This is a genomic window from Nostoc sp., assembly GCF_036917195.1.
In the GTDB taxonomy this organism is placed as follows: Bacteria; Cyanobacteriota; Cyanobacteriia; order Cyanobacteriales; family Nostocaceae; genus Nostoc.
The window spans coordinates 57,672-115,342 of sequence record NZ_JBALDG010000093.1; the positions used below are offsets into that span (position 1 = coordinate 57,672).

Annotated in this window: 46 protein-coding genes and 1 pseudogene (1 of these 47 only partly in view); 15 read left to right on the forward strand and 32 right to left on the reverse strand. The window is 42.3% G+C overall.

Annotated elements, in window-relative coordinates; genetic code table 11:
- Together V7K40_RS31485 and ilvN are read right to left on the reverse strand one after the other, a co-directional pair.
- Positions 1-552 carry the 5' portion of an FMN-binding negative transcriptional regulator gene (locus V7K40_RS31485; RefSeq protein ID WP_334966806.1) on the reverse strand. It extends 87 nt beyond the left edge of the window, so the window shows 552 of its 639 coding nt (coding positions 1-552); it begins with the start codon at positions 550-552; the stop codon falls past the left edge of the window.
- A gap of 481 nt (positions 553-1,033) precedes the next feature.
- The gene (gene ilvN, locus V7K40_RS31490; protein WP_334966807.1) at positions 1,034-1,552 is read right to left on the reverse strand and encodes an acetolactate synthase small subunit; all 519 of its coding nucleotides are present in this window, start codon (positions 1,550-1,552) and stop codon (positions 1,034-1,036) included.
- Between the two features lie 344 nt (positions 1,553-1,896).
- Here ilvN and V7K40_RS31495 point away from each other — a divergent pair, with 344 nt between their 5' ends.
- Positions 1,897-2,265: a BON domain-containing protein gene (locus V7K40_RS31495; RefSeq protein WP_334966808.1), complete on the forward strand. Its 369-nt coding sequence runs from the start codon at positions 1,897-1,899 to the stop codon at positions 2,263-2,265.
- Between the two features lie 70 nt (positions 2,266-2,335).
- Here the strand turns inward: V7K40_RS31495 and V7K40_RS31500 are convergent, their stop codons facing one another.
- From V7K40_RS31500 to V7K40_RS31510, 3 genes and pseudogenes are all read right to left on the reverse strand, one after another.
- Positions 2,336-3,268, reverse strand: a complete 933-nt coding sequence (locus V7K40_RS31500; RefSeq protein WP_334966809.1) for an alpha/beta fold hydrolase — start codon at positions 3,266-3,268, stop codon at positions 2,336-2,338.
- A 103-nt stretch (positions 3,269-3,371) separates the two neighbouring features.
- Positions 3,372-3,500, reverse strand: a pseudogene (locus V7K40_RS31505) (ISAs1 family transposase); the annotation flags it as partial.
- 75 nt (positions 3,501-3,575) lie between these two features.
- Complete coding sequence (locus V7K40_RS31510; protein WP_334966810.1) at positions 3,576-4,577, reverse strand: hypothetical protein; 1,002 nt, start codon at positions 4,575-4,577, stop codon at positions 3,576-3,578.
- A 147-nt stretch (positions 4,578-4,724) separates the two neighbouring features.
- Here V7K40_RS31510 and V7K40_RS31515 point away from each other — a divergent pair, with 147 nt between their 5' ends.
- Positions 4,725-4,826, forward strand: coding sequence for a hypothetical protein (locus V7K40_RS31515; protein ID WP_334966868.1), 102 nt, complete (start codon positions 4,725-4,727; stop codon positions 4,824-4,826).
- 157 nt (positions 4,827-4,983) lie between these two features.
- Here the strand turns inward: V7K40_RS31515 and V7K40_RS31520 are convergent, their stop codons facing one another.
- Both V7K40_RS31520 and V7K40_RS31525 read right to left on the reverse strand, forming a co-directional pair.
- Positions 4,984-7,191, reverse strand: coding sequence for a CHASE2 domain-containing serine/threonine-protein kinase (locus V7K40_RS31520; RefSeq protein WP_334966811.1), 2,208 nt, complete (start codon positions 7,189-7,191; stop codon positions 4,984-4,986).
- Between the two features lie 408 nt (positions 7,192-7,599).
- Entirely contained in the window at positions 7,600-7,875 is a 276-nt protein-coding gene (locus V7K40_RS31525) for a hypothetical protein (RefSeq protein WP_334966812.1), read from the reverse strand.
- 463 nt (positions 7,876-8,338) lie between these two features.
- Here V7K40_RS31525 and V7K40_RS31530 point away from each other — a divergent pair, with 463 nt between their 5' ends.
- Positions 8,339-13,138 carry a PAS domain S-box protein gene (locus V7K40_RS31530; protein ID WP_334966813.1) on the forward strand — a complete coding sequence of 1,600 codons (4,800 nt, stop codon included), beginning with the start codon at positions 8,339-8,341 and terminating at the stop codon, positions 13,136-13,138.
- A gap of 243 nt (positions 13,139-13,381) precedes the next feature.
- Here the strand turns inward: V7K40_RS31530 and V7K40_RS31535 are convergent, their stop codons facing one another.
- The 4 genes from V7K40_RS31535 to V7K40_RS31550 all read right to left on the reverse strand — a co-directional run bounded on the left by V7K40_RS31535 (position 13,382) and on the right by V7K40_RS31550 (position 16,505).
- Complete coding sequence (locus V7K40_RS31535) at positions 13,382-14,563, reverse strand: FAD binding domain-containing protein (protein WP_334966814.1); 1,182 nt, start codon at positions 14,561-14,563, stop codon at positions 13,382-13,384.
- 40 nt (positions 14,564-14,603) lie between these two features.
- The gene (locus tag V7K40_RS31540) at positions 14,604-15,248 is read right to left on the reverse strand and encodes a DsbA family oxidoreductase (RefSeq protein ID WP_334966815.1); all 645 of its coding nucleotides are present in this window, start codon (positions 15,246-15,248) and stop codon (positions 14,604-14,606) included.
- A gap of 203 nt (positions 15,249-15,451) precedes the next feature.
- Positions 15,452-16,090, reverse strand: a complete 639-nt coding sequence (locus V7K40_RS31545; RefSeq protein WP_334966816.1) for a histidine phosphatase family protein — start codon at positions 16,088-16,090, stop codon at positions 15,452-15,454.
- A gap of 160 nt (positions 16,091-16,250) precedes the next feature.
- Entirely contained in the window at positions 16,251-16,505 is a 255-nt protein-coding gene (locus V7K40_RS31550; RefSeq protein WP_334966817.1) for a hypothetical protein, read from the reverse strand.
- Positions 16,506-17,196: 691 nt separating this feature from the next.
- On the opposite strand from V7K40_RS31550, the gene V7K40_RS31555 reads away from it, so the two are divergent.
- The 4 genes from V7K40_RS31555 to V7K40_RS31570 all read left to right on the forward strand — a co-directional run bounded on the left by V7K40_RS31555 (position 17,197) and on the right by V7K40_RS31570 (position 21,501).
- A complete protein-coding gene (locus V7K40_RS31555; RefSeq protein WP_334966818.1) occupies positions 17,197-19,089 on the forward strand; it encodes a lipoxygenase family protein in 1,893 nt (630 codons plus the stop codon).
- Positions 19,090-19,198: 109 nt separating this feature from the next.
- Positions 19,199-20,548 carry a cytochrome P450 gene (locus V7K40_RS31560; RefSeq protein WP_334966819.1) on the forward strand — a complete coding sequence of 450 codons (1,350 nt, stop codon included), beginning with the start codon at positions 19,199-19,201 and terminating at the stop codon, positions 20,546-20,548.
- Positions 20,549-20,744: 196 nt separating this feature from the next.
- A complete protein-coding gene (locus V7K40_RS31565; protein WP_334966820.1) occupies positions 20,745-21,329 on the forward strand; it encodes a hypothetical protein in 585 nt (194 codons plus the stop codon).
- Between the two features lie 22 nt (positions 21,330-21,351).
- Positions 21,352-21,501, forward strand: a complete 150-nt coding sequence (locus V7K40_RS31570) for a hypothetical protein (RefSeq protein WP_334966821.1) — start codon at positions 21,352-21,354, stop codon at positions 21,499-21,501.
- On the opposite strand, the gene V7K40_RS31575 is transcribed toward V7K40_RS31570, so the two are convergent.
- The 12 genes from V7K40_RS31575 to V7K40_RS31630 form a co-directional block, all read right to left on the reverse strand.
- Entirely contained in the window at positions 21,487-21,729 is a 243-nt protein-coding gene (locus V7K40_RS31575; protein WP_334966822.1) for a hypothetical protein, read from the reverse strand. The genes V7K40_RS31570 and V7K40_RS31575 overlap by 15 nt on opposite strands.
- A 141-nt stretch (positions 21,730-21,870) precedes the next feature.
- Positions 21,871-22,959: a sulfonate ABC transporter substrate-binding protein gene (locus V7K40_RS31580; RefSeq protein WP_334966823.1), complete on the reverse strand. Its 1,089-nt coding sequence runs from the start codon at positions 22,957-22,959 to the stop codon at positions 21,871-21,873.
- A 404-nt stretch (positions 22,960-23,363) separates the two neighbouring features.
- Positions 23,364-24,227 carry a TauD/TfdA family dioxygenase gene (locus V7K40_RS31585; protein WP_334966824.1) on the reverse strand — a complete coding sequence of 288 codons (864 nt, stop codon included), beginning with the start codon at positions 24,225-24,227 and terminating at the stop codon, positions 23,364-23,366.
- 37 nt (positions 24,228-24,264) lie between these two features.
- Positions 24,265-25,371 (reverse strand): aliphatic sulfonate ABC transporter substrate-binding protein, encoded by a 1,107-nt coding sequence (locus V7K40_RS31590; RefSeq protein ID WP_334966825.1) that lies wholly within the window; start codon positions 25,369-25,371, stop codon positions 24,265-24,267.
- A 310-nt stretch (positions 25,372-25,681) separates the two neighbouring features.
- Positions 25,682-26,503, reverse strand: a complete 822-nt coding sequence (locus tag V7K40_RS31595) for a class I SAM-dependent methyltransferase (protein ID WP_334966826.1) — start codon at positions 26,501-26,503, stop codon at positions 25,682-25,684.
- Positions 26,504-26,582: 79 nt separating this feature from the next.
- Complete coding sequence (locus V7K40_RS31600; protein ID WP_334966827.1) at positions 26,583-27,764, reverse strand: acyl-CoA dehydrogenase family protein; 1,182 nt, start codon at positions 27,762-27,764, stop codon at positions 26,583-26,585.
- Between the two features lie 297 nt (positions 27,765-28,061).
- The gene (locus V7K40_RS31605) at positions 28,062-29,543 is read right to left on the reverse strand and encodes an amidohydrolase family protein (protein ID WP_334966828.1); all 1,482 of its coding nucleotides are present in this window, start codon (positions 29,541-29,543) and stop codon (positions 28,062-28,064) included.
- A gap of 100 nt (positions 29,544-29,643) precedes the next feature.
- Complete coding sequence (locus tag V7K40_RS31610) at positions 29,644-31,125, reverse strand: amidohydrolase family protein (protein ID WP_334966829.1); 1,482 nt, start codon at positions 31,123-31,125, stop codon at positions 29,644-29,646.
- A 109-nt stretch (positions 31,126-31,234) separates the two neighbouring features.
- Positions 31,235-31,567, reverse strand: coding sequence for a hypothetical protein (locus V7K40_RS31615; RefSeq protein ID WP_334966830.1), 333 nt, complete (start codon positions 31,565-31,567; stop codon positions 31,235-31,237).
- Positions 31,540-32,784: an ABC transporter substrate-binding protein gene (locus V7K40_RS31620; protein WP_334966831.1), complete on the reverse strand. Its 1,245-nt coding sequence runs from the start codon at positions 32,782-32,784 to the stop codon at positions 31,540-31,542. Before V7K40_RS31620 ends, V7K40_RS31615 begins: the two co-directional genes overlap by 28 nt.
- Before the next feature lie 19 nt (positions 32,785-32,803).
- Positions 32,804-33,133 carry a ferredoxin family protein gene (locus V7K40_RS31625; protein ID WP_273764792.1) on the reverse strand — a complete coding sequence of 110 codons (330 nt, stop codon included), beginning with the start codon at positions 33,131-33,133 and terminating at the stop codon, positions 32,804-32,806.
- Positions 33,130-34,758 (reverse strand): FAD-binding protein, encoded by a 1,629-nt coding sequence (locus tag V7K40_RS31630; protein ID WP_334966832.1) that lies wholly within the window; start codon positions 34,756-34,758, stop codon positions 33,130-33,132. Before V7K40_RS31630 ends, V7K40_RS31625 begins: the two co-directional genes overlap by 4 nt.
- Before the next feature lie 768 nt (positions 34,759-35,526).
- On the opposite strand from V7K40_RS31630, the gene V7K40_RS31635 reads away from it, so the two are divergent.
- Positions 35,527-37,263 (forward strand): iron uptake porin, encoded by a 1,737-nt coding sequence (locus V7K40_RS31635; RefSeq protein WP_334966833.1) that lies wholly within the window; start codon positions 35,527-35,529, stop codon positions 37,261-37,263.
- A gap of 106 nt (positions 37,264-37,369) precedes the next feature.
- Here V7K40_RS31635 and V7K40_RS31640 read toward each other — a convergent pair whose 3' ends face one another.
- From V7K40_RS31640 to V7K40_RS31650, 3 genes are all read right to left on the reverse strand, one after another.
- Positions 37,370-38,386 carry a glycosyltransferase family 2 protein gene (locus tag V7K40_RS31640; protein WP_334966834.1) on the reverse strand — a complete coding sequence of 339 codons (1,017 nt, stop codon included), beginning with the start codon at positions 38,384-38,386 and terminating at the stop codon, positions 37,370-37,372.
- 100 nt (positions 38,387-38,486) lie between these two features.
- A complete protein-coding gene (locus V7K40_RS31645; RefSeq protein ID WP_334966835.1) occupies positions 38,487-39,200 on the reverse strand; it encodes a TVP38/TMEM64 family protein in 714 nt (237 codons plus the stop codon).
- A 208-nt stretch (positions 39,201-39,408) separates the two neighbouring features.
- On the reverse strand, positions 39,409-40,977 hold the full coding sequence (locus V7K40_RS31650) for a hypothetical protein (RefSeq protein ID WP_334966836.1): 1,569 nt from the start codon (positions 40,975-40,977) through the stop codon (positions 39,409-39,411).
- A 1,069-nt stretch (positions 40,978-42,046) separates the two neighbouring features.
- Between V7K40_RS31650 and ssuD the strand changes: the two genes are divergently transcribed.
- The 6 genes from ssuD to V7K40_RS31680 all read left to right on the forward strand — a co-directional run bounded on the left by ssuD (position 42,047) and on the right by V7K40_RS31680 (position 48,955).
- Entirely contained in the window at positions 42,047-43,195 is a 1,149-nt protein-coding gene (ssuD, locus tag V7K40_RS31655; RefSeq protein ID WP_334966837.1) for an FMNH2-dependent alkanesulfonate monooxygenase, read from the forward strand.
- 133 nt (positions 43,196-43,328) lie between these two features.
- Positions 43,329-44,156, forward strand: coding sequence for an ABC transporter permease subunit (locus V7K40_RS31660; RefSeq protein WP_334966838.1), 828 nt, complete (start codon positions 43,329-43,331; stop codon positions 44,154-44,156).
- Positions 44,157-44,417: 261 nt separating this feature from the next.
- Entirely contained in the window at positions 44,418-45,188 is a 771-nt protein-coding gene (locus V7K40_RS31665; protein WP_334966869.1) for an ATP-binding cassette domain-containing protein, read from the forward strand.
- 375 nt (positions 45,189-45,563) lie between these two features.
- On the forward strand, positions 45,564-46,511 hold the full coding sequence (locus tag V7K40_RS31670) for a D-2-hydroxyacid dehydrogenase (protein WP_334966839.1): 948 nt from the start codon (positions 45,564-45,566) through the stop codon (positions 46,509-46,511).
- A gap of 177 nt (positions 46,512-46,688) precedes the next feature.
- A complete protein-coding gene (locus V7K40_RS31675) occupies positions 46,689-47,639 on the forward strand; it encodes a D-2-hydroxyacid dehydrogenase (RefSeq protein ID WP_334966840.1) in 951 nt (316 codons plus the stop codon).
- 284 nt (positions 47,640-47,923) lie between these two features.
- On the forward strand, positions 47,924-48,955 hold the full coding sequence (locus V7K40_RS31680; RefSeq protein ID WP_334966841.1) for an ABC transporter substrate-binding protein: 1,032 nt from the start codon (positions 47,924-47,926) through the stop codon (positions 48,953-48,955).
- A gap of 76 nt (positions 48,956-49,031) precedes the next feature.
- Here the strand turns inward: V7K40_RS31680 and V7K40_RS31685 are convergent, their stop codons facing one another.
- Positions 49,032-50,228 (reverse strand): acyl-CoA dehydrogenase family protein, encoded by a 1,197-nt coding sequence (locus tag V7K40_RS31685; protein ID WP_334966842.1) that lies wholly within the window; start codon positions 50,226-50,228, stop codon positions 49,032-49,034.
- Positions 50,229-50,341: 113 nt separating this feature from the next.
- Here V7K40_RS31685 and V7K40_RS31690 point away from each other — a divergent pair, with 113 nt between their 5' ends.
- Positions 50,342-50,506 carry a hypothetical protein gene (locus tag V7K40_RS31690; protein ID WP_334966843.1) on the forward strand — a complete coding sequence of 55 codons (165 nt, stop codon included), beginning with the start codon at positions 50,342-50,344 and terminating at the stop codon, positions 50,504-50,506.
- 373 nt (positions 50,507-50,879) lie between these two features.
- On the opposite strand, the gene V7K40_RS31695 is transcribed toward V7K40_RS31690, so the two are convergent.
- From V7K40_RS31695 to V7K40_RS31715, 5 genes are all read right to left on the reverse strand, one after another.
- Positions 50,880-51,080 carry a hypothetical protein gene (locus V7K40_RS31695; protein WP_334966844.1) on the reverse strand — a complete coding sequence of 67 codons (201 nt, stop codon included), beginning with the start codon at positions 51,078-51,080 and terminating at the stop codon, positions 50,880-50,882.
- A 419-nt stretch (positions 51,081-51,499) separates the two neighbouring features.
- Positions 51,500-52,330 carry a phytanoyl-CoA dioxygenase family protein gene (locus V7K40_RS31700; RefSeq protein ID WP_334966845.1) on the reverse strand — a complete coding sequence of 277 codons (831 nt, stop codon included), beginning with the start codon at positions 52,328-52,330 and terminating at the stop codon, positions 51,500-51,502.
- Between the two features lie 178 nt (positions 52,331-52,508).
- Complete coding sequence (locus V7K40_RS31705; protein WP_334966846.1) at positions 52,509-53,471, reverse strand: iron-siderophore ABC transporter substrate-binding protein; 963 nt, start codon at positions 53,469-53,471, stop codon at positions 52,509-52,511.
- 50 nt (positions 53,472-53,521) lie between these two features.
- The gene (locus tag V7K40_RS31710; RefSeq protein ID WP_334966847.1) at positions 53,522-56,200 is read right to left on the reverse strand and encodes a TonB-dependent siderophore receptor; all 2,679 of its coding nucleotides are present in this window, start codon (positions 56,198-56,200) and stop codon (positions 53,522-53,524) included.
- A 932-nt stretch (positions 56,201-57,132) separates the two neighbouring features.
- Entirely contained in the window at positions 57,133-57,468 is a 336-nt protein-coding gene (locus V7K40_RS31715) for a hypothetical protein (RefSeq protein WP_334966848.1), read from the reverse strand.
- Between the last annotated feature and the right edge of the window lie 203 nt (positions 57,469-57,671).

Sequence of the window (57,671 nt, forward strand, 5' to 3'; positions counted from 1 at the left end):
ATGTGCAACATTATTCTGGTCAGAATGACTGCGATTTTGGCTAAGTTTGTATTTGCCTTCCAATCGCGTCACGGTTATCTCAAAGCCAATAATGCCGTTCATCATTCCCTCGCGAAAGTTATCAGATAAACTATGCCATTGAGATTTATACTCAGAGTCATAGGTGTTAATCATCTCCTCAATCATCTTATCCATCAATTCTGGCGAATCACTGAGGGTAATAACTTGGGGCACACCATAGGCGTGTACAGCGATGTAGTTCCACGTCGGTACACTCTCTTGCTTCTCATACAAAGATGGCGAGATATAAGCATGGGGGCCACTGAAGACAGCAAGTGCCTCGTCTCCCCCAAAGACTTGCCATTGAGGATTTGGTTTAGCAAGATGACCCGATAACTTAACCACATTATTTTGCACTGTGACAACCAGTGGAATATGTGAGGCAACAGGGACATGATTCACAATAGACACCAATGTAGCAAAACTATTGGCACGCATGAAAGCGACAAGTTTCTCAATGTCATCTTCTCGAAAAGCATTTGGGATGTACATGATGCTTTAACCTCACTCTCATTCATTTGGACATAATAACGAGAGATGTCGTAGTTTTTTAGGGTCTAATGACTTTTTAGATGCGTTTGATAAAATCTTGATGGAACAGCATATATAGCAATTCTCGTTTGGATGCAATACATGGTAGGGGCACAGCAATGCTGTGCCCCTACGAGTGGTCTGTATTCCATGCAATTGAGAACCGCTATAAAGGAAATTTCTCGGCTGAAAGTGCTAGCTTAAGCGTCAGGTAGAAGACTTGCTGGAGGGTTGCGTCATACCCATCTGGCGTAACTTGTGCATATAAAAAGACATAACCGCAGATGCTTAATTGTATGTTAGTAGTTATTACTTCTTAAATCAGAAAACACGCTCAACTCCCTGGCTCACCGATATGCGTCTCTGAATGAAACACACGTTGGGGGCGCACATCTGCGCCCCCACAAGTTAATTATTTACAAGCCTTTATTTAAGTTCCCAACTAAACTTTTGCTTCCAAAGACTTGAGTAACTCGGTATTCACACCCGACTCACGAGTCAGAGCAATTTTGCCAGTGCGGGCGATTTCTCTCAAACCAAATTTTTGCAACACCTGCACGATCGCTACCATTTTACCTGGATCTCCCACAACTTCTAAGGTGAGAGAATCTTCCGCCACATCCACGACTCGCGCCCGGAAAATCTGAGACAGTTCGATCACTTCTGAGCGATTGCTGCTAGTAGCATTCACCTTTAAGAGCATCAATTCCCGCTCTACGCAAGGAGTTTCGGTAATATCCTGTACCTTAAGCACATTGACTAACTTGTACAGTTGCTTGGTGAGTTGCTCAAGAATGCGATCGTCACCAGGTATAACCATCGTAATTCGGGAGACTCCTCCTTGTTCAGCAGGGCCAACAGCAAGGCTTTCAATATTAAAGCCGCGACGGGCGAATAAACTAGAAATGCGGGAAAGAACACCCGCCTCATCTTCAACGAGAACTGAAAGAGTATGTTTCATCTTCGCCAACAGAGGCTAGAACAGGATTTGAGTAACGTAACACTAGTACCGTTTGGTAGAATTCACTCATTCAAAATTCAAAATTCCTTAAGTTATAAACTCTTGACATTTTGTAAAATGTATGTTTTTTTCTACGGTAACGTACTACTGCACTAATTGTCAGTGTGACCTTTTATTGTAAACTCAATAGCTGCACTCATTGTATTCTCTAGAGAGAAATTGGGCAGAAATCATTCTGCAAGGAGGAATTTTATTGAATGCATCTCTTTTGATTGGTAGATGCGGTATTTTTGTAGAGCTTTTATACTCAGGTTTAATAAGCCTCTAATAGGAGAAAAGTTTTTATGGGTTGGTTACAAAGATTATTTGGAATGGAAAAACCTCAAAATGCCGAAGTAAATCCTATTCCGCAGTCAATAGCGGCAGATCCTAGTACTAGTGTTGCTTCTACTGATACGCAATCAATCCCCCCAGAACGTTTAGGATTAAGCGGCGAATACGACCAAAGTGGCTTGGCAAAGCGGGTAGCGTTGGCATTTGATCAAGACCCCCAACTTGATGACGTTGATACCCTTTGGGTTGCTCAAACAGGTAGCACTGTAGTATTGAAAGGTAAAGTTCCCAGTCAAGAAATTCTCAACAAGATGATTTCTGTAGCTAATTCTGTGAATGGCGCTACAGATGTTGACACTAACCAAGCCACGATTGGCTAGGTGTTAAGCAATTCAAAATTCGATAGTGGCAAAGGTACTGGCTGGCGCGATCGCTCCCATTGCATAACATTTAGGAAGTAAGCAACGGTTGGCGATCGCTAACCGATCTCTCAATCCAATCTAAAATAGCTTGGTTGACTTGTTCTGGACATTCATCATGGGGACAATGACCTACATCTGGTAAATTCAGCACTTCCAATCTTTCGTTGTACTGGGCGAATTGGTTGGCCAGGGTTGGGGGAACAAACCGATCCTTTTGTCCCCAAATTAACAGCATCGGAATTGTTAAGGTTGGTAACACTGCCTTGACACTGGGACTAAAGTTAATTCCAATGGCAGCTTTGAATAAAGCACTAAAAGCCCTCGCCGAACCTTTGTCTTGGGGAGGCTCTGCTAAAATTTCTATAAGTTCATCGGTAATCGCCTCTGGTTTAGCGTAGGCAAGACCTGCCCAGCGACGCAGCACCCCTGGACGACGCACAAAGTCAAATACAGGTTTTAGAATCAACGGCGAAGCGACAATATTTTTAATTGCTCTGACGACTGGTTGCAGCACAGAAGGAATTGCTTCTTGCTCTAGTGAAGGGTCGGGTAAACTCATCATCACCATACCTAGCACCATGTCGGGGTGGGTGGCGGCGGCGGCCATGGAAATTAGTGAACCGTTGGAATTGCCCACCAAAATCGCTGGTTGACGGATAAATGTTTTCCAAAAGTCGTAAACCTGCTCTACCCAGAGTTCGATGCTGTAATTAGCTGCGGCTTTTTCAGAAGCGCCAAAACCCAGCATATCAATGGCGTAAACTGTGTGATGCTCACCCAACACCTCTAAATTATGTCGCCAATGACCAATGGAAGCGCCAAAGCCATGTAACAGAATCAGAGGTGTTGTCTTGTGGGTATTTTGGGCAGGGCGAATGTAAGTATAGCGAGTTTGCCAGCCCCGCCAAACCCAATCCCTTTGATTACCAACCCGCTCTTGCCAGTGTAGTGTAGTGGTCACAGTCTCCTCTAATTCATCAGTGTGAAAATCCCATTATAAAACTTTGATTTTTCACCGAAGAGGCTCTTGAGCAGGGAGCAATAAGCAAGGGAGGGCTAGTTCTGCCACAAATCACTCTTACGATAGCAATCGTCATGATATCAATTAAATTGTGTCGTTTAGTGCGGTCAATTCATAGGTCTTCTATTCCCAAAAAATGGTCAGCAATCGTGATTTTTGGTTTGAGCTTCATAGAGGGGAGAATAAGAATGTAATTCTTCTTTAGAGCAACTGTTACAATACCATGTTCTTTGACAAGCAGCCGGCGTTACGTTCCGAGTAGCTCAGGCACGAAGATGTCCTCGCACGTCAGCCGCCGCTTCGAGAGACCTTGTTCAAAGAAATAGCGCAAGAAAGTGTCAATCGTCTTGCGATTCGCTTCGACGCCGTACGGCCACCAATCATCAGGGAACAGGCGGCGGTTTTCCTCGAAGAGTGGAGTAAACCACGGTATCATAAGGTTCCCGTGTTGCTCCATTAGGCCTTTCCGATACTGCTCCATCGCAACGTCTTTCGCGTCGCAAAAGCCTCGGTAGATGGCCTTTACGAGAGCCGGATGCTGCGTGAGAAGCTCTTTGCGAACTATGATCGTGTGCATGATCGGGAAGATGCCGGTACGTCGGTAGTACGCGCGTTCGACCGACTCGTAGTCGGGAAACAGTCGCGCGACTTGCGGTGAGTTATTCAGCACGCACTGCGGCGCAACGGCCGAGATGAACGCGTCGATCTCTCCCGCTTCGAGCATCGGCCCCAACGCTTTGCCTTCTGGCACCGGCATTACGTCGACGTTCGCAGGATGCCGTTGCGGGATGAAATCAAATGGTGGCATGTACCAATCAGAGGCGCCGATGATCCAGCGGCACTGGTCCGGCGTCACGCCGTACTCGTCCGAGAGAATCCCCTTTGGCCACACGCCCGCATCGTGGCCGTAAATCCCGAATTCGCCGATGGTCTTGCCTGCGAGGTCTTCCGGCTTTTCGATGCCACTCGACGTGTTGATGAAGATCGCCGAATGTCGGAAATTACGATTTGGAAACACCGGAAGCGCGATGAACGGCGGATCATCGAGGTCGAGGGTGCGTAGATAGAACGTCAATCCCAGTTCCGAGACGTCAAATGCGCGCTGCCGCACCATGCGCTCGAAAATGTCCGAGACAATGCGGGCGCTCTCGAAGCTGGCATCGACGCCATCGATCTTTACGGTGCCATCGAACAACGCACGCGTGTGGTCGTAGTTAGAGCAGCCAATTTTAAGCTTGAGATCGCTCATTGCACAGGTTCCTCCAGAATGCAGTCTTTCGTTTCAGATCATAGCGCCGCTATGCGGCGAACGCCGACGCACAGATGGTCCCAGTTGTCGGATGCGATTTTCTCCCGGTCGGCATCGCTCAACGATCTCCTCCTCTAGAAAGCGGCGATCGCCGAGCAGGTAGGCTACCAATCGGAAGCAGCGTTTAGTAAGGCATTCAAACGACAAAATAGACAATCTCCAGGAGAATATCGCAAGAGTAAACACTGAAAATAAATTCAGTTGAGTTAGTTGCTGAGTTATTGACACTTGATCTTAATAAACGCAAGTATTATCAGCAAGGTGAGAGAGCTATGAGGCTCAAGGGAAACGCATGTTATTTCCTAATAAAAATTATCGCCTAAAAAAATCTCCCCGAATCCTGAATTCAATTAATTGAAAAACGTTTTAAATCTTGTAAAACTGCGGCGGCTGATTGATAGCGATCGCTAAAATGATAATAAACCATCTTATCTAAAATTGCTGCTAATTCTTCGCTGACTGGCGCTGTTTGCCGCCACATGACATTCCCTGTTTCTAAATCTGGGTGGAGTTCTTGCGGTGGTATCCCAGTTATGGCTTGAATGCCAATCATTCCTAAAGCGTAAATGTCACTGCATAAGCGGGGATGACCGGCAAATTGTTCTGGAGGTGCATAACCCCGCGTCCCGATGGCTACTGTCGCTAATTCGGTTTGCTCACTATTTGGCGGTTGCATCAATTTGACAGCACCAAAGTCAATCAACACCAGCCGATTATCTTGAGCGCATCTAATAATATTAGTCGGTTTGAGATCACGATGAATCACTCGATGCTGGTGAATAAATTCTAAAACTTCTAAAACTTGTTTGAGCATCTCTATCACAAATGATTCGTTCTGTACATTCTGCACAGGTGGTAATTCTTCGCTTAGGGTATGTCCCTCGATATATTCTTGAATTAAATAGAATTCGTCGTCATCTTCAAAATAAGCAAGTAGTTCGGGAATCTGATCATGTTTACCCAAAGATTCTAATATTTCAGCTTCACTATTAAACAACCTGCGAGCAATTTGCAAAAATCGTGTATCTTGACGGGCTGGCATTAACTTTTTCACTACACAAGTGGGATTGCCGGGCCGTTGAGTATCCTGTGCTAAATAAGTACGACCAAATCCACCTGCACCAAGAACTTGAGAGATTTTGTAGCGTCCATTCAAAAGTAAATCACCAGATTTTATTTTTGGTGAATCAATTGGGGGAGGAAAGTCAAGATAGGAGTCGGGAAATGCTGTTTTATCTTCTAAGAGTACATTTAATTGGGCGATCGCTTCTTGTTGTTTTTCAACTTGCAGAATAATCACCTGAGTTTGCCGCTGATTTTGGAAGCTAGTATAAGCAATCACACAGATACTACTAATTACTAAGGCAAGAGCAGAAGGTATTAATGGCACCCATCCAGCTTGAAAAAACAAAGCGATGCAGATTACTATTAAGCCAAGTAGAGTTGTCCCGTCCACCACTAGCAACAGCAACGGATTTTGCCACCGCCATGCTATAGTTCCACCTAAGAGCGACCAGCCCCACACCCAAATAAGTTGCGCCCAGTCTGGCCAATACCAAATTAGAGGTCGCCCATCCAACACTGTACTGATGAGTTGACTTGCTATTTGTGCATGAATAAACAGAGCAGGCATTCTGGCTGGTTGATCTGGCAAAGCACTGTAGGGTGTATAAAAGCTACCTGAAGAAAGATTAGCTGCTGTGGTGCCAATAATTACAAGACGGTCTTTGACTAAATTGGGGTTGACTTGGCCACTGAGGACTTGTGTGAGAGTTACTTGGTTGGCGAGGCTGTTGGGGTGATGATAATTTAATAATATTTGATAGCCATTTGCATCCAGATGTTGGTAGCCACCAGAATTAGCTTGTAAACGCGGGAAGAGGGTTTTACCTAATTGAAATTCTCCTTTATTTGTAAATTGGTATTCAATGCCTTGTTTTTCCAGATAATTAATTGCTATTTGCGCCCCAAATGCAAATGATGTTGTACATTTCTTGTCTGTAGAGTTAGCAAATAACAAACTGCGGCGGAGAATTTGGTCGTTTTCATTGTCAGCAACTACATCACTAAACCCAACATTATCTATAGGAAAATTAGGTGGCGGTGGTATTTCATCTCTACCCAAGCTGCTGAACAAACAGGTGCTGATGATATTATCTTGATTTTGCTCCTTAGCTGCCAAATTGTTGTCTTCTGGTTGGAAAAGATATAAACCAACAATTCGCGGTTGATAAGACTCAATTTTATCTAATAGCTGATTTATGGTATGATCTGATAGAGTCCGTTTCTCTGGTTTGAGATCCTCGTCAGTGATTTTTACCAGCAAAATCCGCTGATCAGGTGCTTCTTTCGGACGCGATCGCAACATTTGGTCATAAACTATTAACTCCCAAGACTGCAACCATTTCAGTTCCCGAACTCCCCATATAAAGGCGGTAACTCCTACACTGGTAACCAAAATAATTTGCAACCAGCTTTTGCTCTTGGAAGTTTTATGGGAATCCTCAACTTTGGCAAAGAAGACACGAAGTTTTTCTAATAGTCCACTGATCACGGCGTTGCGACGGTAGCCTGAATTAGGTAGATGTTGCAGGCACAGAAGTTAATTTTCTGACTCTAGGTGAAAAGCTAATTAATCTGAGCTTCTCTATTAATGTAGCAATTTACTTGCTGCTTAGATACCTTGGTATATTCCTACTCTTAGCTACGTGCAGCCTCACCCACATAATCGGCTATGACGCTTGTGATGCTCGTGACGCTCGTGACGCTCTAAGCGAAGCCATGCCGTTGGCGTTGGCGCAGCCTCTCGTACCCTTACAGGGAAGCAAGCTACGCGTAGCGTCTCCCCTTCTCCCAAAGGGAGAGGCTAGCGCCAAGGGAGAAGAGAAGGCTTTACGCTGCGCTATCGCCCTTGGCGTCTCCCTTTGGGAGATGACTCGCCAAGGGCGTCGTGCTATTGCGGCTAATCATCTGTTTGAGCATCTTCAACAGGACTGGCAATTGGGAAAGAAATAGGATTAGTAGATGGAGTTAATGAATCTAACTGGGGTTGTTCGAGTGATGCTTCGATGCTTGAATCATCGAAATAGGAGCCGAATATTTTATCATAGTTAGAAGCAACAGCTAAAAAAGCACCACCCAAAATATAGATAGGTAATGGCAGATTAAATTCTTGCAACCAGTCAAACAGTTCTGCCAAGGCAAACAGCACCAAAAAGCAGGCAAGCCAAACCTTCATATTTTCATTCTCTGGATTGAAACAACTCTATTACTAGCTTAAATAGCTTGCATAAGGGACTGACAAAAAATAAATTATCCAAATTATTTGTACATTTGTAGGGGATCTTGGCCAAGATCCTCTACTTACAACCTCTATAACTGTAGATAGATGCAGTCAGAGTAATCGCAGATGCTATATTCCAGTATCTGGTAGAAAAATAAAAATATATTTACCTTATGCCTGCAATCGAACAGTTAAGGATTGCACAGTTGTTTGAAAGATTCGGCAGTGTCTCAAAGTTTCACAGGTAAAACTGGCAACGATTTTAGGGGTTTCGTTCCACACTACAAACTGATGGGAAAACGGACGGACACGACCTTCCCCACTAGCTATAAAAGAAATTGAAAAGCTACTATACCAGATAGAAGAACCCGGTGAGGCGCTTTTAGCCAAATACTTTCAAAAATGAGGAGCAGAGACTGTGACTGCTGATGTTCCAGCAACTATCACCCAAGACGTTGAACAGCTCTTAGCTAGGATCAGCGATGCTTTTATCAGATTGGATCGTGAATGGCGCTACACCTATGTTAATGACAAGCTAGCTGAACTAGCTGGGATCAATCAGGAAGACTTCTTAGGCAAGAGTATTTGGGAGTTTCCTGACAAAGTTAATAGCCTACTCTACACTGAACTGCACCGCGCTATTGCCGAACAAGTTCTAGTAAATTTTGAGTATTTCTATCCAAAATGGGATCGCTGGTTGGAAAACCGCGTCTATCCCTCAGAAACTGGCGTATCAATCTTAATTACAGATATTACTGAGCGCAAACGCAGCCAACAGCTTCTAACTGTACAGTATGCGATCGCTCACCTCCTTGCTGAGGCAACCACGCTTGTGAATGCGGTTCCAGCTATTCTCCAATCCCTTTGTGAAAGTTTAGGATGGCAAGCTGGGATAATTTGGAGTGGAGACGATGAAGCTAATGTTCTGCACCGCATGAGTAGTTGGTATTCATCTGACTTGGAGAAAGAACCATTCAACCAGCAGACAATTGCTTTTAATGAAGGTTTACCCGGTCAAGTTTGGGCAAGTGGTCAACCTGTTTGGATTTCAGAAGCCCAAGACGAGAATTTTTTTGCCGCCGCTATCGGATTTCCGATTCGGCTGGGTAATAAAATCTTAGGTGTGATTGAATTTTTCAGCGACCAAATTTCACCGCCTGACACCAATTTACTCCAAATGATCAGTGCGATCGCTACTCAAATTGGTCAGTTCATCGAGCAGAAGCAAACCGAGTCGTTACTGCAAGAAAGCGAGGAAAAATATCGCCAGATTTTTGAAACCCCAGGTGTATTGATTGGCGAGGAAGACTTTACCATTGTTAAAGATTTAATTGATCACCTGAAAGCTGAAGAGGTTACAGATTTGCGGCAAGATTTGAGCGAACAGCAAGCTGCGCTGCGCGATAGTGAAGCACGCTACCGTTCACTGGCAGAAGCTAGCGCATCGATAGTCTGGAGGGCGGCACCTTGGGGCAACGTTGTTGACGAGATTCCTACCTGGGAGGCGTTCACAGGGCAAAGTCCCGAAGAATACAAAGGATGGGGTTGGGTTGAGGCACTGCACCCAGAAGATCGTTCCTCGATGGTGGCAATTTGGAAACAGGCATTTCCTACACGTAGTGTTGCAGTTGCCGAGTATCGTGTTCTGCGACATGACGGCGAATACCGTTACATGAATATACGCGGTGTGCCTATACTCGACGACACAGGCGAAATCCGCGAATGGGTAGGAATGTGCTTGGATATTACCGAACGCAAGCAGGCTGAGGCAGACCGTGAGCAACTGCTGGTGCTACTGAAAACAGAGCAGACTCGCTTGCTTAAAGCTAACGTTCTGCTTGATACCCTCTTCAATAACGCACCTATAGGTATTGGCTTATGGGATGAGAAATTAAGATACGTTCGATTGAATGACGCTTTAGCTGAGATTAATGGTTTTCCCCAAGAGGCGCATATCGGTAAGACCGTCGCCCAACTGCTACCTGGAATAGATTCTGCGGTGATGGAAGCTTTCCGCCATGTGATCGAGACAGGAGAATCTATTGCCCAAGAGACTAGTGGGGAGACACCCGCCGCGCCTGGAAAGCAGCGGTATTGGTCGGGAAATTATTATCCGATTAAACTACCCGATGAAATTACTTGGGTGGGCGCAATCTGCCAAGAAATCACCGATCGCAAGTTTGCCGAAGCAGAGTGCGAACAGCTATTTGAGCGGGAGCAAGTGGCTCGTGTTGAGGCTGAGGACGCCAAAGAGCAAGTTACCCAAATTTTGGAGAGGATCACTGACGGCTTTCTGGCCTTTGACAGTGAGTGGCGCTTCACCTACCTCAATCATGAAGCAAGCAGAAATCTGGGGCGTTCCTGCGAGGATCTGCTCGGAAAAAATTTGTGGTCAGAATTCCCAGAACTGGCTGCTACTAGCTTTGGTCAGCTTTATCAAAGGGCAGTTGCTCTAGGAATGCCGCTTGAGCTTGAAGATTATTACCCACCCTTGGATGCATGGTTTGCGGTTCGCGCCTATCCTTCACCCACAGGGTTATCACTTTATTTCCGTAATATTAATGTCCGCAAACTCTCAGAGGCAAAACTGGGCGAGAGTGAGGCATGTTTTCGGCTGCTGGCTGAGAATTCAACTGATATTATTTCACGCCATACAGTAAATGGAACTCTTCTGTACATTTCACCAGCTTGCTACACAGTACTAGGGTATCAACCAGAGGAATTAGTCGGTCGTCTCAGCTATCATTTAGTTCACCCTGACGATCTGGCACAGATTGTGAAGAATTACCCAGTCAATGCCAATTTACCAGATATTTGTACTATTACTCACCAGGGTCGTCACAAAGACGGACACTATATCTGGTTGGAAACAACTCTTCGAGCTATTCGCGATCGCCAAACTAAAGAAATTTTAGAGATGCAGACGTCTTCGCGAGATATTACTGAGCGCAAGCAGGTGGAGGAGCAGCAGCGTTTTCTAGCTGAGGCTAGTGGGATTTTGGCTGCATCATTGGACTATGAGACAACCTTAGCCAGTTTGGCGCGTTTAGCAGTGCCTGAAATAGCTGATTGGTGCTTAGTTGATATTATTTCTAAGAATCAATCAGTCCGCCGTGTAGCAGCAGTTCATGCCAATTCAGGGAAACAAGAATTGGTAGAACAGTTACAAAATTATCCGCCTGATTTGGTACAAACAGAAGGTGTTGCTGAGGTAATACGGACAGGCAAGTCACAAATTACTCATTTTCGTGAGGAACAGATGCAAGTGCCAACCCACAACGCCGCTCACCGAAAAATCTTGCAAGAACTAAATCCGACATCTGGTATGAGTGTACCGCTGATAGTTCGGGGACGAGTGCTGGGAGCTATGACTTTGGTATCTTCTTCAGGTCGTCGCTATGACACCAAAAGCCAGATGTTAGCTGAGGAGTTAGCTTGTCGGGCGGCGATCGCTGTTGATAATGCCCGACTCTACAAAGAAGCACAGCAATCTCAACAGGCGGCTTTACAGGCAGCATCTCGCACTGCCCGTCTGCAAGCTCTTACCGCTGCACTTTCTGAATCTCTAACTTTGGCACAGGTCGCTGAAGTAATTGTAGAGCAAGGTATGGCAGCTTTGGCAGCTAGTTCTGCTTTAGTAGCATTACTGACTAAAAGCGGCACTGAATTAGAAATTGTCCGGGCTGTAGGTTATCAAGAGGAAACGCTAGATTCATGGCGTCGATTCTCTATTAATGCATCTGCGCCACTGGCAGAAGCAGTCCGAACCAAAAAGCCGATCTGGCAAGAGTCAACAACAACAAGGGTGGCTCGTTACTCACATCTGGCTCAGGAGTATGCTCGGTACAACTACGGAGCTTGGATTTCGATTCCATTGATCATCGAGGGACGAGCCATAGGTGGAATATCTCTAGCTTTTGCCGAAATTCAGGAGTTTAACCAGGATGACCATACCTTTATCCTTGCACTAGCACAGCAGTGCGCTCAAGCGATGGAACGTGCCCGTCTATACGAGGCAGAGCAAACTGCACGGGAAGCAGCAGAAAACGCCAACCGGATTAAAGACGAGTTTCTGGCAGTCCTTTCTCATGAGTTGCGATCGCCACTCAACCCAATTTTAGGATGGTCAAAGCTACTCCAAACCAAAAAACTTGATGAAAAGACAATCCCTCAAGCGCTGAAGACTATTGAGCGAAATGCTAAGTTACAGGCTCAACTGATTGAAGACTTGTTAGATATTTCCCGGATATTACAAGGTAAACTTAGCCTGAATATCTATCCAGTTGACCTAACATCTGTGATTTCGGCAGCAATGGAGACAGTGCGGCTATCGGCAGAAGCTAAGTCAATTCAAATGCATATCAGCCTAGAACCAAATTTGGGACAAGTTTTAGGTGACTCTAACCGATTACAGCAAATCGTCTGGAACTTGCTCTCAAACGCAATTAAGTTTACACCTGTGGAAGGACGGGTGGATATCCGATTGGAAAGCGTAAAGGGTATAGGGCACAGGGCACAGGAAACAGAAAATAGTCCTATGCTAAACCCTATATTTTATGTTCAAATCACAGTCAGCGACACAGGGAAAGGCATCGATCCTGATTTCCTACCTTACGTGTTTGAATATTTTCGCCAAGAGAACAGTAGCACCACCAGAAAATTTGGTGGACTAGGATTAGGGTTAGCGATCGTCCGTCACTTAGTCGAACTGCATGGTGGGACAGTCCAGGTAGAAAGCAGGGGGGAAGATCAGGGCGCAACTTTTACAGTAAGACTACCGCTGATCCAAAATCAATCAGAGATTAAACAGGACAGTAGCGACTCAGAGCCATCCGCAAATTTGAATGGGGTGAAAATTTTAGTAGTGGACGACGATGTAGATACGCGAGAATTTATTGCCTTCTTGCTAGAGCAGTATGGAGCAAATGTGACAGCAGTACCATCAGCAGATGAAGCCCTAGCCGTTTTAACCCAATCCTTGCCAGATATACTTTTAAGCGACATTGGGATGCCAGAAGTCGATGGATGTATGTTTATGCGACAGTTAAGAACACTGCCACCAGAGCAAGGAGGGCAAATTCGGGCGATCGCACTTACTGCCTATGCTGGAGAAATTAACGCCAAGCAGGTACTAGAAGCCGGATTTGACAAGCATCTTGCCAAACCAATAGAGCCAGCCGAGTTAGTAGAAGCGATCGCCAACTTAATAGCTGAATAAACCTGCCTCTACCTTCATCTGCAAAAAGTAAAGGCTGAGAAACTCCAGTTAAAAAAATATCCCATCGTAGGGACGCAAGGCGAAGATCCCCTACAAATGTACAAATAATTTTGGATAATTTATTTTTTGTCAGTCCCTTAATTGAGCATGGCATCAATGCCTCTTGAAGTAATGAACAATGGCCCTAATTTAAACGCTTGAATCGGTCCTCGAAAACTAACAGATAGTTCGCACCCTGTGACTTTATGCTTTCTGTTGAAGAAGATCCAAGTTCTCACCAAACCGACTTGTCCCGTGGCTGAACTGAGAGCGATTGCCAAGTTGCTGACCAGATACCATAAGTTGCTTACCGTAGGCAAGTTGAAGGGGTTCCCAGCTTTTCAGCGCTTCCCTCACGTCGTGATTATAATTAACCAGAGCATCTGCCAAGGCGATCGCATTCGCGGCAGCTTTTGCTGTACTAGCGGCTGTGTGGGGACGGGGAATAAAGGCAGCATCTCCAACCAGCGCCACCCGTCCAAATGTCATTTGCGGCACTCCCAAATCTAAAATTGCCTGGACAAACGGTTCTTGGGTCGCTGCAACGAGCTTCTGAAACGGGGGAGCTAGGACGGTATTGGCATATGATCGCAATTCTTGCTCAACCGCTGAAGCTAACAGTCCAGGTGGAATGGAATAGTCCCGGCGTTTGTTATTCCGGTCTGTGAGAATGCGAGACAGTTCTGTCGCCTCATCGTAATTGACGTACCAGACCCAGTTAAAGCGGCGTTTTCCAGGCACCAAAGATTCGTGTTCACCAGGGATTATATATTGGAGAATGTGAGAATTGGGGAATTGATAAAATACAAATCGCTCGCTAAAAAGCGCAGCAGCTTCTTCCTCTAGTTCAGCTTCGTTGATTAGTCCTCGATAGGCAACATATCCGGCATACCGATATTGAACATCTGGCAGAAAATAATGTCGTACAGTCGAGTTCGACCCATCAGCACCAATTAATAAATCTGCTGTGTCACTAGTTCCGTCCGCAAAGGAGGCTGTGACCTGTTCACCCATCTGCTGGATCTGGCTCAAGTGTTTTCCGTAATGGTAATGTTCGGCTGGAAAATGTCGCCGCATAGAGCCATACAACAAATTCCAAGAAGTGAGCATTTGGCGCATCGGCATCCGTTGAGCAATGCTGCCATCTGGGTTCAAGTAATAGCGTTCATGTGCCACTACACCAAGTGCTTGAGCGTTAATGCCTGCCCTTTGAAACGCCTCAACCACATCGGGTTGGAGCACAACGCCGCCACCTCGACTATCAAGATCATGGGCAGACCGTTCATAAATATCGACCTCCCAACCGATTGCTCGCAGCATAATCCCAGTAAACAAGCCGCCGAGTGAGCCGCCGATCACAATGGCACGGTTTCCTGTAACTTTCATGGTCATTGAATCCTGGTTGAGGTTTTCCTTGTGACTAGCCTTATGCCATCTCTAGCTCATTGACTGCGGTTTGCAAGGCGGTCAAAAAGACTTCTGTACTCTGGGCACCCACGATTGTTTCTTTGCCGATTTTGATCGTCGGTACGCTGCGAATATTCCGGCTCGCGGCCTGCTGTTCTAGTGCTTTCACTTCTTGAATCCCTTGAGTCGAACTTAGAAATGCTTTGACTGAGTTAGGGTTTAGTCCGACTTCAGCCGCAAGTTTGGTGAGAGTTTCGACCTCAGTGATGTCTTGTCCTTCAGTAAAGTAAGCGTTCATAATCCGCTCAACCATTTCGGTCGCTTTGCCTTCCTGATCAGCTAACCAAGTCAAGCGATGCGCTTTAAGGGTATTCGGTGTGACCTGCATCAAGTCATAGCGAAATTCAATGCCGTCACTTTTGGTTGCCTGCACGGTTTTAGCATCTAGTGATTGTGAGTATTCCCAACTACCAAATTTGTTGGAGCGGTAGGTTTTGCGTTCCATGCCTGCTTCAGGCATGGTCGGATTTAGCTCGAACGGATACCAAACGCGCTTGATTTCAACAGAAGTCTTGAGTTGTTCAATGGCTCGATTCAGTCGTGCATCGACGACTAGACACCACGGGCAGATGAAGTCAGAGGTAATTTCAATCGTTAGAGTCATGATCGTTTTCTGAATTTAGGTTGTAGCTAAATTGCTGACACTCTAACAATATTTTCATTCATTAATAATCATAATTTTCCAATAACGTCTATCATACGGCTATCTCTAGGGTCATTGACACAGGAAGCTGGAAAGTTAGATTTTGTTGCCGCCTTTGCATATATCATGTCAATAGTTTCTTGACAAACTACTAGTAGGGACTATTATGTTCCTGGACGAAAGCGAATATGATCGGGTATATGATGGCGATCGCCCAATATTTCTAACAAAGGACCATTAACGTCAAATTTAACCATACTTACCGACGCGACCAAAATATTCACCCGATAGCGATAGCGTCCCAAATCAATTCCCAGTAAACTGCAAAGCATAATCCGAATCGTGGCTTTATGGGAAACTACTAAAACATTACCTTGGGAATGTTTTTCTTGAATTTCAGCAATTACAGTCATAGAACGGTTAGCAATATCTACCGCAGTTTCTCCACCTAGTGGTGCATTCCAAGCGGGTTCTGTCAACCATTTTACATAGTTTTCTGCGTAATTCTCTTGGACAAACAATTTACTCTTAGTTTCCCATTCGCCGTAACTACCTTCTCTAAGTCCGTCACGCAACTGCATATCCATACCGATAGCATCACAAAATGGCTTGGCAGTTGCAATTGTGCGCTTCATCGGGCTAAGATAAACAGCTTCCCACTTCAATTTTTGATAAACATCGGCAAAACTCTCTGCCATCTGCATCCCTTCTTTTGTCAACTGGGCATCAGTTTCACCGCAGAAATTACCACTTTGACTAAAAGTAGTTTCTCCATGTCGCAGTAAATATAAATTGAGTGTCATAGCTTGTATTGCGATTGGAATAAAGGAGTTTGTGCAAAAATAAAATACCATCAATCTCTCAATCGAGTATGTGACACCAGGACAAAGTAATCAACCAAAAAAGTCAATCAACCACAAATTTTTGATTTCGTTGACAAAAGTAGCGGTTTCAGCTGGTACTCTAGATTGAGCCGGGATACGGATACCGTTGGCGAATTCCCCAAACAGTTAAACTGAACCGATTGAGAACTTTCTGAGCAATTTTATCCCCAGATGCAAGATTCCCCAACTTCAGTTCATTCCGATGCTTTACTAAGGCTACTTGAAGATAACCAATGTGGTTGGCATTTGTTGGTGAAGAAATGCCGCCTCTATCTGAACCAGGACTTACACAACTGGTACAGCGCGATGCCTGCGGCGGGCTAGGCCTACGCATTTTTATAGTATTTATGTACTACACAAAGTGACACATTCAGAAAGCATTGCTAAAATTAGTAACAGTAACCGACTGTGTTAAGTATTCTTCAAATGATGAGAAAATTAATTGAGAATGCATAAAATAAATTCTGTAGTTTATGATATTTATTAAACTTAACTATTGCTAGTAACTTGTTAAGTAGTCAGATTAAACAATTGACTGGCATTGAATCATGTCGATGCCGTAAAGGTCAGATTCAAAGAAATCATGAAAGCTTCGCGCTATTTTAGTCTGGCTAAGGCTCAACGCTGTAATGTGCCACTATTATTTTGAATATTTTTTTAGTTGAGATTCCTATAATGAAAGCTAGAAATCTCTGGTTACTACTGAATCTGAGGATTTTATTGATTAGGAATGAGTTAGGAGTGAGCGAGAAATTATATAAAATTTCTTTGAGAAAAATCAAAAATTTAAATTTGATTGCGATAATACATTTAGCTATAGCAATCCTAAATGAGTCGTGAAAATCTCCGATTCCTCTCTCTGCGCTTTCTGCGCGGCAGTTGCTTCAAGTCGGGGAACCCGCCCAACGCACTGCCTTGCCTCTGTGGTTAATTTATTTTTACAAATGATTTAGGACTGCTATAACTAAAACTTGTGCATCCTCAACTGTTAAAGTTATCTAAACCACTATACGTGAATAGGGGCAATGACTGCTTCATCATCAGATAATTCGATAAGTTACCCAAGTACTCATAGTCTAGACATCACTAGGCAAGAGTATGAATATAACTATACCTATATTCCATCTATTGCTATGGTGGATCGGGTTTCTTTTGCAGAAGAGTTCACCACTAATTGGTATTTTTTATTAGCCCAGCAGTTACGAGTTCTTTTTGTGAATACCTTGATTGTCAACAGAGGAAATCAGGGTTCTGAATCGATTCGTGATGATGTCGAAAGGTTTATTTTAGAAGCCTTGGTCAAGGGAGCAATACCAGCTCAAATCAGCATTCTGGTGAGAATCCTACAAATTATCCCCCAGCTTTTGCTTAAACAGATATCTCAGGATGTTAGAGAACTTGACGATCTTTTCTTTTCTATTCTTAAAGAAAACGGACTTGTGATTCTCAGAGATACTCTAAATCAAATAATTACCCTTCTATATGAAGGACAACCCACAGGACATGCAACCAGTCTCAAGGACTACGAAAATTTGTTTGTGCTGATTGGTGTACCAGTGATCGCCAAAACTTCCCAGGAAGATGAAGTATTTGCCTACATGCGAGTAGCTGGCTACAATCCCGTGATGATCGAGCGAGTAACTAGTCCAGGCGATCGCTTCCCAGTCACAGACGAACATTACCAAGCAGTGATGGGAACTGACGATTCATTAGCAGCCGCAGGACTTGAAGGAAGGCTCTACTTAGCTGATTATAAAATTTTATCCGGTGCGATCAATGGTACATTCCCACATGAACAAAAATATGTCTATGCTCCCCTAGCACTGTTTGCCTTACCTAAAGGCTCAGACCCCACCCGTCTATTGCGTCCGATAGCCATTCAATGCGGTCAAACTCCAGGATCAGATTATCCGATCATTACCCCTAATTCCGGTAAATACGCTTGGCTTTTTGCCAAAACAGTTGTCCAAATAGCAGATGCTAACTTCCACGAACCGATTACTCACCTAGCAAGAACTCACCTGTTAGTTGGTGTTTTTGCGATCGCAACCTATCGACAACTGCCACTTACCCATCCCCTAAGAATTCTGCTGCGCCCGCATTTTGACAGTACCTTAGCAATTAACGATGCTGCCCAACGGATTCTGATTGCTCCTGGCGGTGGTGTCGATAGATTACTCTCAGCATCAATCGATAACTCCCGCGTTTTAACAGTGCTGGGGTTGCAAAGCTATGGGTTCAATAGTGCCATCTTGCCCAAGCAATTCCAACAGCGCGGTGTGGATGATCCCAACCTATTGCCTGTTTATCCTTATCGAGATGATGCACTATTAGTTTGGGATGCCATTCATCAATGGGTTTGGGACTATCTGAATTTATATTACCTCACCGATGAAGATATTCAGAAAGATACAGCCCTGCAAGCATGGGCAGCTGAAATATCAGCTTATGATGGTGGTCGTATCCCCGATTTTGGCGAGAATGGGGGCATCAAAACGCTCAATTACCTCAATGATGCCATTACGCTGATTATTTTCACCGCCAGCGCTCAACATGCTGCGGTTAATTTTCCGCAAAAAGATTTGATGGGCTACGCCGCAGCTATCCCAATGGCAGGTTATTTACCAGCTTCAACTCTCAAAAGAGAAGTTACTGAGCAAGACTACCTGAATTTGCTCCCCCCCTTAGATCAGGCGCAACGGCAATACAATTTACTCAGCTTATTGGGATCGGTATACTATAACAAGCTGGGCCAGTATCAGCAAGGATACTTTACAGACCAGAAAGTAAAACCATTGTTACAGGCATTCCAGACTAATCTTCAGCGGGTAGAAGATACGATTAAGCAACGTAATTTGCAGCGTCCAATTTATGAATATTTGCTTCCTTCTAAAATTCCTCAAAGCATCAATATCTGAATTAGGGACTGGGAACTGGTAACCAGGGAAGGGAGACAAGGAAAAAAAGGAAATAACTAATGCCCAATGTTCTATGAACAATGACCATTAAAACTCCAAAGTAAATATTATGACACTTAAAGATAAAGTCCTACAAGGTCATGACCGCCAGCTTTGGCTTGCACCTATACTAGCCAAAGTAGGTTATGACACTGCGATCGGCAAGTTTGTGCGCTTAGTTTTTTATTACATGGATGCCTCAATCATGCTCAACGCATGGCGAGACTTTCTCTACATCCGAAAGGACAATATTGGAGACAAGTATTTTGCCGTGGATCAAGCAATTATGCATTCCTCTCACTCCCAAGTGAAGGAACTAATGCAAACCCAACCACAGCTGCGGGGAAATGATTTAGGTATCATCAGAATATTAGCTCCTAGTTACCTGCTGGATAATCCTCTGAGCTTAGGAACCAACGGTAACGAACACACAGGACTGCGTGCTGTGTTCTTACAAGCCTTACCAGAACCGTCTCAACAGATAGACTTTTTAGGGTATCTAGTTGAGCAAAGCCTGTTAGAGGCTGCTAGACAGAGCAAATTACACATCGGCAACGATTTGCCAAAGATTATGCTGTCGATTTTGCACCAACTGGTTTTTCAGATATCTTTATCTGAGGAAGAAATCACAGCATCAAGTAGTTACATTAAAGGTTTAGCTCTCGCATCCTTGCCAAATTTTATTAGCAAGTATCTGCTGGCAATATTAACAGCGCCAAATATTCGGCATCGCAAGCATTTAACCAAGCGATATAAACAATCTGCCAAATGGGCATCTTACTTTGAAACAGGTGCTCAGTATCAGTTGAACGAACACCAAATCGCTAATAGCCTTTTTGATATGATTCATATTGCTGGTACTGCCGGCACAAGTGGGCTTTTAGGATCTGTTATTGGTGTTCTATGCCTGGATAATGCCCTCAGAAATGATATATTGTCAGAAGTCAATGCTGTTTGGAATGCCAAGGAAAGTTTAGACCCAGACGCTCTAGAACAGTCAACACTTCTCAATCAAGTGATTTTGGAAACAGCTCGTCTCTATCCACCTGTGCGATTTGTTAGCCAACTTACCACTGAAGCAGGTGAAGTTGAGATTGGAGAAAAAAAATGCCCATTCCAAAAAGGTACTCGCTTACTTGGCTCTATTTTTACAGCTAATCGGGATGCCAACAGATACCAAAATCCAGATGATTTTGACACAACACGGAATTTTTCAGATATCTTATCTTGGAACGGCGAAGGGCATGAGCGAGCCTGTCCTGGTAGAACCTTATCAATTGGCTTTATCAAGATTTTCTGTTTACATCTGCTCAAGAACTATCAATGGGACTCAATTACAGAAGTCAAGTGGGATTTTGAAAAAGTGACTGCTGTTACTCCTAATAGTTTAGTGCTACAAGGTTTTGCTCCACGGGTGTGAGTGAAAATGTCAGGTTTGGAGTTAGAGAATTGTCTTGGAAGCCTACACTGACTCTCGTTGAGTCAGTGTAGGAGTATGTCACGGTAATATTCATCTGTTTGGTGTATCGCCAAATTTTTAGACATCCTCTTATAAGCCTGTAATCATTTTTATTTTTTTGTGTGTATTACTTACGAAGTAGGAATTACAAATTAGTATGGCTGAATTAATCGAGAAAAAGCAACTCAATAATATTGCAACCTGGATGATTCCAATCAAACAAACAAACTTACCATCTGTCCTTAAGGGTGTATTTTTTATGGATGGTAATCCACTGCCAGATACTTGCATCACTATGTACAATTTAGAATGGGATACCCAGAAAAGAAGCTTGGATTTACCAGTCTTTGCACCGTTGCAGTGGACTTTTCATAACTCGATTGGTGGCTGGATATTACTATATTTTATTCAATGGTTTAAAGTAACTTACAAAATTCAGTTTACAGATGAAACTTTGCAGCAAGCTCAAATCATCCCTTTTTTGCTAGGAATAGAAATTTCAACATCGATTGTAAGTTTTACAATGTCTCAAGACAAAAATTCTTCCAATGGAGATATCTGGCACAGAAAGAACGTTTGGTTTGGGGGATTTTCTAGGGCTGGGGAGTATACTCTTTGCAAGGTTGTTGGTGAAGATGGTCGTTATACTCCAGCTTTTAACAATATGCTTACTAGGGTTCCAAATGAGTGTTTAGTGATTGCAAGAAACTCAAAAGACAACGCATATAGCAATCCTATTTGAGCAGGGAGGGCAAATTCGGGCGATGCCTACGGCGGTAAACTACGCACTTACTACCTATGCTGGAGAAATTAACGCTAAACAGGTACTAGGAGCCGGATTTGACAAGCTTCTTGCCAAACCAACAGAGCCAGCCGAGTTAGTAGAAGCGATCGCCAACTTAATAGCTGAATAAACCTGTCTCTACCTGTTTAGCGTTACTTAATATTCTCAGTGTGATGGCTTGATATTGTAGAGTAGGAAGAATCGCTTGTCTAATATCTATCTTACGGGGGATGACTTTTTGTTCAAAATAAAAATTAGCAACACTCTGCTGTTGGGCAATGGTAGCAAGTGTGATTCTTCTCAATCTATAACGACTACGCCGTACCACCTTTTCTACAAATGATTCGCATTCATTCAAAAATCAAGTTTTGAGGTTTAGAAAAAGTGGTTTTTTGTCAATTAGGCTTGTTCAGCATGAAGCATTTAAAAGGATTTAAGATTGGGTATTGGAAAACTCTTTCCTAGTCTCCAGTCCCTAGACTTCATATCTGATTAGTATCTATTTTTCACTTATAAGTGTTGGTGGAGTGATAGCTGCATATTCTTTAGGTGTGAGTAATGCTTCCTGAACATCAATCTTTTTAGGCAAAATTTTTTCGCTATAAAATAAATCTGCGACATTTTGTTGAGCTTTCATCAACTCTGGAGTAATTCCTTTAAGTCGATAGTTAGCGCGTCCAGAAATTCTTTCTTGAATAGGTAGATCAATTTTCAGCACGGGTGCTATTAGTTTGGCTACCTCTTTACGATTTGCTTCTGCCCATTGACCGTTTTTATCAATCTCTTCCAAGATAATCCGAAGTAATTTTGGATTTTCCCTAGCAAACTCTCGTGTTCCTACATAGTATCCTCCTGGAGTACCAATATTTGTGGCATCTCGTAGTACACGCGCACCGTAGAGTTTTTCTACCAAAGCTAAATGAGGATCGCCAGTTACCCAAACTGGAATAGTGCCTTGAATAAATGCACCACGGGCTTCAACATTGGGCATACTCAAGACTTTAATATCACTGTATTTTAAGCCCACTTCTTCTAAAGCTTTGATAATGAAATAGTGAGACGCTGAACCTTTTTGAAAGACGACTTTTTGTCCTTTGATTTGGGCTAAAGTATTAATTGGAGAACCTTTAGGAACTGCGATCGCACTCCCTTTCCCTGAAGTAGCAGTAATTCGTCTACCAGCAAGATAGACGATTCTTGCACCAGCAGCTTGGGCAAAAATGGGAGGAGTTTCTCCAACTGATCCAATATCAATTTTGCCGACATTCATCGCTTCCATGAGTTGCGGACCTTGGGCAAATTGTGCCCATTCAACTTTGACACCCAAGGGTTCTAAACGTTTTTCTAAAACTCCTGTTACTCTAACTAAATCACCAGAGCTTTGATACCCAATTCGCAGCACTTTTGTTTTAAAAGTAATGGTTTTTGTCGCTGCTGGATCTGCTTTCGGTTCAGTTGCAGTATTTGTCTTATCGCTGGTTGACGTACAACTTGTTAATGTGGTAGATAAAGCCAAAAAACCAGGCATTACAAATAATACTACTTTTTTGATTATTGGTGACTTAATTTTAACGGTATTGCTAAACATTTTTATACCTTCAGTTAAAAATAATCTCTGATTTAAAGAAAATCAAATCTTCAATAAATTAATTTCTGTTTTTGATTCCACCTATAATGTTTGAAAACTATTATTTTACGTCTAAACTTTATCTATTATTTAACTTTAATAACGTGTTTATAAATACTATTTTTATTTTTTAATAATATATATTAATATAATTTAACGCAATACAAAATTATAAAATAATTTATTCGTTTCTAATTTTTTAATATATATTTTACATGTTATTTAGCTTATTTTAGTGAAATATTTTTACCTAATAACTCAAGTTTTTCTTCTATCTGATTTATGAATTAGGGTGGATAATTTTAACTTATGATTCTGGTTTTGTAAAGACGCAATTTATTGCATCTCTACTTCAGATATAGAGACTAAAAGGGACGACTACCTGCAAGGCTAACCCGCTTTAATACCCGTCGCTCATTCGGATCGAATGCTTGACGATAATGCAAGGTAGCTTGATTATCCCAGTAGACAATATCACCTACAGACCATTTGTGTTGGTAGTAAAACTTGGGTTGATTTAGATGTTGCCTCAACTGTTCAATCAGTTTAGATCCTTCTTCAGGCTCTAACCCGACAATTTCCACTTCTGTAGCAACATCTAAGTAAAGATGCTTTTTACCACTCTCAGGATGTGTCCTAACTAGAGGATGGGGAAAGATAGGACTTATTAAGGGAATATTCTTGTCTAAACGATACAAAGAGCGGGGTGCATTCCGATCTCGCAAGAATGGGTTGTAGGTAATTAACTGTAAATCTGCAATCCGTTCTTTGGTAGTTTTGTCTAACGCCTCATAGGCCAAATTGGTATTTAACCAATAAGTATTTCCACCTTGAGAAGGTATTTCCAAAGCATAAAGAAGCGAACCACTAGATGGGGTGTGAGTCCATTTGTGGTCAGAATGGAAAGTTAGTTCTCCAGTACCGGTATAGCCACCATCGACGTTGGAAATCAAAATCACCACCGGAGTTTCTCCTGGTTTAGAAGCCAATACTGGAGTTTCATCAGATGGTACAAAGAGTGCGCCAAAGTATAAAGAAAAGTTCAAAAGCTGTTCATCAGAGAGTTGTTGCTTTTTGAAGATCAAGATATGGCGATCGCGCAGAGCTTTCTTAAGTTGTAATATTACTTCAGGTGCAATAGGTTGACTGGCATCAAGATCGGTAACTATGGCTCCCAAAGGGGCATCAATAGACTTAATTTTAACCTCTGTCAAAGTCGAGGTAGGCATAACATTTTCCTATGTTTTAGTTTCTTCTTGGCGATAACTACTTATTCGCTAACACTTCTGAGGGAGTAATTTTGGCGTACTCTTCAGGTGTCAAAAACCCGTCTCTAACATTCACCTTCTTGGGGATAAGTCCTAAGCTGTACCACTTGTCTGCAACTTCCTGTTGCTTGATAATGGTTTTCTCAGTAATTGGTACCAGCCCATAGTCATATTTATCATGCATTATTTCTAGAGTCGGTGGATCTAGCTGAGTTACAGGAGCGAGCAGTTGTGCTACTTCTTTGGGATGATCCTTAGTCCAGATTTCTTTCTTTTCTAGCTCCTCTAAAAACACTTTGATTACATCAGGATGAGCTTGATAAAATTGGCGCGAGGTTGAGTAAAAGTTGCCCGTATCCCTCAACTTACCGCCATCTGCTAAAACACGAGCGATTTTATTTTGTACATTTCTAGTACCAAATGGCTCCCAAATATACCAAGCATCCACCTTGTTCTGACTGAATGCCGCATTTGCATCTGCCGGTGCTAAAAAAACTGATTGGACATCGCTCAGTTTCAATCCCACATCTTCTAATGCCTTAACTAATAGATAGTGGCCAATGGAGGCTTTCTGGAAAGCCACTTTTTTGCCTTTTAAGTCGGTAACACTTTTAATCGGAGAGTTTACAGGAACTAAAAGTGAGATAGATTTCCCACTAGGATGTGTATTAGCTAGATAAACAAGAGGCGCTCCTGCTGCTTGGGAAAATACAGGAGGCGATTCGGCTGTAGATGCGATATCCAGTCCATTTGCATTCAGGGCTTCTAACTGTTGTGGCCCAGCCGCAAACTCAGTCCACTGCACTTTAAAACCTAGAGGCTCTAATCGCTTTTCTAAGGAACCCTGTTTTTCTAAAACTGCTAAAGCGGTAAGTTGTTTTGAACGTACAATCCGTACTACTTGTTTCTCAGTTGACTTCTCTGTAGTGCTAGATGAAACTACAGATTCAGGAGAAACTGTTGACTGTTGAGTGTTATTTTTGGCTTCACCACAACTTGATAGGGTCGTCGATAGCATTAAGCAGTAGCCCAAAGCAAATAATAAAGAACGACGTGTTGTTATCGGGCTTTTTCTAAATTCAAACTTTCCTTTTAAAGCTGGCATAGGTTGTTTTATTGATTTTCCTCTAAGTGGTCAAAACAGTGATGATTAATTGCAATGTCAAAAAGCAAAAAATATTTTTTATTAAGTTATTTAAAAATTAAAAGAAATATTTTTTATTTTTTAAACTTTATCTATGAAATTAAGAAAGAGAGTGAGTATAACCCACCCTGAAACGACTCGAGGAACTGAGAATTTAATAGTTAGGAGGCAAAAATTTAGGAAGTGGAGTGAGAAAGACCCACTCCAATGTTGTGCTAGTGGAAGATTGAAATTTGTGAATGGAACTCTGTTTTATTTGCGTGCAATTTTGCTAGTGCTTCCAAGCGACTAGAATTGTAGCTTTGAGTTCTTCTGTAAAATCTCCAGACGGCTCAACTGCTAGTAACGCTTCTCTAAGATCCTTTTCAAATGCTGGGGCGTTATCACCATAGAAAATTTTCAGAGAGAAAGCTGTAGTGTATAAGTAGCCGAGATAGCTATCGACAGTCCAAGATTTTTCAAATAATACTTCATAGGTTTTTTGACGAGCAAAAGCCGAATTGCCAATTACGACTTCATGGGGAGGATCGACTGGCTTACGAGTGCCTTGTCCTCGTAAGCCAGTTCGGCGTTCTTTACCTAACCATTTTTTCACTACTCCAACAGCAGCTTGTTTCCAAGGTAAATTGCTTTCCCAAGGATTATCACCAGTTTGAAGCAGTGCTAATCCACCATCATCAGTAAGCAATTCATAAAGGCTCTCAAGTACTAATTCACGTTCCATCCAGTGGAAGGCTCTACCAATAGTGGCTAACTTAAATTTCCCTAGACTAGCGTCGATTAACTCTGCTCCTTGTTCTAACCAAGTAATATTATTTGCTCCGACTGCTGCTGCTTGCCGTTTAGCTTCTGCAATCATGTCGGGATCGGGATCGATCGCCACAACTTCTTCAAATTTGGTTCGCAGAGGAATTGAAATTAATCCTGGCCCAGTACCCAAATCAAGGAGTCGTCCTTGACCATTGAGATTAAATATTTCAGCTAGTTTATCGAATACAATCGGTGGGTATTTGGTTCTATATTGAGCGTAGCCCTCAGCGGCTCCTTCAAATAAACTTGGGTCATAAGTAGGAAGTGTTTTTAGTTGAGTCATATCAATTTTGGATTAGTGAGTAGAGACGCGATTCATCGCGTCTTTGAGGATAAAGGTGGAGAGAGAAATAACCAATGACCTAAGAATATTGAGTGATAATGGGTAGCTGCTCGTTAAGTACCCAATCGCCGATCGCTCGCAATTTGTAATCCACAGGATCGTGCAGGGTAAAGGTTCGCAAATCTCGCCAGTAACGGTCAAATCCATATTTGGTTGCAGTGGCGCGAGTTCCCGTAACTTCAAAGATGCGGTTGGTAATATCTATACCTACACGGGTGGCTAATGCTTTGGCTGCGGAAACTGCGATTGCTACTTCTCCCCTTTCTTGATGAGTGAGTTCTACATCTTTTTCCCATGCTGCTTGCACCTTCAAGGCTGCTTGGTCAGCTAGAGCGATCGCAGCTTGAATTTCCACCCAAAAGTCACCGTAATGATGCAGAATATATGGATCTTGAGTAGCATTATCTACTCCTGATGTAATCCACGGTTTAGTAATAGTTTTAGTATATTCACGAGCAGCGGCAAAGGCTCCTTTAGTAATTCCTAGATAAACGTTGGTTTTTGTTAGCTGGGCAATAATGCCAAGAAAAGTTGAGAAGGCACTATCAGGGGGATTAGGTGGCCCCAAAATCTCATCTTTTTCTACTAGGACATTGTTAAATGTATAACTACTGCTATCAGTGCGACGTTGCCCAATATTGTCCCAATCTTGATTGGAAACTAACCCTTCTCTGTCTTTAGGAATTATAAATATAAAGGGCAACTCTACACCATCTTCCAAAGCGGAGAATACCCGATAATCTGCAACGGAAATACCCGTACCAAAGCTTTTAACACCATTAATCCGAAAATTCTCGCCTTCTGGGTTAATTTTCAGCCGAGTATCCCGCGTATTGATGGCGTTTGCCCAAAATAAGTTATTTTTAGCAGTTTCTCTATAATATTTTTCCTTTTGGGACGGCGTGCCGGAAACATGAGCTAAAGCTGTTAAATTGAGATGATTACCATATAATTGACCAATTGATCCATCTGCTTTTGATAGCTTTCTGACAATTTTTAAGGCATCAATCCAAGTTGCACCAATTCCACCATATTGCTTAGGCACAATCAGTGGTAGCAAGCCAGTCTCACGCAGTCTATTAATTTCCTCTTCTGGAATTCCGGCTTGGGCATCCCGTTCAACTGCGGATTGAGCAAGTTCCTTGGATAGAGAAGCTGCTAGGTCTATGTAGTCCTTTGGTTTTGTAATATCTAGCACCATAATCAAATCATTCTTTTAGGGATTTCCAAGAAATAAATTATCCAAATAAACGAACCACAGAGACGCAGAGAACACAGAGGGAGGAGAAATAGAAAGAATTTTTGCATCAGTTTTAGGATATTTTTTAAACTCTCATTTCTCCGTGTCCTCTGCGCCTCTGCGGTTCGTTATTTAAGAGAAATGTAGAGTGGGCAAGACCCACCCTACAAGTGAACAGAGGAAATGGAACATGGAACGTTGTAATTGTCCTTTGTCTTAGTCCTGTGTCCTTAGCAAATGACCAATGACTAATGACAGTTATTTCTTAGCCGCCAGATATTCGTTTGCGGCTTTCTCAACACCTGTACCTTTGAAGAAGTCTTGATTAAGACTGGTGTACAACTCCAAGGGATGGATTGAGAGGAAGTAGCGGAGGTCTTCTTCGGTAATGATTTCCTGTTCTGCCATTGAGTAGGCGTTGGCAGTAACGGCGGTGATATCAGGCACATCCCAGTGGCCGGAATCGGAACCTAAGAAGGCTTTAACTCTGTCCCCAAAGGGATTAGCAGCACGGTTAAATGCTTGGCTTACACGGGTATCGTCTGATTCTGTACCGAAGTAGAAATGATTCAAGAAGCGATCGCGCACATCTTCTGGCTGATCAATTCCTGCTAGTTCAAATTCGTCGAGTTCGCCTGGATCTTCTGGAGACAATAGTTGATGATGGAATCCTAAACCATCACCAATTTTATCTAAGCGTCCATCTACCAGTTCGCCACCGTAGCGAGTATATAACTCTACTAATGCTTCCTTGTCGATAATAGCAGGATTGTTATTTGACAACAAATGTTGTTTATTGCGGGTTTCCCAGTGCCAAATAATATCAGCGTATAGACTAGCACCCCAAGCTGAACCACCTTCTAAAAAGGCAAACTTTAATTGCGGGAAGCGGCGAGTAACTCCACCAAAGAACAGCGATTTGCATAATGCTTCTGCTGCAAAGGCAAAGTGATTTATGTGATTGTACTGGGCGTTGGTAACAGAACGCTGAGTTGTCCAACCTTGGCTAGAAGCGTGAGTTGTAGGTACAACTTTCAGTTCTACGCACTTAGCCCAGAATGGATCGTAATCATACTGGCTATCTAAGCCAAAGTTATCAATCCAAACCACTTCGTTAGCGACTTCTTTGCCATACTTCTCAAAGGCAGGAATTGGACGACGGACGTAACCGGGGATTTGAATCGCTTTAAGTCCCACTACATTCACTGCATATTCCAACTCTTCAATCCCTTCTTCGGGAGTGTGCAGTGGAATCGCGGCAATGGGTGTTAAGCGATCGCTATAAGGGCGGAAAATGTCAGCATGGTAGGTGTTAACTGCCCGACAAACAGCCCGCCGCATTTCTTGGTTGCCGATATTCGGGGCCAAAGTTGCCAAGTTGGGGTACACCACGGCAAAGTCTGTACCTGCTTCTTGCAAGCGCTCATGCAGCAACTTGGGTAAGCTAATGGTAGCCAAATTCAAAGTATTTTTTGTGGGACGACCCCACCAGTTAGGGCGATTGGAGCGATAAGCAAAACGTTCTTCCCAAGTTTGTTTATACCACTTAAAGCGGGAAGATCCTGGTAAATTTTCTTTGAAACGTTCGACAAGTGCAGTTCCACCAACTTGCTCTAAATAATCCAAGACTGCTGGTTCAAATTCCTGAGTATGTACATCGGTGTCAATGATCGGATAACCAAGTTTTTCCCGAATTTGAGCAGACTTGGTTTTTTGTGGACGGTCTAGAGCGATCGTCATGATATTTTATCCTCATCAAATGTTTACAGGCATTGGCAAAAACACCATAAATCGCCGTCAAGAAACAATCCTTTGTAGAGACGGCGATTTATCGCGTCTCTTACCTTTTCGTAGCCAAAAATTCATCTGCGGTTTTCTCGACAGCCGTACCTTTGAAGAAGTCACGATTTAGGCTGGTGTATAACTCCAAGGGATGAATTGACAGGAAATATTGCAAATCTTCTTCAGTGATAATCTTGCGTTCTACCATTGAATAGGTATTGGCAGCGATCGCAGTAATATCAGGTACGTCCCAGTGACCAGAATCGGAACCCAAGAATGCTTTAACGCGATCGCCATAAGGATTAGCTTTGCGGTTAAAGGCTTGAGCTACACGGGTATCATCTGATTCTGTACCGAAGTAGAAATGATTCAAGAAGCGATCGCGGATATCTTCTGGCTTGGTAACTCCCGCAACAGCGAATTCATCCAAATCACCTGGTTCTAAGGGAGATACTAAGTCAGCGTGGAAACCTAAACCACTGCCTAGCTGATCCAAACGACCATGTACTAATTCATCACCATAGCGGGTATATAATTCTAGCAGTTCTTCATAATTAACATTGGCGGGATTGTTGTTTTCCACCATATGATCTTTATTGCGGGTATCCCAGTGCCAAATCAAATCGGTGTACAAACTAGCACCCCAAGCTGAACCTCCTTCTAAAAAGGCAAACTTGAGTGTGGGGAAGCGGTGAGTTACACCACCAAAGAACAGAGATTTACATAGTGCTTCCGCAGCCGATGCAAAGTGACCAATATGATTGTATTGGTAATTGCTAATCGAACGCCGATTTATCCAGCCCATACCGGAAGAGTGGGTGGTGGGTACAACTTTAAGTTCTACGCACTTCGCCCAGAAGGGATCGTAATCATATTTGCTATCCAAGCCAAAGGTGTCAATCCAAATGGCTTCGTTGGCTACTTCTTCGCCATACTTCTCGAAAGCGGGAATCGGGCGGCGGATATGTCCGGGGATTTGAATTGCTTTGAGTCCCAGCACTTTCACCGCATATTCCAATTCTTTGATCGCCTCTTCAGGCGTATTCATGGGAATGGAAGCAATGGGTGTTAAGCGATCGCTATAAGGGCGGAAAATATCAGCGTGGTAGGTGTTAGCTGCACGGCAAACAGCCCGCCGCATTTCTTCATTACCGATGTGCGGTGCCATTGTTGCCAAGTTTGGGTACACAACGGCAAAGTCTGTACCTGCTTCTTGCAAGCGTTCGTGCAGCAACTTCGGCAAACTAACGGTAGCTAAATTTAGGGGATCATTGGTGGGACGAGTCCAGAAGGGAGGGCGGGCGGTGCGGTGAGTGCGGCGTTCTTCCCAAGATTGGTTGAACCATTTAGAGCGAGATGCACCAGGTAAGTGTTCTTGAAAACGTTGTGCGATAGCAGTTCCAGCAACTTGCTCTAAATAGTCTAAGAATGCTGGAGGAAACTCTTGGGTATGTACATCGGTGTCGATGATCGGATAACCCAGTTTTTCCCGAATTTGAGCAGACTTAGTTTTTTTTGGACGGTCTAGTGCAATAGTCATACCATGTTACCTGAATTTTCAAATGAATTGGTCAAACAATTTTGGATTTTAGATTTTGGATTGATTTGACAAATAAATTTATTAGCTCTGTACATCAAGGAATTATTGGTCACCAGGGAAGTAGGAAGCCTTTGAACTTAAGAGTTGAGCCTTTAAGCTTGAGAGTTAAGCCTTTAAGCTTAGGAGTTAAGCCTTTAAGCTTGAGAGTTAAGCCTTTAAACTTAAGAGTTAAGCCTTTAAGCTTGGGAGTTAAGCCTTTAAGCTTGAGAGTTAAGCCTTTGAGCTTGGGAGTTAAGCCTTTGATGCTAAAAATTGCGTTTTTGAAAGACTTAATTACAAAAATCTGTTTTTCTTGCTTAGAAAAGTCACTGATTTCTGCTTCCCCTACTCCCGCATCTGGGATGACAGATAAAATTAACGCTGTTGTTTGTTCACAGCCCAATCTGTTAATTTAAAATTCGACTTTGCTAAACCCTGCGAAACTAAAAAATTCTTAGTGCCTTCTAAAAGTTTCACACCCTCGGCTGGTAATGGTTCTTCTGACACCTGTTGGAGTGGGAACGATACTTTGATGATATCGACGGGATATTTAGTGGTTTGGGCGTGGTACTGATAATATTCTTCAGAATTAGCTATTAAATCCTTGGTTGCTTCTGTGAGAATTGCGTTAAATTTCTGGGGAAAATCAGGCTGTTTATCCAGAAAGCTTTCAGTCGCTACAACTAATGATGTTCCTGAAAGACCCTGATGATTCGCAGAAGAATCAATCACTGGAAACCCTTGTGATTTCAGAAAAGGCCCCAGATCACTTGAAGTTGCATAAGCTGCTACATCACCACGTTCTAAAGCTGCTTTTGCCTCAGTAGTCATCAAGTGGACAACTTTTACATCTTTGTCAATTTTAGCTTCAGCTAACAGACCCAACAGGTATCGATGCATATAAGAACCTTTTTGGGTAGCTATTTTTTGACCTTTAAGTTCAGCGAGCGATCGCGGGCCATTCTTTTTCGCAACTAGCCAGGCGGTTGTATTAAATTGGGTGATTCGCAGCAGTCGGGTTTCAACACCTCTAGCTCTCAGAACTATGGCTGGTGTATCGCCTAAAGAACCAACGTCTAATTGACCTGCGACAAGCGCCTCATTTAGATCCGGCCCGTTAGGAAATCGCGCAAAAGTAATGTTTTTAAATCCTAATTTTTGTAGCTCATGATCTAATATTCCCTTTTTCTTTGCCCAACCAAGTGGCCCTGTAGGTTCTACACTACCTACATAACCTATTCGTAGCGTAGAAATGTTGTTAGATGCAGCTACAGCACTATTAGTATTAATACCCTGAATGGATTGAGCAGATTTAGTTTCGCCTTGGCTACATGCTGTAGTTAGTAGCAGTAGGACACAAGTTAATGAGGTTGATAATTTTGAAGGAAGTTTATAGCGGTTATCGATTGGGTGAAGTACAGTTTTGACTTTTGACTTTTGAACGCCAGTTGCTTCTCCTGTCGGAGACGCTGCGCGAACAAGTCGGCAGAGCCGCCCAACGCACTGGCTCCTTTTGACTTCCCCAAAGGGGTTAGGTCTGTCTGCATACCTGTACCTTACAAAATTGAAAATGGCTATATTTTTACCGATAGAACCTGTTCCTGCTTTGAACGACAGCATGACTATTTTCTCCGCTGTACTATTTCATCTGCTTCAAAATTTGGAATGTTTGATCGACTTTTGCTGTTGAAGTACGTTTATGTCCCCAACCAATGTTTTCACGGTAACTACCCAGTAGCCCAACTTCTGCCAATTCTGCCTCGTTGACTGAAGTCTGCATGTCGCTTTCTGGTGCAACATAAAGAGCATCTACTGGACAATACAATTCGCACATATAACAGGTTTGGCAGTCACTCTGTCTGGCAATGGTTGGCGGTGCATCAGGTACACGGTCAAACACGTTGGTCGGGCAAATATTTACGCAGATATTACAATTTATACATCGCGACTCGCTGACCAACTCAATCACACTAACGCTCCTATTTTGGATGGTAACGGTAACTTTTCTGTACTCTCTAAAGGCTGAACCTTCACCCAAACTTGATCTAATCCGCCACTAATCAGGTAATGTTGCTGGTTAGCATCAAGTTCTGGATAGTCTAGATGTCTGTGCATACCACGAGTTTCTTTACGTTCAATGGCACTGCTGTACATCCATCGGGCTGTGGCTACCATCGCCGCAGCTTCTCGCGCCCGGATTAGTTCTTTATCTGACGTTACCTGGCTACTGCGGAGTTCTTGCCAAAGATGATTTAGCCTACCTAAAGACTCGGTTAAGCCTTGTTCTGTACGGAAATAGTTCTTTTCGTAGGGAAATACTTCAGCTTGGACTGCTTGAATAATTTCATTAGTTGCCATTTGAGAGCGATCGCTTCCACTTTGTAATACTACTTCTCCAACACCCTTAACATCGCGTTGAGTTTTCTGTTCTCCCAAACTGCGCGTATATTCAGCAGCCGATTTCCCAGACCAATAGCCAGAAGATATTGCCCAAGCCGCATTGTGACTACCACCACCAGTGAATCCACCACAAATCAGTTCGCGTGTGGCTGCATCTCCAGCAGCATAGAGTCCCTGTACAGAACTGCTACAACTCTCATCTACAATCCGAATTCCTCCGGTACCGCGCACAGTTCCCTCTAGGCGCAGAGTCACAGGGAAACGTTGGGTAAATGGATCAATGCCTGCACGGTCAAAGGGTAAAAAGAAGTTAGGCTGTGCTAAACGCATAGATGAGCGCATCGATTCAGCCGCTTTGTCTATGATGGCGTAAACTGGCTGTTGCAGCAATGTCTGGGCAATTACTGAACGTCTATGAGAACTTGCCCCCGGAATCACAGTCCCGTCTTCGTAGGTGAAGGTTGCCCAATTATAGAACAGGGTTTTGGTAACTGAAGAAAAGGCGGGGGAGATGCCATAAGCATTAGAAAATTCCATACCCGACATCTCAGCACCTGCTTCAGCCGCCATCAGATAACCATCCCCTGTCAGGACGTTGCATCCTAACGCTTTACTCAAGAAAGCACAGCCGCCTGTAGCAATGATCGTGGCTGGCGATCGCACTATCCATTTACTATCAGTTTGACGGTTTACACCCGTTGCACCACCAACAGCACCATCGTCATCTACCAGTAGTTCTAAGGCGGGGCTGTTGTCTAAAATCTTGACTCCTACCCGTTGAATTTGCCGCCGCATCAGCCGCATATATTCTGGCCCTTGCAGCGATCGCCGATAGGGTTTGCCTTCGTCGTCGGTGGGAAAGGGATAACCCCAGTGTGCTAACTGATTGACGTTTACATAGGTCTGATTCAGGACTCGATCCATCCAGTTGCGATCGGATAAAAACCCACCCAACGATTCCCGACTTGCCTTTGCTGTTTCCCGTGCTTCTGGATCGGGTGGCACATACCACACACCATTACCAGATGCAGCAGCGCATCCAGTCGTACCACAATATCCTTTGTCTACGAGCACAACTCTAGCTCCAGTTGATGCAGCACTCCATGCCGCCCAAGTTCCAGCTGGGCCACCTCCAATCACAAGCACATCTGCTTCTAAGTCGAGTTCAAAATCAGTTGTTAACGTCTTCAGCATTTACAATTTCCCCCCATCGATAAAGTCTTAAGCATCAAGTCTTCACCCCATCGATGCTGCAAAATAAATATTCAGGAATCTGTTTATCTATCTACTCTAGGGCTTACTAGTAGCCTTAAATTGTGGCTCCTTAAGACAGGTTGCCACCAGATTGGCATCAAGTTAAATACTTTATCTTGATAGATAAACCGTAGTTTTTAATATAACAAAGCTTTTCACAGTTTTCGACAAAAAGCAAGCTTTTTAGCAAACAAATTCAAACATAAAGTTATGTAAAATAAATTCTATTATCTATCCCAATAGCCTTGCTTTTTACGGCGTTTTGTGCAAATATCCAATGTTAGTACATAAAGTACTTAATTTCGATAGATTTACCGTTGTTTAAGAAATTTTTCCAAACAAGAGCAAGGAATCCTATTCCGGCTCAAGGCATCTACCAATGTTTTTCAGAGTTCGAGCAAGAGTGAAAGTAGCTAATAGCTAATCAGCTGTTTAGCGTCTAAAGTTTATAAATTGTCAAAAGTTTTTACCAGAAGTCTTTTAAAAAAAATTACTTTTTTGAAAGTAAATGTGTAGCGGTGAAACAGCGCTAAGTCTTTGCAACAAATGAATTAGCTCTAGGAGCGTACAGATGTATGCCCTACTTGGAAATCGAAGAAATTTCAAGAATTATATATACAGATGTTCGCTCTTGCACAAAGTCTTGTAGCTACCGAAGAAGATTGAGCAGCGGAATTTAGTTGATATTGTGTGAGGAACAAACAACCCATGTCTAAAGTCTTGTGGAATTATTTGCTAGTGATTCCTACTTTGTTCGGTGGACTTGTAGTCCTGTCTTCAGTTACACTCGCTGCTGAAGTAGAAAAGACAACACAGCCGACACAGCAATTAATACCAATTGAAAAAATTACCCCAACTACCATTACTCAAAGTACTTCACCTGAATCATCTTTTGAACCTTCTCTTAGCAGATCAAAAGTTCCAGTTTTAGCAGTCGCTAGCGATCGCATGGAGCAAGTTACATCTGTTTCGCAACTATCTGATGTTAATCCTAGAGATTGGGCCTTTCAAGCATTACAGTCTCTAGTTGAACGTTATGGTGTGATTACAGGATATCCAGATGGCACATTTAAAGGTAATCGGGCGCTGACTCGTTATGAATTTGCCGCAGGCTTAAATGCAGCCCTCGATCGCCTCAAGGAATTGATTGCTACTAGCACTGGAGAGTTGGTACGAAAGGAAGACTTGGCTACTCTGCAAAAGCTGCAAGAACAATTTGCACCTGAACTCACCGCCTTAGGTAAAAAGATAGATGCTTTAGAAACGCGTCAAGCTAAGGTAGAAGCTAATCAATTCTCTACAACTACCAAACTGGTTGGTGACGCAATATTCTTGGTAGCAGATACATTTGGCGATCGCGCCAATAATACTCCTGCTAATGATACTACAGATAACACTCAAACCTTCTTTGCTTACCGTGCCAGACTTAACTTTCAAACGAGCTTTACTGGCAAAGATCAACTAACCACTCTTTTAACAGCAGGAAATAACATTCCTAACTTGACAGCTACTACCGGAACCGCCATGACCCGTTTTACCTTTGATGGTGAGGGGAGAGCTGATACGTATCTTAGTCAGTTAACATATCGTTTCCCATTAGGCTCAAAAGCTACTGTCTGGGTAGGTACTAGAGCACTTCAACCAGCTGTGTTTAATCCCACCTTAAATGGCTCCATTGGTGGGTTAAATGGTGCTGCTTCCCGGTTTTCCGCATTCAACCCTACTGTTTACCGACCTGGTTTTGATGGTGCTGGTGCAGCTTTGGCTTATAAGTTTAGCGATCGATTGCAATTAAGCTTAGGTTACATAGCAGATGACTCTAAAGTTAATCAAGCAGTCAGCGGGAAAGGACTTTTCAATGGCACCAATGCGGCAGTTGTACAGCTAACTATATCGCCCAGTCGCCAGCTAGATATTGGTCTGACCTACACCCGTAAATACTATAGTGATAACACTACTGGTGCTGACCCTAATTTTAACGTCACTGGTGGGACAGGTAGCATTTTCGCCAGAAATCCTTTTGAACAAAACTCCACTACAACTAATAACTTCGGACTTCAATTTAACTGGAGAGCTACTCCGAGCTTGAGTTTGGGTGGTTGGTTCGGCTATACACGCGCCCACCAGAACAGAGGAGGTGATAGTGATGCGACGATCATTAATACTGCGCTCACAGTTGGTTTTCCAGACTTGCTTAAAAAAGGCAATCTGGGTGGGATTATCGTTGGAATACCACCTAAAGTCACGAGTAGTGATTATAGAAATAGGGCTGGGCTTCTTCGGGAAGATCCAAGTACCTCTTTACACTTAGAGGCTTTTTACACTTACCGGGTGAATGATAACATCACTATTACTCCAGATATTTATCTGATTACCAAACCAGAACATAACGATAATAACGATCCGATTTGGGTAGGTGCGCTCCGCACTAACTTTACTTTCTAGCCCACAAACTTTTTCTTTAAGAAATATCGATGAATATGGAAATATGGAAAGCCTAACTCATGACTAAAAGTCACGAGTGTGCGGCTTGCAAAAATCAAAACCAATGTCAATACTTGTCTACATTTTGAATAGCAGCATCTTCTAAATTACCTAGTTTGTCAGAATTCTTCGTTGACTTGGAGGATTTGTAATGTAAACCACCTACCTCAGCCAAAGTATAGAGGGGCCTAGCTTTAACTTCTTCGTAGATCCGCCCTATATATTCGCCTAAGATGCCAACACTGACTAACTGCACAGATCCCAGAAAGAAAATTGCCATCAAAATAATTGTAAACCCAGTTAAAGGCGAATGGGGCAGAAAAAGACGCCAATACAAGACTAATAAAGCCATCAAGATAGCCGCCACCGCTGCTACTAACCCCAAGTAGGTTGATAACCGCAGTGGCACTATTGAAAAGGATACTAGACCATTAATGGCAAGCGCCAAGGATTTGCTGAAAGTGTATTTAACTTCCCCAGCAAAGCGGGGGTTGCGCTGGAACCGAATTGCTGTTTGCTGAAAGCCAACCCAAGAACGCAGACCACGAATGTAGCGGTTGCGTTCTGGCATAGAATTGAGAATATCTACGATCTGCCGATCCATTAAACAAAAATCACCAGTATCAGTAGGAATCTCTACATCTGCAAGCTTTTTGAGAAGGCGATAAAAAAAGTAGGCAGTAAAACGCTTAAACCATCCTTCTTTGAGGCGTTGAGTGCGTTGAGCGTAGACGACTTGATAGCCCTGTCGCCATTTTTGAATCATATCTGGGATTAGTTCTGGTGGATCTTGTAAGTCAGCATCAAGGATGACGATAACTTGACCCCGGACAAAATTAAGACCAGCAGTGACTGCAATCTGGTGACCAAAGTTACGAGCAAAGCTCAGATAGCAAATACGCGGGTCTTTTTGATGGAGGTCTCGTAGTAATTGTAGGGAGCGATCGCGGCTACCATCATTGATTAAAATTAATTCTACAGGACCATCCATCCGATTCATTACTGCACTGAGTCTGCAGTAAAGTTCAGGAATAATTTCTTCTTCATTATAAATTGGAACAATCAATGAATACTTTGGTATCATCTATAAATCCCGTTTAATTTTTGAACAGACAAGCTGACGCACTGCTTGTTATAATAAAGGTTTGGTTCTCAGTATACCTAGCAAGACTCAAGTCAGATTATCATAATTTATTGTTCGGATTTGTGTAATCTGAAGATTCTGATTTTTTCAGGTTTTCTACAGCTTTTTTGGGAAAAGTCCGACGATGGCGATACCAAGTAGATCCTCCTACCAGTATTCCAGATAAGCCTAAGGCGAGTAGTAACGGCAAGAAATCGCCTGTATTGACTGCCTTCAGACCAGAACTACCTAGTAGTACAAAAGGTAAGACACTAGGAACAGTACCAAGTGTTGTACCTACAACATAATCTTTAAAGCTGATCGAAGTCAGTCCAGCGACAAAGTTGACCAAACCATATGGCATGATCGGTACTAGTCGGATGGCAAACATATAAAAAAGCCCTCCACGACGCACTTCAGCATCCATAGCTTGCCAGCGTCCTGCTAGTCGGTTTGCAACTGTTTTGCGTCCAATAGTCCGAGTAAAAATAAAGGCAATTATTGCTGCAATAACTGCTCCAACACTAGTCCAGAAAGTACCCAGCCAAGGGCCAAAAATTGCACCTCCAGTCAAATTAAGCACTGTTGAGGGCAAAACTAACATAGTTGCCACAACGTACAAGGCAACATAAATAATAGGTGCCCAGATTCCAGAAGATTTCAGCAATGCTTGAATTTTTGCTGGTTCAATACCGCCAATCAGATATAGTGCTACACCAGTTGCAATAATGCAACTCAATGTGAGTAATAAAATACCAGTTTTTAAGTTCCACACTAGAATACTCCTACTTTTTTTCTAACACAACCTAATTTGTTTCAATTTGCCCTTTCATTAATTTTTGAAAATCTTGCTTTTGGAAAGCAGAATAAATTAATGAATTAAAAAATAAGTGAAGTTATTCGCTACTTTAGTCAGCTAAATAATACAGCCTTCAGAATAATCGGCAAAACTCCTCTTTTATCTTTCTTCTCAGGTTTTAAAATTATAATTTTAAAACCTCTAATTTATTAGTCAAGCTAGATGGTTCAATATCAATTTTATTAGCATTTCTATCTAACATATCTAACACAATATAACCTTGGGAATATTTATCTGTTTCCAAGAAAAATCTCTTGATTTCATTTATTTTTGTTTTCCAACCTTGGAAATAACATATAAATTTATTGTTTTTATTCTCTACGAGTATTACATTTATGTATACAGGTTTGGGTTTAAAAGTAGATTTTTCTTGTGCTTTAATATCATCGTCTGTAAGAATATTTGTTTTTTCATACTTAACCTTTGTATCTTTTGACAGAAGTTGCATTTGAACCACTGCCGGAATCGTATCCCCAATTACAAAAATTGGCTTATTTATTGGCTTTAATTGTTGTAATTTGTTACCTAGTTGTTGCACTGTGTAAGAGTATTTCTTCGACATTGGAACAGGATAGGAATATTTATAGCTTATCAAAAGAGAAAATGTTAAAATTGCTGTGAGTGCTACTCCTGTATTTCTATTATTTTTTACAAAGGATTTAACTGTTGGGAAAATATCTGTTAAGAAAATTGCCATACTAATTGCTGCAACAGGAGCTAAATAAATAAAATGACGGGGTGGAGCAGCATTGGGTAGCCAAAATATGTAATTTAATAAGACTGTTGGTAAGATAAAAAATAAAGTTGAATAATTACGTTGTTTATACACCAAATAAATGCAGGAGATGACAAATATTACACAGATTAAAGGATTTAAGCCCCAAATAAAAAGTAGGTTACCACGCAAAAAATTATCAACGTATCTAACAGGATTATTCCATAATAAAAGTTGATCAAGTATTCCATTACTTTCTTGACCAGGAATCACTGGAAGTTGAGATTGCATTACTTTAAAAAGAATTATTGGAAAAACACTATATAAAATGGAAGTAGAAACAATCTTTTTAAAAGGATAGTTTTCGAGAAGAAGACAGGCTGGAATTAGAGGAAACATTAGGATTGCATCAAGCCTGAACATTAAACATAAAGCAAAAGCAGCAATAATTAGTACATCCAATAAAATTAATTTATTCCATCCTAATCTCAATGATCTTAGGAACGAACGATAACCAATCAAGGCTAATCCTATGAACATGAATAATACAGCTTCAGTCATGGGATGTCCATATTGGCTGGTTGCCCTCCAAGCTGGGATAGATATTAGTAATATATTTGCTAATAAGGCTATAGTTGTTCCCCAATACCTCTTAACTAAAAAGAAGAAAGGTATAACCATCAAAATAGCACTCAAGGCATTTATATAGTTCATAAAAGGAATTATCAAAGCCAAATTTGTTTTAAAAATTGGCCTAAAAAAATCTAATAATACAAAGTATGCAAAAGAGATATCACGACCATAAAGCATACTGCTTCCTAATGGTTTATTAGATGTGATCGAGTCAATAACACCCATTGCCATGCGGAAAGTATCTCTCTCACCAAAAGTATTTTTGTATACAATTGTTAAGTAAAATATACTAGCTAACCCTAGTAAAGCTAGAATTAATACAGGTGTATTATTTTGTTGTTTCATAACTGTTCAGTAGCAGAGTTCATTGTAACTTTACCATAGAGAGTTAAATTCAAAAATATTTTTAAGTAAAAATTGAGTTATATCAAGTAACCAGCTTTTTGAAGGTATCTGATTTACATCTTTTTTATCAGCTAAAATTTGAGAAATATAGGGCTTTTTTTGAATTAGGTGTGCTTTGGCTGCTCTTTACTCTGGATCGCATGGATGATCACAAAAAGCTTTCAACTTAACCCTCTTCTATCAAATTGGCGAGACAATAATCTATAATCCTTATAGCATAAGACTTTTACGATAAACTCTGATTTCAGCGATTCTGTTAGAAAATAAACGCTCAAATTCTTGCTCAATCTAAACTTGAAAAAGTGGCTCTTATTTTTATTTTCCTAAAGTGATTAAAGAGGGCTAATTTGACCAGCCAAATGTTTGAGAACTTTCGATAAACTGGAACACCTATAGGACTTACGCACTGTACAAATTAATCATGGTATGTATTTACCATCCATAGGTCGTTTAAGGCTTTTATTAATCGTTCTTTGATGCTAAATAGATCCGTGCCCATAGGGCACGGCATTGCTGTGCCCCTACGACAGATGTGATTTTTCAAATCATCCATATTTGGTCTTTCCTGTCAAAGCATAAGTCCTAACCTATTTTTTTAGCTGATGCCTTGTCTTGATATTGTATCCATCAATACATATCATCAGATTTTTCCTTTAACGATTTGTGTTCGGATATGATCCGTGTATTCAAACTCTACTGCTTGGTTACAGACTTCTCGCAACCATAACCTTTATTCAAGCACAGACCTTGGGAGTAGACTTTGAAGATGAAGGTCATCCGACAATATAAGTTTTTGACAAAACTTGTATTCTCCACGACAGCCATCTTTGCTCCAAAAGTGTAATGATTACCAGGATTATCCGCAAAAAAGTAAATTTTGTGGGTAGTTATTTTTTATCAATCGTTAATCTACACTGGTTTTTTAAATAATTTCCTGTAAAATACTGATTAAAAACTACGGTAATTGTGTCGAGTTATAGTAGTTTTAAGCCCTCATACCGTGACAAACATGCAAATTCTCTGGTTTATTCCTACTGGATCTCATGATGGACGCTATTTAGGCACAGATATTGGCTCTCGTGTTGCCACACCTGATTATTTGCAGCAAATTGCCCAAGCTGTGGATAATTTAGGCTACACGGGCGCATTGTTACCCACAGGGAGTTCTTGTGAAGATGCTTGGATAACTGCTGCCGCTTTTATATCTGTCACCAAGCAGATGAAATTTCTGGTGGCAATTCGCCCAGGAATTACTTCCCCAGGTGCTGCTGCACGGATGGCAGCAACATTTGACCGGATTTCTAAAGGAAGATTGTTGATTAATGTGGTTACAGGTGGAGATCCTGTGCAACTGGCTGGGGATGGCTTGCATCTCAGTCATGACGATCGCTACGATTTAACCGATGAATTTCTCACAGTTTGGCGGGGTATCGTCAGCGGAGAAACAGTCGATTTTAAAGGAAACTACCTGGATATCAAAGGTGGTAAACTCCTATTCCCACCAGTTCAAAAACCCTATCCACCCTTATGGTTTGGTGGCTCATCTGCTGCGGCGAAGCGGGTTGCTGCTAAACATATAGATGTTTACCTGACTTGGGGCGAACCTCCACAAGAACTGGCCCAAAAGATTGCTGAAGTTCGGCGATTGGCAGCTGAACAAGGTAGAACAGTAGGTTTTGGGATTCGCTTGCATGTAATTGTGCGAGAAACCGAGTCTGCGGCTTGGGATGCTGCCAATGAGCTAATTAAGTATGTGGATGAGGATGCGATCGCAAAAGCTCAGAAAAACTTGGCTAGTTCTGATTCTGAAGGACAGCAGCGCATGAGTCAACTACATAGTGGTAGTCGAAAAGCCTTAGAGATTAGTCCCAACCTGTGGACAGGAATTGGATTGGTACGGGGTGGTGCTGGTACGGCCCTAGTTGGAGATCCCGACACCGTTATCGCTAGGATGCTGGAATATCGCAATTTGGGCATAGAAACCTTTGTGTTCTCTGGATATCCCCATTTAGAAGAAGCGTATCGCACCGCTGAATTATTATTTCCCCGTCTACCTTTGCACAACGAACCTACACCGCTAACACCACCAGTCTTGAGTACTGTTAGCGAAATACTTGCCAATGAAAAATTTGCTAAACAACTAACGAGTGCTTCATGACTATGCCAATTTTAGATTTTGAATTTGGGATTTTGGATTAAGCAAAAACACCAAATTTAAAGTCTAAAATTTGATGCTTCTAGATTTATGCTTGTAGACAATCTAAAATCTAAAATCTAAAATCCAGAGTTCCATGACTACTACCTTTAAACACACCAAAAGCAACAATAATATATCCCTGAGCGAGGTGTTAGATAACCCGCAAATTGAGAAAATAGTTCCCTGGATTGTCCCCGTTTTAGTGCTAGTACTTTGGGAACTTGCTTCCAGAACTGGTTTACTCTCAACTAGAATTTTACCAGCCCCTAGTGGTGTAATCGCTACAGCGATTAAACTAGCTTCCACCGGAGAACTTTTTCACCATATAGGAATTAGTGCTGGGCGGGCGATATCTGGTTTTATAGTTGGTGGCAGCATTGGATTCGGTTTGGGATTGCTCAATGGCTTTTCCCGTGTAGCAGAAAAGTTATTAGATAGTTCCTTGCAAATGCTCAGGACTATCCCTAATTTGGCATTAATTCCGCTGGTAATTCTCTGGTTTGGTATTGGCGATCAAGCCAGATTATTTCTAGTGTCTATAGGGGTATTTTTTCCGTTATATCTTAATACATTTCATGGCATCCGCAGTGTTGACCCGGGACTGATTGAGATGGGAAAAGTCTATGGATTGAAAACACAACAACTTCTGTGGCAAATCATTTTTCCAGGAGCGTTGTCTTCGATTCTAGTTGGTGTCCGTTATTCCTTGGGGATTATGTGGCTGACACTAATTGTGGCAGAAACGATCGCGGCAGATTCTGGCCTTGGTTATATGGCAATGAATGCCCGCGAGTTTATGCAAACCGACGTTGTGGTCTTGAGTATTGTGATCTATGCGTTGCTGGGTAAATTAGCAGATGCGATCGCTAGAGGATTAGAAACAAAATTCTTGGCTTGGAACCCCAATTATCAAAAGTCATAAATGCTAAAGTTACCAAAGTCAAAAGTTGAAAATTCTGGATTTTAACTTTTGACTTAATATTCACAGGAATTACGCAAAAATGACCGAAAAGCTTAATTTATCGAACCGCCAAGACGCCTTCGCGAAGCATCTCGTTAGAGAAGAACACCAAGAGTTCGTAGAGCGTGCGTAAGTCCTAATTCATTTTGATTGTGATTTGCTTTCTTCAACGTCTCATCAAATAATTAAATGCCGATTGTTGTAAAAAAGGATGTTTTGCAAGTGAGTACTAATGTACAAGGTACACAACTAAGTATTTTGGATTTGACGAAAGTTTTCGGCAAGAAAACTGTTTTAAACTTGCTGAATTTAGAAGTTAAAGCAGGTGAGTTTGTCGCTATTGTCGGACGTAGTGGTTGCGGTAAGAGTACCTTATTGCGTCTTGTATCAGGATTGGATAAAGCGACTTCAGGCGGAATACTACTAGATGGAGAACCCTTGCGTAGACTCAGCCGCTCCGTAACAGTGATGTTTCAAGATCCCCGCTTACTGCCGTGGAAGCACGTTGTTCAGAACGTGGGGTTGGGCTTGGAAGGTAATTGGCGTGAAAAAGCTTTGTGGGCACTCGATAAAGTCGGACTTAAGGATAGAGCTGATGAGTGGCCATATGTTTTATCTGGTGGACAACGGCAACGGGTGTCATTAGCAAGAGCATTAGTTAGTCAGCCCCGTTTATTGTTGTTAGATGAACCTTTGGGAGCATTGGATGCTCTAACTCGCCAAGATATGCAGAATTTGATTGAGAACTTGTGGCAAGAGCGAAGATTTACTGCGTTTTTGGTTACTCACGATGTGGAAGAGGCTGTAGCGTTGGCAGACCGAGTGATAGTGATTGAAGAAGGGCAAATTTCTCTTGATCTGCCTGTGAGACTTTCACGCCCACGAAATAGAAGTAGCGAAGCGTTTGTCAATATCAGAGAAGTAATTCTCAAGCGAGTAATGAGCCATGAAGGTACTCAGCCAAATAACCAATTGTTGCAGTTTAGTAGTTGAGATTTAGCTTTCGTTAGTTGATTAATATAATGCTTGAGGTAGCTAGGGTAAAATAGGCTACTTCGAGATTCAAGATTGCTAATATGACAATCTTATATGATTTGTGAAAAATAATTTTTTTATAACAAACTACAGAGACGCAGAGAACGCAGAGAGAATAAAGAGAGATTTTCACGAATGATTTAGGATTGTTATGGCTGAGTATATTCTAGTGTTGAAAGAGGCTGTTATATGTCATGGTAGCATTTTTGTTTATAGGGATTTTCTCTATAATTCAAAAGAATTATCAAAATTTGTATTAGTAGCAAAAAGTACTTAATTAGACAGAAGCAATTTCTAGAAATAGTCCTGTAAATAGGAAAGAGGTAATCTACCATGAAATTGATTTTACCGCTCGAACTCGTTGCTGATATTGAGCCTCATTTACCACCTGATACAGAGGTTGTCAGTGTAGATGCTGAAGGAAATTTAGACGGGGATGCTAGCGATGCTGAAGTTTATTTCAGTTGGTTTTTATCCAGAAGTCCGACGCTGCATAAAATAATAGCAGCAGCACCTGCACTGCGTTGGCATCATGCACCAAATGCAGGGGTGAATCACATCCTGACACCAACTTATTTGTTAAGAGATATTATCCTCACAAATGCAGCCGGAGTGCATGGGATTCCGATCGCAGAATTTGTAATCACTTATATACTGGCTCATGCCAAACACCTACAGGAATTATATGCTTTACAAGCAGAACGTCACTGGAAAAGAGGTTTCGCTATCGAAGAGTTGACAGATGCAACCTTGCTAATTATTGGTGCTGGTGGTATTGGTCAAGAAATTGCCGCTCGTGCTAAACCCTTCGGCTTAAGAATTATTGGCAGTCGCCGCCATCCCCAAGAGCTACCAAATTTTGATAAAGTAGTGGGTGCTGATGAATGGCGATCACTTCTTCCAGGGGTTGATTATCTAGTTATTGCGACACCACTAACTCCAGAAACCAAAGAATTTATTGATGAATCTGTATTGCGATCGCTGCCAAAACATGCCTATCTAATTAATATTGCTCGTGGTGGCGTAGTCGATGAATCGGCATTAATAAAAGCGCTCACAGAAGGTTGGATTGCAGGTGCAGCATTAGACACAGTTAACTCAGAACCGTTACCACCAGAAAGTCCTCTGTGGTCACTTCCTAACATCTTTATCACACCTCATACTTCCGCTCATTCACCAAAAAGTAAACAACGTTCAATAGCGTTATTTATCGATAATCTGAAGCGCTACCAAGCTGGTCAGCCGTTACGAAATGTAGTAAACAAAGAAGCAGGATACTAAAAAATTAAAAATTAAAAATTAAAAATTAAAAATGAATAGGTGCTACGGCTTGGGTTGCACAATCTAAAATCGTTCGACTGAGCGAACGCGAACAGCGTCTCTAAGAGTTGCCGAAGTTCAAAATCCAAAGTCCAAAATCTAAAATCCAAAATCCAAAATTGAATGGGAGACTAGCAAATGGTGAAACTAATTTTACCCGATCATCTCATTACTGATATTGAGCCAGATCTACCATCTGATATAGATGTTGTCGAGGTTGATAGTGAAGGCAATCTTGATGGTGATGTTAGCGATGCAGAAGTTTATGTCAACGGATTTTACCTGAAAACCTCTACCCTTGACAAAGTACTAACAGCAGCACCCAAGCTGCGTTGGCAACAGTCACCGAGTGCTGGCGTAAATCACATCCTCACACCAACTTTTTTGCAAAAGGACATTATCCTTACTAATGGTGCAGGGGTTCACGCAATTCCAATTTCAGAATTTGTCCTGGGATTCATGCTTTATCACGCCAAGAATCTGCGAAAATTGCAAACTTTGCAGGATGAACACACTTGGGTAAGAGGAGTGTTTCTCGAAGAGTTGGCAGACGCGACTTTATTAATTCTCGGCACAGGAAATATCGGTCAAGCGATCGCATCTCGCGCCAAAGCCTTTGGAGTTCAAGTTTGGGGTAGTCGCCGTCATCCTGAACCTCTACCGAATTTTGACAAAGTTGTGGGTGCTGATGAATGGCGATCGCTCTTGCCGACAGCCGACTATGTAGTTATTGCTACACCACTGACTCCAGAAACCAAAGGCTTGATCGATGAAGCTGCATTGCGCTCTATGCGTCAATCTGCATACCTAATTAATATTGCTCGTGGTGCAATAGTAGATGAGACTGCATTACTTACCGCACTACGTGAGGGATGGATTGCGGGGGCTGGATTAGATACGGTTGCAACCGAACCTCTGCCGCCGGAAAGTCCCTTGTGGTCGTTGCCGAACGCCTTTATCACACCCCATTGTTCAGCCTTGTCACCACGGCTGAGAGAACGCATAGCACAACTGTTTATCGACAATCTCAAACGCTATCAAACTGGTCAACCCTTGCGGAATGTCGTAGACAAGCAAGCAGGATACTAATACCAATTCAATTAATGAATCAGACAAATCCTTTGGTAGAAACTAGTACCACAAGGCGGAATTAAAAATTAAAAATGAATACAGCATAAGGGTTTTGTTGATTTGCAATGGGTGGTTTATTTACGCCGTGCTGTACTAGTACAGTGGGCGCGTAAATCTAGCTACCATCTCAATTCAGCAGACAAGGGGCAAAATCCACTTGTTAAAGGTAGGCAAACTGACGTTTACCTGTACTAGCAATTACAACGTCTCTACAATAATCTATTCAGTCATGCGAGGTTCATGTGACTACCCGCTATAAACGTCGTCAGATACTCCGCTGGCTTGGTGCGATGACAGGCACTACTACAGCACTGATTGCAACAGCAACTAGTTGTACTAACAGTTCCACTCAAACTTCCTCCAACCCAACAGTTGATTTATCGAGGGTGACTCTCAACATTGCTAAGTTTAAGGGTGGTTGGGATCTGCAGTTGAAGTTAGCTGGACTAGATAATTTTCCCTACAAAACTCAGTTCACGGAGTTTACTGGGGGTAATCTTATGGTGCAAGCAATCAATGCCAATGCCATTGATATTGCATCATGTAGTGAGACTCCACCGATTTTTGCGATCGGGACTCAGGATGCAGTGAAGATTATTGCAGCCACTAAAGGCCCAACTATCGGACAAACTGTGCTTGTGCCAAAGAATTCTCCAGCTAAAACGATCGCAGACCTCAAAGGTAAGAAAGTTGCTTACATCAAAGCTACGACAGCCCATTACTTCTTAATCAAAATGTTAAAGGAAGTTGGTCTGACTTTGAAGGATATTGATGCGATCGCCCTCTCGATCCCCGACGGACTTTCTGCCTTCAGGAAAGGTGATCTAGATGGCTGGGCTACCTACGGTTATTCGATTCCACAAGCTAAAAAGGATGGTGCCAGAGAACTGAAGTCTGCAAAGGATATTTTGAGTGGTAACTTCATGATTGTAGGCGCTCCCAGTGCGATCACAGATCCAGGCAAAAATGCTGCGATCGCTGACTTCCTCTGTAGGATTAAAAAGTCGCAAGCTTGGCGCGAATCGAATTTGGAAACCTGGGCAAAAAGTTATGCTTCAGCCATTGGCATAGATGAAAGTATTGTCCTAGAACAAGCAAAGCAGGAAGAAAAACAACGCCATGTTCAGGTTCTCCCTACCTCCGATGAAGCGATCGCCTCACAGCAAGAGGTAGCTGACACTTTTACCGAAGCTGGTGTCCTCCCAGCTAAGGTTAGTGTGAAACCTCTGTGGGACACTACTTTTAATGATCCGATCGCTAAGTGCAGTATTTGACAAAGTACTAGGTATCGAGGCTTAGGCATTGGGTATTGCTAAAACTCTTACTCAGTCCCCAATCCTCGATCCCCAATCACTTGACTTTCAGCACCGACTTACCTAATGATTGGCAAATAACATCATTTTGCGGTGTATGGATACGGCTGCACAGAACGTCACGGTAGTGACGCTCTAAAGGATTCCTTTTTAATAGACCAGGATTACCAGTCAGTTCTAAGGCAATCTCTACAGCCCGAATCGAATTAGTTGTAGTTAGATATTTAACAGCTTGTGCCTGTAATCCTACGTTAGGTTGATACTTGTCTTTGTCGATATCTTCAGCCAAGCTATAAATCAATCTATTGTTAGCAAATAGCAGTGCTTCTATCTCACCCACGGCAGTTTGGAAGCGTGGCAGAGTTGCCAGTGGCTGTTTGAGATTAGAAGGCGATCGCTCCCAAAGATATTTAGCAAGCCAGTCTCGCGCACTAGTAGCAACACCGAGATATAAGGCACTCACTGTCAAACTACCCCAAGTGGAAATCAGTGGATCAAACGATGGTGCAGCAGATATGGGGCTGATATTCAAGGCATACTCCAAGGGAATTAATACATTCTCCAAAATGAGATCGTGGCTGCCTGTAGCTCTCATCCCCAAGTGATCCCAGGTTTCGACAATTTGCAAACCGGGCAGATCGCGCGGAACCAGAAAACTTCCAACTTGTGGTTCATCCTCAGTTGTCCGGGCCCAAACAACAAAGTAACTGAGGATGGGACTGCCCGTGGTGTATTGCTTGTGACCTGTTAAACGCCAACCCTCTGTTGTCCGTTCGGCAACTGTAGCAGGCAATCCACCTCTAGCTGGTGTCCCTAACTCAGGTTCGACACGCGCCGCATTGAGCAGGGCAATGCCTTCAATCGATTCACGACACAGCCGCTTATATACTTCTGGATGCCAGCGACGGCTACGGGCCGCATGAGCATGTTGGAGATAGTGCATTGTCAGTACTAACGCGGTCGAAGCATCGCCACGCGCTATCCCTTCAATGACTCGGCAGATAGTTGGTAGCCCCAAATCCTGACCACCTAATTCCCGGGGAATGGTGAGGCTGAGTAATCCTGCCTCATGTAAAGCTGTAAAATTCTCGAAGGGAAAGGAACCATCTTTGTCGTGTGCCCCTGCACGGGTGGCAAAGTCCTTGGCCAGAGCCTCAACCCGGTCGAAAATATTGGGAATTTCTAAGCTTTTGGCTACAAAGGTGTCTGGCACTGCTTGCTCCAAGTGTGACATAAATACTCCTTCAAAACTCACTTTACTACTACTGAATCAGAAATATTTTGCAATCAAAAGGGATTGGGGACTGGGAAAGAATTTTTTTAATCTCTAATTTTTCATCTCTTTGAATGTATCTGAATTTTTACCCCGCCTTTGAAGGACATAACTTTGCAGCCGAGGGTAAACTCAAATCTTCTGAAGATGGGCAAGACTCCATCTTGCAAAAAATTGATGTTCTTGCAAACTTGAGATGCTCCATCAGAGTTAAGCGATCGCAACTATTTGTAGCCTAAATTATGCTTTCTTTTCTTCCTCAGTTTCTGATCTCAAACTCAGGTCTTCTGGTGAACCTTAAGTATACTACTTAAAGTCGCTCGGAATTTAGTAATTAGGAAATTTTGTAAGTATGACACAAACAGCTTTCTAAGAGGATGTCTGAAAAGTTTTAGATAAGTGATCTTACAGCGTATTGCAGGTAAATGAAGTACATGGGTAGGGGCACAACATGTTGTGCCCCTACAATGATCTGTACCTTACTAAGTTGCAATCTGCTGTAATTACGCAAGTTGCTTCAACATCAAACAAATCATTGCTACATAAATAAAAGCTTCTGTTGTTTGAGGTAAAATTTCATAGTCCTTGCTCAACCTACGACACCAGTTGAACCTACCCATTAGTTCTCTCAATAAGCCAGCGTTTGGGCAGTACTACAAAACCTTTCTGTTCCTCGCGGCGCGTAACCACGCTCCACAGCCAGCGATAAATATCAATAACCCAGTTGGCAAAATCTTTACCGCGATAGCCTCCGTCCACCCAAATCCGAATCAATCGACTGACGCCATCGCCTATAGAATCCAGTTTAGGCAAAACTTGTTTTGCACCTGAAAAGTTCGCTCACGTCTGCTGCAGTAATTACCACAACTATCAGCAACCCCAAGGTATCAACAAGTATGTGTCTTACGTCCCTTAATCTTTTTTCCTAAGTCATAGCCAACTTCTTCGGATACCATTGTTGCCGTCTCAACCGATTGGCTATCCATAATTGCCTCGGATGGGGATGGTTCTCAGTTTTGGCTGACACGTACCCACAAACGCAGGCGCTCATGGATTTGTTGCCATCTGCCAACATTCTCCACTGTCGGAAATCAGTGAAAACATTGCGAACAATAGCCTAAACTATATTGCCAGTCTAACCAAAGTAGTTAATGTATCAAAGGCGGCGATGAAAAGTTAAATAGTGAAATCGGCAAGTCCCCTTAAATACCGTTAGCTCAATCTTTTATCAACTAGTTAGCTGATGATAGCTGCCTTTTGTCGTGCTGTGAACCGAAATACTCAGAGTAGGAGTAGCTGCGAACCGATCGCGTGTGCCACTCGGTGACAATAGCCTTGCGAGTAAGTGATGGATTGGGTGCAGGCATAGTGCCATGAATGATGTTTGGATCGAACAGCACTACATCGCCTTTGTTAATCGAGAACGAAACTCTTGGTAGTCCCTGTGTGAGGGAAATCGTCTTTTGACAAACCACTTTCCAAATAGCTCGGTTTTCCAAAAATGCACTCTCTGAATCATCCGGCGACGGTGAGCGAAGCAGCTCAAAAATCTCTGGGTTGCTGCCCAGAACCTCGTCATAAATACGAAGACGCTCATTGTTGTGCGTTCCAGGTATCACATAAAACATTCCGCAGTCTGGATGGATATCTTCGAGCGCACACCATGCACGACAAACTTTATCAGGTGGATCACGGAACAACATCACTGTGTCCGAGTGCGGTTCGCGGCCTCTTTCCCATAAACTTGTAGAGCCGTATTGAAGTATCGCCTCTTCTCTAAACAGGGCGTTTAAATATTCGCGAAGTGTAGGATCGTTTCTAAGATTTTTTGTGGGTTCATAGTTATCATCAAGGGCGAGTAGTTCCTCTTGAAAGGCTTTTTCGTTTTCCGATGGCTCTTTTCTCCAAGGAAATTTCTGATAAATGCCATGTCGCCGTTGAATTTCCTCACAAGCTGCTACATGAGCATCTATCAGTTCCAAAGGTAGAACTTTTTCGAGTACGACGTAACCGTGCTTACGGTAGTGGTCGATCCAAGAGCTATTAGCTTGTTCACTGTTCATGACTATACATTTAGCAAAAATTGGTTTAAAAGTTTGATTGTGATTGAGAGATAGTTAAATCTATCACTTGAGCCGGAATGAAAACTGTAAAAGATAATGCCACTTCATAAATATTTACCAACTATATTGGTAAATATACTTTTGATATATATACTTGATTATTGTGACAAAAACTTAATTAATTGTTCTCCACCAAATACTTAAACAAATCATCCAGCACAAGATTAGCAGATAAATAATAACCAATCAGCCAATATTGCCCCACTATATGAACTTTACCTTGCTTGACTACATTGAGTTTTGACCATAAAGGTTGTGCTGTCAACTGTTGAATTGCCAGCTTTGCATCGTCAGGCTGAGAAAAGTTAGAAGTGACAACAAATAAAACATCTGCATCTATCAAACTCAGAAGTTCAGGGGATATAAAGTACCAACTAGTATTACCAAATATCTTAGTAAAGTTTGGTACAGCACTCGGTTTTTGTGAGAGTGGACGGTCTAAACCAAGCTCCTGCAAGATTGAACCAGAAAATGAATTTTCAGTGCGGATAACTATTCTACCTGGAAAAATATGTACAACTGATACCTGAGTTTGTTTGAGTTTTTCGCCCATGCTTGCTTTAAATTGGGCTATTCGCGCATTGTAAAGCGCTGCTATTCGTTTTGCTTTTTGTGTTTGACCTAATGCTTCTGCTAGTTGCATAAATAATCTTTTCCAGCCTGCTACGTCTTTTGTAACTTGGTATACAACAGTTGGTGCAATATGCGACCATAAACTGTAGTTTTCTAAAAAATCGAAATCGATGCTTATTATCAAATCGGGCTTTACAGAAAGAACTTTCTCAAAGCTAGGTGGTAAGCCAATGTCTACAGCATCAGAACGCCGCCATGATGCTGGTATTTCTCTTTGAGGATAGCCAAAAAGTTTTACCCCCAAGCCAATAGCTACTTCTGTAGATTGGGGATCTAGTGAGATAATCTTTTGGGGATGCAGGGGAACTGCTGTTTCACCTATTGTATGTTTGACTATACGGACATCTGCCTGAGATGGTGATTTAGGTAAAGGGCTGTATGGGTATGAAAATAAACTGCAAGCACACAATGACAAAAGGCAAAAAACAGAAATAGTGCGGATAAGCATAACTATTCGTAGTAGTCGCTGACTATTAATTGTCAATGGTCAATGCTCAATCAAAATTTCCATCCCAATGTCAGAGTTGCAGTGAATGGACTACCATAAGTCACTGATGTGTTAGTACCACTTTCAAAATATGCAAGGTCAAATAGATTCTCGAAGTTGAGGGTTGCATCAAATTTTCCCCGACGGTAGAACAAAGCAGCATCAGTTCTAACATAACTGGGTACTTTCAAAGTATTAAGGGTATCGATAAAGCGATCGCCTACATAAAACACCCCAATACCACCTCCTAACCCTTGCAGGTTACCTTGGGGAATCGTGTATGTCGTCCAGAGACTAGCTTGATTCAATGGCACTCCAGTTTGGGCTTTGCCAACAGGGGAGGGAGTACTATTATCTTTAGTAATTCGAGGGTCGGCGTATGCATAAGAAGCAATCACATTCCAGCCTGGTAAGATTTCACCTGTGACAAATAATTCTACACCCTGAGTGTTTACCTCTCCTACGGGGATAGAATAATCAGGATTGTTAAAATCGACTGTGGGAACGTTAGATTGAGTCAGCTGAAAAAGAGCTAAGTTAGCTGAAAGTTTATCACCAAGCAAATCAGCTTTGACACCCACTTCGTATTGAGTCCCGCGCTGGGGTTTAAACAACTCATTATTAACAGTGCGACTAGTCTGGGGAATAAAAGAGCGACTATAGCTAGCATAGAGCGAAAGCGGTTTAATCGGTTGATAAACTATACCGACACGAGGACTAAATGCTTCGCTTGCTGTTGAAGTTGAAGAAGGAGAACCAAACAAGTCAAAGACAGTATAGCTTGTTTGCGATGACCAGTCATAACGACCGCCTAAAACTAGTTTCAGGTTTTCAGACAAGGCAATCAAATCCTGAGCATATACACCCAGGTTATCCACTTTGGTTCCACTTCCACTGGAATTAAGAAGTTTACCAAGTGTTGTATTCCCATAAACAGGGTTGAAAATATCAATAGAAGTGAAATCATACCTGTTTTGAACAGCATAAAACTGGTTCCAAGCATATTCTGTCCCGAAAACAACTTGATGTTCAATACTTCCAGTTTTAAATCGCCCCGCAACATGAGTATCTAAATCATAAACGTAGTAGTTGACACCTCCTGGATTAGTAAATGCATCTCGTCTTAAGGTTCTGTTGTCTGGTAATAGATCCAGGGGACGTGTTTTCAAATCGTTACTATATTTGGTAAAAATTGCTTGGAAAGCATTCTGCAAAGACCAGTTATCATTGAAGCGATGCTCTAGTCTGTAACTCAATCGAGTGTCTGAAGTGTCTTGGTCTTCTTTATCTGGTTCACCCAAAAATCGAGTTCGAGGGAGTTTACCCAAGGGATTAAAAAACAAAGTTCCTTTTGTAGGTATCCCTTGATAGTAAGCGCTACGACTAAAATCGGCATAGCTTGTATAGAATGTCAGTTTCGTGTTTGTGCCAATATTCCATGCTAGCGCCCCGGCAATCTGCGATCGCTGCTGGCTATAAAAATCAACAAAACCGTTTGAAGTTAGGTAGGAACCATTGAGGCGATACAAAACACTTTTATCGGTTGTCAGCGGCCCAGATAAATCAAGTGTGCCTTGATAAGTGTCGTAATTACCCACAGAAAAAGAAGCTGCGTAAAAAGGATCTATTAAGGGCTGCTTGGTGACTAAATTAATTGTTCCGCTTAGGTCTCCTTGTCCGTAAAGTACAGAAGCCGGACCTCGCAGCACCTCAATTCGCTCAACATTGCCAATGCTAGTTAGGTCTCTGACTCCAGCAAAATAATTTCTCAAACCGTCGGTAAGAATATTAGCAGTACCAGAGCCTCGAAGAATTAATCTGTCTGACTGAGCAAAAGTACCTCCGCCTACTACACCAACATTTCTTAACGCTTCCCCAATGGTGAGAGCGCGTTGGTCTTTGATAACTTGTTGAGGAACAACATTAATTGTCTGAGGAATGTCGCGTAGCGGTGCATTAGTTCGAGTTCCCACATTTGCATCAGTAGGGTTGTAGCCTGTATCTGGCGATCCTATCACCTCTAATTCAATTGGTGTTTGGTTTTCACTAGATGACGGTTTTTGTAGTGACGGTGCTGGTTGCTGTGCTGTGGATGTGGTACTTGTCACCCCAAACACCAAACCTTCATCACTATCAAACAACTCCACTGTTGGCGCAAGAGCTTCACCTGTCACTGTTATCCGCAGGGTGTTAGCATCAACATTAGTAACTGTAACTAATGCAATTCCCGGTGCTGGTTTCTGTTGACGAAATATATTGCCACTAATCAAACGCAACTGAGCATTAGGGATGTCTGCAACATAGGAGTTACCCTCAGTTTTTGGAGTTAGCTGCAAGCGTTGGCTGTTGACACCCGTCTGTAAAATCACCTCTAAACCCTTACTTGTACTATTGAGCTTCACTGCCGTTACTGGTATAACTTGTGCTTCGGAGGGTATAGGTAACGACTGTACTAACTTTTGGGCATTGGTAAACGAATGCTCTATTTGCTTGAAACTGCGAATTTTTCTGATAGGTACAACAGAGTTTGTGATTGTTTCTTGAGCTAATAGTTGCTGCTGATAATCTGGTATTTCTGCCGTTCTAATCGGTCGAGCGATCGCAGGCAGAATCCCTATAAGCATTCCCATTACCGAAGTAGTTAGTAATACACTCTGCCAGAAAAAATAGTTTAATCTCTGCGGCTTCATTGAAACTTCCTCACACACACTTGCTCATCTATTGCTGACTACCCGCTCTGAGTCAAGGTATAAAAGATAAGTGAAAAACCTATTACCCTTTATCCAAAACTCTGTAACAATCTCACTTCAAGATAAATGTTTCTTGAATTGGGGTTGTGACATCAGGTACATGATTGAACTTAGGTTGAATATTACCAACAAAGTTGAGAAAATCTGAAAAAGATTTTTGCTCCCAATCTCAACAAATTTTGTAGCTACACAGACAATAACTGCTTATGTAGTCACTAAAATCACGGAATCAACCTGCTTTCAATGATTTTCATCAAGTCAACTGCTATTTGATGGGAGCAAGTGCTTTGTCAGAGTATCTTTACCAAGTAGAGCACAAACTAGCCAATATTATTGGTAATATCATCGCATATAACTTACATCTCTATTTGTAAGGTAATGTATAGCACAAGCCCTTACGGTCTACGCCATTCGTGAGGAGGAAACAAAGCCATGACCGCTTCATAGTTCAACTTTTACAGCAGTTTTCATGTATTTGAACCACATCTGTCGTAAGGGCACAGCATTGCTGTGCCCCTACCGTGTGGTCTATTTACCTGAAAATAGCTGTAAAGCGGCGTTGCTAGCAAAGACCGCTTTGTAGCTACGATTTTGCGATCAATTATCCTTGCGTTGATAAAGCTCTTATGGAGAATATAGCTCTTAAAACCCAACATCTGGCCCGGATTTCTCACTACATCTCTCAAAGCCTGCGCTTGTGCTCTTGAGCAGGGGAGAGTTATTGTACAAGTTCTTTTTGCCCTCTATCCCTTCTTCCACTCAAGCTTGTGAGAAATGCGGGTGGAATATCTTTTTGCCTGAGATGGGTAGTTCTGTGGATTTATTTCATTAAAAGTTCAACAAAATAATTACGAGTTTGTCTGTGTTTTTACTCATTTTTTATATGGATTTGTTGTTTTAAAATAAGTGGAATCAGCAAATGCGTCCACCGAAATAACAATTGCGTTCACCGAAATAGCAAATGCGTTCACCGAAATAGCAAATGCGTTCACCGAAATAACAATTGCGTTCACCGAAATAGCAATTGCGTTCGCCAAAATAACAAATGCGTTCACCGAAATAGCAAATGCGTTCACCGAAATAACAATTGCGTTCGCCAAAATAACAATTGCTTTCGCTGAAATAGCAAATGCGTTCACCGAAATAACAATTGCGTTCGCCAAAATAACAATTGCGTTGGCGTACCCCGCCGCAGGCATCGCATCCATCCTCTTTTTACCTGAAACTGGCAGTGGGCGATCGCAAAATCAGTATATTGTCTGTTCACAAGTAAAAAACACTCATCCACGAGGTTCTTTCATTGTCAGAAACACATCATTTGTGATGAAATTGTACGTTTTTCTGGAATTTAGGGCGTTGGTGTTGAATTTATCTCATGATAAAGTTGCATCTCATACCATTACCCCTTTAA

Coding starts and splice junctions, on each gene's coding strand:
- V7K40_RS31605 (WP_334966828.1), bottom strand. CDS start 29,543: ATGACGATCGCTCTAGACCGTCCACAAAAAACCAAGTCTGCTCAAATT.
- V7K40_RS31510 (WP_334966810.1), bottom strand. CDS start 4,577: ATGAGCGATCTCAAGCTTAAAATTGGCTGCTCTAACTACGACCACACG.
- V7K40_RS31630 (WP_334966832.1), bottom strand. CDS start 34,758: ATGCTGAAGACGTTAACAACTGATTTTGAACTCGACTTAGAAGCAGAT.
- V7K40_RS31600 (WP_334966827.1), bottom strand. CDS start 27,764: ATGGTGCTAGATATTACAAAACCAAAGGACTACATAGACCTAGCAGCT.
- V7K40_RS31700 (WP_334966845.1), bottom strand. CDS start 52,330: ATGAACAGTGAACAAGCTAATAGCTCTTGGATCGACCACTACCGTAAG.
- V7K40_RS31710 (WP_334966847.1), bottom strand. CDS start 56,200: ATGAAGCCGCAGAGATTAAACTATTTTTTCTGGCAGAGTGTATTACTA.
- V7K40_RS31495 (WP_334966808.1), top strand. CDS start 1,897: ATGGGTTGGTTACAAAGATTATTTGGAATGGAAAAACCTCAAAATGCC.
- V7K40_RS31550 (WP_334966817.1), bottom strand. CDS start 16,505: ATGCGTAGGCCTAGCCCGCCGCAGGCATCGCGCTGTACCAGTTGTGTA.
- V7K40_RS31535 (WP_334966814.1), bottom strand. CDS start 14,563: ATGAAAGTTACAGGAAACCGTGCCATTGTGATCGGCGGCTCACTCGGC.
- V7K40_RS31565 (WP_334966820.1), top strand. CDS start 20,745: ATGGCTGAATTAATCGAGAAAAAGCAACTCAATAATATTGCAACCTGG.
- V7K40_RS31595 (WP_334966826.1), bottom strand. CDS start 26,503: ATGACTCAACTAAAAACACTTCCTACTTATGACCCAAGTTTATTTGAA.
- V7K40_RS31675 (WP_334966840.1), top strand. CDS start 46,689: ATGGTGAAACTAATTTTACCCGATCATCTCATTACTGATATTGAGCCA.
- V7K40_RS31620 (WP_334966831.1), bottom strand. CDS start 32,784: ATGCTGTCGTTCAAAGCAGGAACAGGTTCTATCGGTAAAAATATAGCC.
- V7K40_RS31570 (WP_334966821.1), top strand. CDS start 21,352: ATGCCTACGGCGGTAAACTACGCACTTACTACCTATGCTGGAGAAATT.
- V7K40_RS31610 (WP_334966829.1), bottom strand. CDS start 31,125: ATGACTATTGCACTAGACCGTCCAAAAAAAACTAAGTCTGCTCAAATT.
- V7K40_RS31525 (WP_334966812.1), bottom strand. CDS start 7,875: ATGAAGGTTTGGCTTGCCTGCTTTTTGGTGCTGTTTGCCTTGGCAGAA.
- V7K40_RS31640 (WP_334966834.1), bottom strand. CDS start 38,386: ATGATACCAAAGTATTCATTGATTGTTCCAATTTATAATGAAGAAGAA.
- V7K40_RS31635 (WP_334966833.1), top strand. CDS start 35,527: ATGTCTAAAGTCTTGTGGAATTATTTGCTAGTGATTCCTACTTTGTTC.
- V7K40_RS31715 (WP_334966848.1), bottom strand. CDS start 57,468: ATGGATGCGATGCCTGCGGCGGGGTACGCCAACGCAATTGTTATTTTG.
- V7K40_RS31590 (WP_334966825.1), bottom strand. CDS start 25,371: ATGCCAGCTTTAAAAGGAAAGTTTGAATTTAGAAAAAGCCCGATAACA.
- V7K40_RS31660 (WP_334966838.1), top strand. CDS start 43,329: ATGACTACTACCTTTAAACACACCAAAAGCAACAATAATATATCCCTG.
- V7K40_RS31555 (WP_334966818.1), top strand. CDS start 17,197: ATGACTGCTTCATCATCAGATAATTCGATAAGTTACCCAAGTACTCAT.
- V7K40_RS31545 (WP_334966816.1), bottom strand. CDS start 16,090: ATGACACTCAATTTATATTTACTGCGACATGGAGAAACTACTTTTAGT.
- ilvN (WP_334966807.1), bottom strand. CDS start 1,552: ATGAAACATACTCTTTCAGTTCTCGTTGAAGATGAGGCGGGTGTTCTT.
- V7K40_RS31650 (WP_334966836.1), bottom strand. CDS start 40,977: ATGAAACAACAAAATAATACACCTGTATTAATTCTAGCTTTACTAGGG.
- V7K40_RS31540 (WP_334966815.1), bottom strand. CDS start 15,248: ATGACTCTAACGATTGAAATTACCTCTGACTTCATCTGCCCGTGGTGT.
- V7K40_RS31685 (WP_334966842.1), bottom strand. CDS start 50,228: ATGTCACACTTGGAGCAAGCAGTGCCAGACACCTTTGTAGCCAAAAGC.
- V7K40_RS31670 (WP_334966839.1), top strand. CDS start 45,564: ATGAAATTGATTTTACCGCTCGAACTCGTTGCTGATATTGAGCCTCAT.
- V7K40_RS31560 (WP_334966819.1), top strand. CDS start 19,199: ATGACACTTAAAGATAAAGTCCTACAAGGTCATGACCGCCAGCTTTGG.
- ssuD (WP_334966837.1), top strand. CDS start 42,047: ATGCAAATTCTCTGGTTTATTCCTACTGGATCTCATGATGGACGCTAT.
- V7K40_RS31585 (WP_334966824.1), bottom strand. CDS start 24,227: ATGCCTACCTCGACTTTGACAGAGGTTAAAATTAAGTCTATTGATGCC.
- V7K40_RS31690 (WP_334966843.1), top strand. CDS start 50,342: ATGTATCTGAATTTTTACCCCGCCTTTGAAGGACATAACTTTGCAGCC.
- V7K40_RS31580 (WP_334966823.1), bottom strand. CDS start 22,959: ATGTTTAGCAATACCGTTAAAATTAAGTCACCAATAATCAAAAAAGTA.
- V7K40_RS31705 (WP_334966846.1), bottom strand. CDS start 53,471: ATGCTTATCCGCACTATTTCTGTTTTTTGCCTTTTGTCATTGTGTGCT.